The following is a 48,182-nucleotide window of genomic DNA, read 5'->3' on the forward strand; positions in this document are numbered from 1 at the left end:
CTTCCCCTACTTCCCCTACTTCCCCTACTTCCCCTACTTCCCCTGCCTCCTCCATCCCCAGTCCCCCAATGTGGGAAGATAATCAATAAGTTACTTCCAGTCAACACTTTGATGCTGAAGAAAGGGAAATTTCATGTTGAACTTATTTAAGTCCTGGGTGAAGAACAGCCTAAAGGTAATATTGCTATTAACAATATTTTTAGGCATAAGTACGGCTGGGTGGACTCCCGCTAGTAACGCTGGCTTACCAGCAGGAAACGCAATTACCGACGGTAAGGCTTTGTTGCGCTATGCACTGCCGATAGATAATCAACCTGTCCGTAAACTGCAAGCCAGTTTAGAGGATATTTCTAACCAACTGCGGGCAAATAAACGATGGGGTGCAGTTAATAATGACCTCAAGCAGGCATTGCGGATACTCGATAAACCTTCCCAAATATTAGCAAGCGTTCCGGAAGAACGCCAACCTCAAGCCGAAGCTTGGATGACTGAATTGAAATCTGGTATCATAGAACTGCAAGAAGTGGTTAAAACTAAACAAAAAGAACCCATTCTTGACGGAAGAGCTAAATTACTCAATCTTGTCAGCTTGTTAGAAGAATCAATGGTGACAAAATTCCCCTTTGAAGTTCCGGCTGAGTATAGTAACTTACCCCAACTGAAGGGACGCGCTACCATTGCTTTCAAAACTAATAAAGGTGATTTGACTGTAGTTGTAGATGGCTATAGCGCTCCCGTGACTGCTGGTAATTTTGTTGATTTGGTACAAAGAGGTTTTTATAACGGTTTAGAATTCACCCGTTCGGAAGAATCTTACTTTCTCCAAACCGGAGATCCTGTAGGTAAGGAAGTCGGTTTTATTGATCCTCAAACTGGCAAATATCGGGCTGTTCCTTTAGAAATTTTGGTCAAGGGCGAAAAAGAACCAACCTACGGTATTACTCTCGAAGAAGCTGGGCGTTATTTAGATATGCCTGTTTTACCGTTTTCGTCTTTTGGTGCGTTAGTTATGGCACGTCCAGAAAATGAAGCTAATGGTGGTTCTTCGCAAATTTTCTTCTTTTTGTTTGAACCAGAACTTACTCCCGCAGGACGTAATCTTTTAGATGGTCGTTATGCTGTGTTTGGTTATTTGACTGAGGGGAGAGAGATTTTAGATAAACTCAAAGCTGGTGACAAAATTGAATCTGCAACTGTTATTCAAGGCATAGAAAATTTAGTTCAGCCTCAAGCAGCTTAATTAATTATTGTTCGTAGTTGGTGCTTGATTACTAAAGTGCCAACTACAAACTTAAACGTTCACAGGGGGTGAGAATTTATTAAAAAACCTGAAAGCTTTGTCTGTTGGGTTTTTCAGGCAACTTGACATATTAACGAATGGTTCTTAAATTGGCTAGAAAAGGATTTGCAAACCGATATAGAGATTTTGCGAATTTTAAATGACCTAAAAAAATCAAATCTATAACGTTTTTCATGCTGTTTTCGTGGAATTTCATATAGAGCGTTTTTTGTACCCCCCGTGAACGGTTACTTACTAGACGACCCTTATTCATCAATGCACTATTTTGTTATTCTGTCAATGCGTAAGTCCTAATTTTGTCAAAAAAAATTAGATGCTTTACCCCTAAAAATTTGGGTTATACTCTAAAAAAAATAATCAAATTGTAGGCATTTATATGGATAAAAACCAAGTATTTCAAGTCAATAGTCCTAAAATTGTTTCTGAAACTATTGATGGAGAAGTTATAGTTGTTAATATCGATCGGGGTTACTATTACAGTCTGCTAAAAACTGGTGCAGATTTGTGGAGTTGTATCGAAGGTCATCTTGATTCGCAGAGTATGATCCAAGAAATTGGAAAAAAGTATGATGGCAGTATCGAAGAGATAACTGCGGCAGTTGATGAATTTCTGAATAAATTGCAACATGAAGACTTAATTATTGCTAATACCATTATTATTACACCTGGAGCTATTAATCATCAGGAATCAGCTACCGGTAATGAAAAGCCCAAATTTGAGAAACCGATTTTAGAGAAGTTCACAGATATGGAAGATTTACTTTTACTCGATCCTATTCATGAAGTAGATGTAGATGCTGGATGGCCAAATGTGAAACCAGTTTCATAGTGCAATACTGTAACCAAAACCCTGAAACCCTATTGATATAGTCACGATTTTATTGGGTTTCAGACCTAGTTTGGAAAATTGTCTACAGTATTTTAATGAATACAAGATATTGATTTTACATGAATTTAGACTTGCTCGATGGCGTAGCCGCCCGCCAAGGGCTTCACCTGGCTTACTTTGATAGTTATCGACTAGAACTATCGCACAAACAATTACTCAAAGCCACACTGTTAAAAGAGCAGGCAATGTTAACGGCTTGGCAAGATTGGCGCAATTCAGTTGATATAGAAACTTTAGATGCTAGTTCCTATTCATTGCTGCCACAACTTTACCAAAATTTATTAGCTCATGGCGTTGATGACACTGAGATGTCCAGGCTAAAGGGGATCTATCGCCGCAATTGGTATGCTAATCAATTGAAGCTCAAGTCCCTAAAAGCAATATTGTCTAGTTTAAAGGATATTGGTATTGAGGCGATTGTGCTGGGGGATGCTGCTTGGGGTGGGATAGGTAAAAATAAAATTGAGAATTATCGATCAATTTCTAGCTTCCATCTCTTGGTTGATGGCAATTATTTAGAGACAGCAATCGAGCATTTGATCTCGCTTAATTGGCATAGCGTTGATGGGACCAGCCAACAATTTAGGGAATTACGCAACAATTGTGATTCATCGCTGAATTTACCGCTTTATTTGCAAGGACATCTGTTTTGGGCAATTCCCCAAGACTATACAGATGGGCAGGTGTGGCATTATGCGACTGCGGATTGGAGCAATGAAGCAGGTTGGCATCTGAGTCCAACGGATCAGTTCCTGGATGGATGCGCGCGAATGTTTTTTAGACAGCGATTGCCCAAATCATCGAATCCACAAATACACAGGATTGCAGATGCTTTCCTGTTAATTGCGAATCTCCCAAACAACGATTGGATCAGGTTGATCACACAAGCACAACGATATCAAATGATCTTGCCTGTGCAGAATATGTTGCGGCTTTTGCAGCAGTTATTTGCATTAGAATTACCAACGTGGGTATGGCCGGCTCTCTGGCAAATGCCGATCGCCAATATGGAGTGGCTAAAGTATCGAGTTTTGTCCGGTGATCGCCGTTCTCTGATACGTTCAACCATTGTGCAATCACTACAACTGTTGACTCTTTCAAAGTAATTGTTTCTTAACTAGATTTCAGTAATTTTTATGTACCCTAACCCTGATCTGAGTATTGCTCAGAGCGATCGCCTTGCTTATTTCCAACTGGTATATACAGGCTTTGAAAGAGCCGCTCAGATTGCTGGCGAGGTGCAATATTTTTATACCATCGGTAAGTATAATCTCTGTCTAAGGTTTGCAGGAGAGGGGCTGATTCCCCAGATTACCCCTGCATTGTCCCATTTGGCGATAGCCCCAGTTCCCCAGCCCCATCTAACGATTTGCTTATGGGATAATACCTCAACTAAAACACAATTGCCATTATTAATTGATAGCCTGTTATCCCTAATTAGAAGACATTGGGCAGATTATCTCGGTCCACGCAAAGAGATCAAAGCCTATGATGGCGATCGCATTCGTTCCAATTTTCATATCGGTCCGAATATTCTCAGTGTCCTAGATCGAGAACAGAATTTAGCTTGTTATTGGATTGATGATGCTAAAGATATTCCTTATTGGGAAAAAGGATCTCCTCTGCAAACCATTTTGAATTGGTGGACAAGCGATCTCCAACATCAATATGTTCATGCAGGGGCGATCGGTAATCTGGATGGGGGAGTTTTAATTGCAGGAAAAGGTGGTTCTGGTAAATCCTCTACTTCCCTAACTTGTATTAATAGTTCACTCCTCTATGCCAGTGATGATTATTGTTTACTTTCCACTGATCCCAAGCCCTATGTTTATAGCCTTTACAACACCGCCAAATTAAGAGGACAAGCGGATCTAGAACGATTTCCCCATTTAGCGGATCTCATTGATAATTGCGATCGCTTAGAGAATGAAAAAGCAATGCTATTTTTACATCAACACCATCCGCAAAAAGTTGTACTAGGATTTCCGATTAAAGCGGTTTTAGTTCCCCAAATTACCGGGAAACTAGATACCCATCTCCGTCCCATCAGTGCAGGAGCAGCCTTACGCGCCCTAGCTCCTAGTAGCATCTTTCAATTAGCTGGTAGTGGACAAACAGCATTAAAAATCATGTCAAATTTAGTTAGACAAGTTCCTTGTTATGTTTTGGAACTTGGCACAGATATGGTACAAATTCCCGATGTAATTCTACGTCTACTATCGCAAATTTAAATCTGGGTAACTTAAACTTAAAAGAGAAGTCTATAAAATGGGGTATCTACGGCGAAAAATGATTGAGGGCTTAACTAGATTTGTACCGACAATTCTTCCTGCCCAAAGGCAATACTATAACGAAACCAATAATGATCGATGGATTGCTGAATATGTCTTTCCCAATAAACAGGACGGTTATTTCTTAGAGGTTGGAGCAGCGAATGGTAGAGAAGTAAGTAGTTGTTATGTCCTTGAGAAAGAGTTTGGATGGAAAGGAATTTGTGTTGAACCGAGTGATTACTTTTTTGAGCAATTGGTTCGCAATCGTCCCAATAGTATTTGTGAGCAAGTCTGCTTATCCAATCAAGTAGGAACTGTAACTTTTATCGAAGGCAGCGATGAGACGGTTAGTCCTTATTTAAGCGGCATCAAATCGAACTTAGAAACAGTTAAGTATCAGGGGAAAGAGGTTGTCGCTAAAGGCAAAGAAGTTAAAAAGGAGGCAGTAACCTTAGAGGTGCTGCTTAAAAAATATCATGCTCCTCAAGTGATTGATTATGCTGCTTTTGATATTGAGGGCAGTGAATTGGATGTTTTAGAAGTTTTCCCCTTTGAGTCTTATGTCTTTCTAGCTCTGAGTTTGGAATGTGATGGTTCTATCCGTTTACCCATTTCTCAGTTATTAGAATCCAATGGCTATCAACGCGCTAAAAATCCATTGAAACGGGATAAACCTTGGGAAATGTATTGGTTACATCAGAGTGTTTACTAGTTTGGTTACTCTTAAATATCTGTCAGCAGATTTTTGGTATCATCTTGAGATTCATATCCTAACAGTTTTTGGGCATTAATGAATAACTTACCTTTAGTAACTGTCATTATCCCTGTATATAATTACGCCAATTATATAGGTGCAACACTTGATAGTGTATTTGCTCAAACCTATCGCCCAATCGAAGTCATTGTTGTGGATGATGGCTCAACAGACAACAGTGCTGACATTGTACGTGGTTATCCAGAAGTACAGTATTTTTATCAATCAAATCAAGGTGTGTCAGTTGCTCGCAATGTGGCGATCGCTGCTGCTAAAGGTGAATTTATCGCATTTTTGGACGCAGATGATCTGTGGAAACCTGATAAACTCAGTCTTCAAATTGCCTATATGCTGGAAAATCCTCATATTGGGATCACAGGTACAAAGGCGATAAATTTCTTAGATTCAAATACTCAACTTCCGCCTTGGATGAGAGATGATCCCAGTTGGGAAGAGGTGACAGTGATCATTCCTAGCACAATGGTGGTTCACAAATCTGTTTTTAGTCAAATCGGGGTTTTCTCTCCTGATTATCGTGCCAGCGAGGATACAGAATGGCAATGGCGAGCTAAAGATGCAAAGATCCCCATGTTTAAGATCAATGAAATCCTGACATTAAGACGATTTCACGGCTCCAATGTATCATGGCTGATGGCAGGAACTCTAACATATCGGAGGTGGAGAATTATGAAGGAATCGATCGCTCGTAAAACCCAAGCTCGATGAGCTAATCTATTTTATTCATTCATAGAATTAAACATCTTTCAACAGAATTTTAGCATTATCTTGAGATTCGTATCCTAACAGTTTTTGGGCATTAATGAATAATTTACCTTTAGTTACTGTCATTATCCCTGTATATAATTACGCTAATTATATAGGCGCAACACTTGACAGCGTATTTGCTCAAACCTATCACCCAATCGAAGTCATTGTTGTGGATGATGGCTCAACAGACAACAGTGCTGAAATTGTGCGTGGTTATCCAGAAGTACAATATTTTTATCAATCAAATCAAGGTGTATCCGTCGCTCGTAATGTGGCGATCGCTGCTGCAAAGGGTGAATATATTGCTTTTCTGGACGCAGATGATCTCTGGAAACCTGATAAACTCAGTCTTCAAATTGCCTATATGCTGGAAAATCCTCATATTGGGATCACAGGTACAAAGGCGATAAATTTCTTAGAGTCAGATACTCAACTTCCCCCTTGGCTGAGAGATGATCCCAATTGGGAAGAGGTGACAGTGATCATTCCTAGCACAATGGTGGTTCACAAATCTGTTTTTAGTCAAGTTGGAGATTTTTCTGTTGATTATCCTGTCAGCCAGGATACAGAATGGCTATGGCGAGCCAAAGATGCGAAAATTCCCATGTTTAATATCAATGAAATCCTGACATTAAGACGATTTCATGGCTCTAATTTATCATGGCTGATGGCAGGATCTTGCAAATCTGAGATGTTTAAAATGATCAAGCAATCGATCGCTCGTCAATCGCGCCAACCTGAATGAGCTAATCTATTTTATAGACAATACCTTGTCCATTTCCTGCTTTGTTGGGTTAAGCGACAGCGCAACCATTAGGACGCACAGGCATTTCAGGGGTAATATGGGATTCTTGTTCCACTTCCCGCCATCCTTCCTGAAACATGAATGGTGCTGGCATAAATAATTTGTTTTACTCCCGCTTGACGGGCTGCTTCAAATATGTTATGTGTCCCTCCAATACCGCTAGTATACACATCTTCCCAAGGTTGATTAATCTCAGGATTGGCTGCTAGATGAATTACTGCATCCACACCAGCCATAACTTTCAGAACAGCCTTAAAGTTGGTGATATCCACTCGACGGAAATCTTTGGCATGGGGAACATGGCGGCGATCAATACAACGAAATTGATAATCACCATCCAGTTGATGCTGTAGAGATGTCCCAATGTTCCCAGCAGCACCGGTTAATAAAATCAATTTCTTTGTTGTCGATTTTGTTGATTGACGGTTTCTCAGAAAGTCAAACATAGCAGTGCCGTAAATACCTAAAATTCTTCGTTTAAAACTCTCTGTTCTGCACGTTTTCGATCTAGCTTGGCTTTGATTAGGTGCAGTAGTTGATTTGCGTATTGACGTTCTGCAATTCCATTATTGCTTTCATGTAGTCGGCGGTAATAGACCACATCTGGAATTGTAATTTGTTGAAGTTGATGTTCCATCGCCGAGATATACCAACTTATATCAATACCTGTTTTGAGATTGGTGTCAAAGTTTCCCACTCTCAAGAAAGCCGATGGCTTGATTAATATTGCACTAGATAGATGCGCGGCGATTGGTTGTTCTGGGCAGCGAATCCTGTTTCTGAAGTTTTCATCTAGTTCTGGGCTATAAAAATTTTGAGCATAGCCAAAGACTGCTTCTATATCTAGATTAGTATCAAAGATCGCCATTTGTTTTGCTAGTTTGTCCTTAACCCAAATATCATCGGAGTCGAGAAAGGATAAAAACTCACCGCTTGCCATTGCAATTCCGGTATTTCTAGCAGCACCGATGCCACCATTGGTTTGATAGTGATATTTCAGGGGATAGCTTTGGGCTATTTCGCCACTGCGATCGCTCGATCCATCATCAATCACAATCAACTCAATGTGGGTATAGGTTTGGTCTAGAACACTTTCGATAGCTTCAGCTAAATAGCGCTCTCGGTTATAGCAGGGAATAATAACACTAACTAAAGGTAAATTCATCATATTGATTTATATACTTCACTATTACAAAAGCTATCTAGAAAATAATTTGCTGATAGTTGATCACGAGTTTCGCAGGACTTGAGATATTCATGAGTTTCTAAAATGAGTGCCATATCCAATGCTTTTTCTGCTGCTTCTTCTAGGGTATGGAAATACATCGGATAGTCTTCGCCTAGATATTCTATTACACTAGGAATAGGATTAACTAGCAGTGGTGTGGCACGAGCAATACATTCAATAATGGCATTATTTGCACTAGAGTCATACAAATCCACAAAGGCGATATTCATCGAGAACAGATCATCATAGGCATCGTCGGGAATATGTTTAATAACAGTTGTATTCTCAAGATAAGCTGGATCAACTTGAATTTTATAAATCCTCTCCTCGATTTTCATTAGTTGAGCTAATATTGTTTCTGATGATTCAAACAAAAAACCTAATCTCACCTTTTCGTAACCAAGAGAGTTACCTTTAGCTAGAGGTAATTGATAAATCGAGTGTAACTTCCGCAACCACCAACCAATCTGCACTACTTTTTTCTGAGGATTGGCGAGAAATTGATGAAAATCAAATTGTTTTTCGGGAATCTCAGTGGGATGGATTAATACTGAAACCGGTTTACCTGTTTCTTTCCGCAGCCAATCACCATAATAGTGAGATAGTGCAAATAATCCCACGCAGTGAGGCAAACTATCTTGCCAAATTTGCTTCTCAAATAGTTTTTGGGGCGATCTGGCATCATGGAACCAGATGGGCATCCTGTGGGGATTGTGCAGAAATCCCACCCAAGGAGTTTTATAAGGGACAATGCCTTTTTCTTCTGAGTTCGCTAAACTCTGGAAAACTCCATCAGCCTGCATTTTTGCTAAGATCCGGGGCGATCGCTGACCGATGTGATGATGTTGAAAGAGAAATTGATCTTCTAGGAAGCCATCAAACAAAATACCTTGGGGATTGTGTAAAGAACTTAGCGCTTGAATTGCAAAATTCCAACCACTACGATGAGGAGCAAAAACTCTTTGTTGTCCGAGATTAATTTTTCCTCTGGCTATACCTTGTAGTTTTTCAGTAGGAAAATAAAGATTTTCTGCTTTTTTATCTGGAATAATTTGTGTGGAATTGCTGGGTTTTCGCCAGCCCAAAGATTGATAATAAAAAGAAAGATCAGTGGCATCAAAGTCAATAGCTAAAGCTTGTTCATAGTAATCCATCGCTTCTGCTGTCCGTCGTTGCTTGAGCATTACATTGCCCAATTGTTCATAGGCAGGCAAAAAGTCTGGTTTCAGTATTAAGGTTTCCTGATAGCGAGCGAAGGCATTTTCCAAGTTACCGCGCAGTTGCCAAGCATTTCCTAATTTAAATTTGGTTAACGCTGGGTTGTCTTGGTTATTGTTTTTGTTTAGTTCCAGATTCATATATTTCTTGCAAAGTGTATTTCCATAATATGCGGATGGGACGAACAAAGTAATACAGAAAAAATAATTGCTGAGGAAGTCTTAAAAATTCATGATCGTGTTCATTCGGTACACATAATCTCTTCATCAGAAAATACAGATATAATAAACTCATTGAAACGGCTTCATTAAGCCACGAACGATTTAATGAACTATCTAGTGTTTTTAATGGTGAGATATATCCTAAATACAAACTGCGGATAGTAGATATAAATCTACTTTCATAAAATGCTTGGTATAAAGTGCTATCTGTCTTACTCTCCAGAGAATTGAACAGTCCGATTTGTGTGTCCAGTGATTTAATCTGAATAAATTTTGATACAATATAATCTGGTACAGAAATATTGAAGAGATTTTGGGTTATGTAGATTCCCAGTAAAAATAGTTTCTCACACCGCAACTCTGAAGATAGTCGCAAAGTTAAGTGCCAATCTAAATCCGGATGTGCTTGGATCACTTGGGCAAGATCACAAATTTGTTTAAGCGATTGCAACCACTCATAATCCTTGGCAATATTAACACTTTGAATAATTAACGCTATTTCTGGAATGAAACTTTTGATAGATTGACCCATGAGTGTCATGGGCTGACAATATTCCCAAAGGCGATCGTAATGGTTCGGGTTCCAAGTCCGTCTAGGTGGAATACCCCAATGTAAATCAATACTACGTTCTAGGTTGCTATGCAGTAATGATGGCTCAAATCTGGCGTTAAACATCTCTGCTTCCGGGGCTTTGTAAGACAGAGATATTTGCAAACTTGTCTCGAAGGCATCAATTTCAGCCTCTTCTAAAAAATTAGACTGATAGCCTTGACTAATTAAAACTGCTTTGGCTTGCCAAAAGTCCCGTCGCTGCACCAAAATATCAAGATCATTAAACTGGCGCAAAGTCACATTCCCATAAGCTGATGCTGCCAGTGCTGCTCCCTTAAAAGCGATCGCCTCAATTCCTGACTTTTCTAATTGCGTCAAAATCCTTAACAGTTCTTTAGTTTGAGATAAGTTATTCAATCCATTCATGCGATTGAGTGTTTGCAGTTGCCGCATTACCGAGGGCGGGACATCATCAATTTCTTTCAGACTTTTATACAGCAGAGGCATTACACCCTGAGCGATGCTAATTTCTATCAATTTAGACCAATTGAGATCATCTGTTAGTAAGTCCATAACTGCGTTAACAGTCGTGGTGTGAAAATGGAACTTGAGACAAGTAACTAAAGCGATCACTTCCGGAGATAAAGTATTTTTATGAGTTTCAGATACTATTTTATACATGATTTCCTAATACAAAAAAATCTGATTTCAGGATAGCGCCAAGTGGTAAGTAGGTTGGCGTTGAAAATTGTCGTTGTGGCAAGGCAAAAGGCAAGAGTGAAGAGGGTTTGGGCGATTTTACGTTTCTTTACACAGTTTGGTTTTATTGTGTTCACCTACTTATATATTATTGATAATTTTTAGATTGGGTTGTAAATAAATCAGCATATTTACCATTGAGAGACATGAGTTGATCGTGAGTTCCACTTTCAACAATCTCGCCCTCGTGCAACACATAAATTCGATCTGCTGTTCTCACAGTAGCCAGTCGATGGGTAATTAGCAGCACTGCGCGATCGCTCATGATTTCTCGAAACTTCTGGAATACCGCCGCCTCTGCATAGGCATCCATACTACTGGTTGGTTCATCTAATATGACTAACTGAGCATCTCGCAAAAAAGCACGAGCAAGGGCAATTTTCTGCCACTGACCGCCACTCAATTCTTCTCCTCCCTGAAACCATTTTCCTAAGAGAGTTTCATATTCTTGGGGCAAACTTTTAATTACAGAATCAGCACCTGAATGTTCAGATGCTTCCATAATTTTTTCAGAGTTAGGTGATAAATCAATATTGCCAACCCAAATATTATCTTTTGCTGTTAATTGATAGCGGGTATAATCTTGAAAAATCACACTAATCTGACGCTGTAAATCCTTGATTGCAAAATTTTTAATATTAACCCCATCCATAGTAATACTACCGCCAGTTACATCATAAAGACGACATAACAATTTCACTAGGGTAGTTTTGCCAGATCCATTTTCACCAACTAGTGCCACCACTTCTTGAGGCAAAATTTTCAGATTGACTTGTTTAATTGCCTTCCTAGACGAATTTTGATGTTGAAAGCTCACATTCTCAAAAACAATACCTTTTTGCATTTTAGATGGAACTGGCTTGGGCTGCATAGTTTCATGCATCCCATTTGGGAGAGCCAGGAAATCAAATATATCCGACAGAAATAAATTATTTTCATGCAGTCCGCCTAGACTAGCAATCAAGTCTTTGAGTCCATTTTGTCCCCTCTGAAATGCTTGACTATATAAAACTAAATCACCCAATTGAAACTTACCATAAATTGTTTGATGAATAATAAATAGATATGTTCCTATCATCAACAGCCCAGTACAACCCTGTGTAATTAATCGCATCAGAGATTGTTGGACTGTAATAGCAAGTTTCTCTTTAAATAGTTGTTGTCTAAGTTGATAAAATCTTTGAATGAAAACATCACCTAAACCGAATATTCTAATCTCCTTTGCAGGTTGATCTCCTAGTATTAAATGTCCAAAGTAGTTAGCTTTACGTTCTATTTCAGTTTGACGACGCTGCCATTTGTAGAGAAATTTTGATTGCCAAAAGCGAATAAACATTGTCGGTATTGAAGCCACCAACAAAATTACAAATATCACCCAATTTAATGAGAGTAATAATCCAGAGATTACTGTCAAAGAGATAATATTTTGAAAAGCAGTAGTTAAATTGCTTAACATTCGGGTAGGGCGGTGTGGTGCTTCCCACTTAGCACGTTCCAAAATATCTTGTTTTTCAGGGCTTTCGTAGGATTCTAGATCAATAGCGATCGCTTTTCGGAAAATCGTTACCTGCATATAGTCTGTCACCCTCTGCGATAGGGTTGTAGAGCATATTTCCGCAATTACAGTATTAAAATTGATCCATAATACAATTGCCCCAGCATTGATGAGCAGAAAGGTAATATCTCCAAACATCTGTTGTTTATCGTTAATGCTGATACTGACAGCAATGCGATCCACAATTAATTTGATAATGTAAAGTAATGTCAGAGGTAATATACTTTGAATTACATTAAAAATTACATTGGCAATCATCCAGTTTGGAGAACTTTGCCAAACTAGACTAATCGCACGTTTGATGTTTGTCATTAGAGGGTGTTTAAAACGTCGGGTAGGTTGTAAAAAAGCTCTCTCAATGTAAACTGTGGTTTTTCTGTCACAGTTTACCCTGAGAGTAACATGAGTAAAGCATACCCCAATAATTTGACTGATGCTCAATACGAATTTCTGAGTATTGATAATCGCATACCCAGAACCTTCATAGCTGTTATCACGCTTGATGCAATACAATCAAGATCGCAGACCCTGCGCCCCTACAGGCTTTATAATTTGCTGACTGCATCTCACTCAAGTGCATACTGCTATAGTAGTAAAAATAACAAAGAATTTAAATGTACTAAGTAATTTGACAAAAATATTTACAGTCATTGCGAGCGAAGGGAAGCAATCGCCAGTGTTGTGATTGCTCCATTTCACTTCGTTCCAGATGGCTAACGCCACGCTGCGCTAATGCAATGACATTGTGTAATTAATTCTGTCTCACTACTTATGAAATTTGGGCAATGGCAAAAAGGTTTCAGGAAAAGATGCAGATCAATTCAGGGCAAACGCAGCTTATTTTTAGAATGCTTACTGGACCAAGGTTTTGACGATTGTTTAGTTTTGTGACTAAAAATTGAAACCCTTGCTGGACATGGATTACAGAATTTAGGGGCGTTTGCCCTCAGATCAATTAAGTAGTGAGACAGAATTAATTACACAATGTCATTGGGAATGGAACGAAGTGAAATGAAGCAATTCCAAGGGTTGTGATTGCTTCTCTTCGCTCGCAATGACTGTAAATATTTTTGTCTAATTACTTAAGCTATAATGGATTCTCCTAATCGTTTTAAAATTTGCAACACTTCAGCTAATTCATGTCGGCGGGGAAATAGGGAAAATGTGCGTGATACGTCGTATTCAGGTTTGTCTGTGATAGCTAGTTTTATAAATATAAATTCATCACCATTTGTAGCCATACCAAATACTGATTTGTCCCGGTGGGGAGTAGTTAACATATAGGCTAATAACTGCGGTATTGCTGCGACAACTGGAATGCTATTTCGTTTAGATTCAACCACAAAAATCCAAAGTTTTCCCTGGACAACTAGGACATCAATAAAACCGCGAATTGTTTCTTCTGGTTCTTCAATTTCTAAATTTATGCCATAGGGTGAACGAATTCGGTAAGGTGAATCTAGAAAACCTGCAAGTTCTAAAAGTGGCGAAACGACTAAAAGATTAATTGTCCCTTCTAATAATAAACCATCAAGGCGATGATAATCATAACGCTGTTTGATGCGACTAACACCTGATTGTTCTTGTGGGTTGAGTTGTGGTAAGTCTGTTAACCATTCATTAAAAAAGTTTTCATCTTCTGCTTGGTGTAAGTGACAACGAGTTTGTAAATCACTCAAACTTTTAATGCTGTCTGTGATGCCAATGGTAGAAACCATTTCTGTTACCTTTAAAAATATCTCAGATTTGTAGGGTAGCTAACCCACTATTTACACTGACTATCCCAAATTACCTGCATTGAATACCTGCTCAACTGTAATATTCAATTCGGAAAAAGTCCGCGATATAATTTTTTGATTAGCAGTAAATACCGTATCTTCATATAATCCTTCTTCCAGAAATAACACAGAAATCTTATTCTCTAAAGGATCGACAATCCAATATTCAGGAACTCCTAAAGCTGCATATTCCGACCGTTTATAACGATAATCTCTTTTTACCGATTCTAGACCAACCACTTCGATAATCAATAATGGTGGTGATTGAAATACAGCAGAAGTATTTTGTAATTCCTTTGCATCTTCTAGGGTAACTACACACAAATCACTCAACCGCGATTTGTTTCTACTTGTTCTCACCCCAGTTTCCCGAAAACACAGCCAATGTAGAGTTAAACGCTTTATTTCCGCGATTATCAGCAAGCCGGATGAACTCAGCCGGACGGTCGCCCCTCCGACTGGTCTTCAAAACCGTGCTTGAGATTTTCATCTCACACGGCTCCTCAACAATTTGGTCTGTTGTTACAGATACCATACGTCCTTTGCGTTGATGCTGCCATCTTCTGACGTTTTCTTATCGTGGCAATGACGGTGTAATAGCTGCCAGTTTTTATATTCGTCTTTACCACCCAGTGATTTTGGGGTGATATGGTCGATTTCTAGCAGGTCGTCAGTTTTGAAGAATAATCCACAGCATGGGCATTTTCCCTTTTGCTTTTTAAGTAGGGTTGCTACTTTAGTTGGCGTTTCGGGGTGTTCTCCCTTCCTGGTTGCCCAATAGACCCAGTTTCCATCGTAGGGGCTGGAATTTCCTTTTACTTTTACGTGTCTTTTGATGGATGTTTTGGCAGGATTTGCCAGTTCCCATCCATCTGGACTTTTAAAATTCCAATGGGTTTGCCAGTATTTCCTGACAACCCATTTCTTGCCCTTCCTTGGGTGTCTGCGGCAAGCCCATACAAGTAGTCTTTTAAATAGCAGGTGTGCAACTGTATCGAACGTTTCCTGGCTAACTACTGTTGAATAGTAGTTACACCATCCCCTGATGACAGGATTTAATTTCTGTATTAGGAGGTTTTGGGGTAACGCTGTATGTGCCTCAATGATTTCTACTAACTTCTTGTAATGACGCTTTGCCTTTTCCTTTGCAGGTGTGATGATAGTTTTAAAGCCTAATATTTGTTTCCTGGGATTTTTTGCCGAATTATGTTTTCCTGCCTTATGTTGGCAGATGTTGAATCCTAGGAATTCAAATCCAGCTATGCCTTCTACTTTTTCAAGTGTATGGGCAATCCGGGTTTTACTTGGCTTCAATTCTAAACCCATGTCTTTGAGCCATTCCTCAGTAATTCGTTTGCACTCTTGGATAACGGACAAGTCTCGGTGGAGAATTACAAAATCATCGGCGTATCTAATGATTTCCGGCTTCCAACTTCCATTGGTGTATCTAATCCCGTTGACTTTAGTGAATTCAGGATAATTTTCCCTAATTCTGGTTTCCAATCCATGCAATGCGATGTTGGCAAGAAGAGGGGAAATAACTCCTCCCTGTGGGGTTCCTTCTTCTGTGGGGAATAGGGTTCCATTATCTACTACCCCAGATTTAAGCCAGGCTTTAATAACCCGTCTAAGTTTGGGGAATGTGCCAATTTTCCTTAGAAGTGCTTCATGATTGATTTGGTCAAAGCATTTTGATATGTCAGCATCAAGGGCGTATTTAGGTACGAACCTAATGCTGTTAAATATTGCTGCAACCGCATCATGACATGAGCGTCCTGGTCGAAAACCATAACTATTTTCTTCAAATTTGGCTTCCCATTCGGGTTCCAAAGCGATTTTGGCTATGGCTTGTAATGCCCTATCGTTCATTGTCGGAATTCCGAGTGGTCTTTTTTCCGCTGATCCAGGTTTAGGTATCCTTACCCTTCTCGTTGGATTGACCTTTTGATTAATCTCAAGACTGGAAACTAATGTCAGCCTTTGTTTAGGAGTTAATGATTTTACTCCGTCTACTCCGGCTGTCTTTTTCCCTTGATTGTCCTGAGTGACCCGACGAACTGCCAGGCATTTTGCAGACCAGGATTTCATCAACAGACGTTGAAGTCTATGGACTGTCTTGACATCACCACGATTAGAGGCTTGATAAATCCGCCGTTGGAGCTTAAAAACATTCTTCTCTAGCTTTCGCCAGGGAATATTTTTCCATTCATACATCGGTTGTAATGCCGTGTTCATGACTTATTAACTCTATTTGGTAGCTTTATCGTCCAAACTGTCGCGTCTCCGTCTGCTTATCTCTTGTATTACCAAGAGCATTTGCTTCTGAGACAATCCTGTCCTCGTAATGCTTGCGGTTGATACCTACTCAGGAGAATCGACCTTTCCTGAGAGCAAATATGAGGATTATTTCGTTCCTAATAATCATTTGACGCTGTATTTAGGGTGGTACTCTTCGCCGGGTTTATTGAGGGTGAATGTCAGTCGTGGATGGAAACGCTGACCCCATGTATCCTTTGCCTTTTGGCTCCAGCCTATCAGCCTGATTTGGCTGGTTAACTTTAACGACGATTCGGGCATACCTTCACGTTAGTTACCCATGTACAGCTTTGCTTGCAGGGATTCCACATTGGGCTTGTAGTTACCCGCTTTTAACCCTTGCACTCCAGCATTGATAATCAGTCTCAAACTGTAGGGTTATGCTTTCATCTCTTCACCAAGAGAGGTAGGAATTTTCACCTACATGATTATTAAGTTGTCAATTTCAGTAGTTTTATAATCTACTATTTGAAATTGCCTCTCATCCTTGGATAGTTTCCATTTCGAGAGAACGAATCGCACCCATCCTGATGTTTTATATTCAACAGAACGACAATCTTTATGAAATTGAGGATATCCCTTTAAACCAGGAATATTCTTCTTGCAATTATCGTAAAACCGAGAGATAGAAGACCATGCCCGTTCAGCACTAGCTTGTCGCGCCATTGAATTGAGTTCATTAGCAAACGGGAAATTAGCTGCTAGTACAGCACAATATTTTTGCAAGTCATTTTTGCCTGTATCTTTAACATCCATCCATAGCCGAATACAGCTATTACGAACGAATTGGGCAGTACGAATTGCATCATCTATTGCTGTTAACTGAACTGATTTTCCGTAAACTTTAAACTCAAAAATTAGCATTATCCCCACCTCCAGTCTTATACTACTATTTGTGTTGTGGCGTAAGATTGTCAAGATATTTAGCAGTACAAGATTAAAGGCGGTTAAAACCGCCCGTGTCGCTTATATCTCTTTCTCTGAAGCCACTGAGCTTTACGCTTACCAGATACTTCTGTAATCAGTAAATTTTATTATGAATAATAATTTATCTTCCCTGCGAGTTCGAGATATTGGTGAACAAGGTCTTTTAGAAAGATTACAACGCTTTTGTCCACCCGATATCATTGGTGATGATGCGGCAGTATTGGAAACTTTGCCAAATCAATCTTTAATAGTCACCACAGATATGCTGATTGACGGCGTGCATTTTAGCGATGTTACCACCTCTCCAGAGGATGCCGGTTGGCGGGCTGCGGCGGCGAATTTGTCGGATTTAGCAGCTATGGGGGCAACTCCGGTGGGCATAACTGTGGGACTAGGTTTACCTGGAGATGTGACTGTAAATTGGGTAGAGCGACTATATCAGGGTATGACAAAATGCTTATCAAAATATCATGTTCCCATAGTAGGTGGTGATATAGTGCGATCGCCCATTACCACTTTAGCAATTACCGCCTTTGGTCAAGCCAACCCCAACTTCATCATCCGTCGTGCGATCGCCCAAGTAGGAAATGCTATTGTGATCACAGGTATACATGGAGCGTCTCGTGCAGGCTTAGAACTACTCTTAAATCCCTCAATCGGTCAAAACCTCAAAACTGAAGCCAAGACAGCCTTAATCACCGCCCATCAACGTCCTAAACCCCGTTTAGATGTCTTACCTATTTTGTGGAAAATTGTAGAATCCCAATCCAAAATCCAAAATCTAAAATCTAAAATTACCGTTGTTGGCATGGATAGTAGCGACGGTTTAGCAGACGCAGTATTACAAATTTGCCGAGCCAGTCAAGTCGGTGCAGTTATAGAATCTAGTCAAATCCCCTTACCATCAGCCTTTGAAGAGTGGCTAACACCAGAAAAATCATTAGAATATGCCCTCTACGGTGGCGAAGACTTTGAATTAGTCCTGTGTTTACCACCAGAACCAGCATTAGCATTAGTGCAAAAACTAGGCACAGGTGCCGCCATAATTGGCACAATTACCCCAGGCTCAAACGTGATTTTACACCAAGAAAAAGCAGAAATCCCCGACCAAGTTCTCAGCCTCAGCCAGGGATTTCAACATTTTAGTCAGTAGTCAGTAGTCAGTGGTCAGTAGTATTTAAACAAAAAACAACTGACAAAGGACAACTGACAAAGGACAATTAAACCCATTTTTCAGCTACTAATTCCGCCAAATCAAGAACACGTTGGCTATAACCCCACTCATTGTCATACCATGCCATAACCTTCACCATGTCATTGCCCATAACGATAGTCAAGCTGGCATCAACAACAGAAGATTCATCTGTCCCTTGATAGTCAGAAGATACAAGTTCCAATTCGGTGTAACCCAAAATGCCTTTGAGAGGACCTTCAGCAGCCTCTTTCAGCGCTTGATTAACTTCTTCGGTAATAGTGCGCTTTTCAGTTTGCACTACAAAATCCACCATAGAAACGTTAGGGGTAGGTACACGCAAAGCCACACCATTTAACTTACCCTTCAACTGAGGAAGTACCAAAGCTACTGCTTTTGCTGCACCTGTAGAAGTGGGAACAATGTTGATAGCTGCTGCTCTAGCCCGACGCAAATCACGGTGGGAAGCGTCTAGTAAACGCTGATCACCTGTGTAGCTGTGGGTAGTGGTCATTATGCCTTTAATGATACCAAATTTTTCATCTAATACCTTGGCAATAGGAGCTAAACAGTTGGTTGTACAACTAGCGTTACTGATGATGTTATGTTTGTTGTGGTCATAATCATGATGATTTACACCGACGACAAAAGTACCATCTTCATTTTTACCAGGGGCTGTAATCAAAACCTTTTTAGCCCCGGCATTTACGTGCCTCATTGCCCCTTCTTTGCTGGTAAAAACACCTGTTGATTCGATAATCAGGTCAATTCCCCATTCTTTCCAGGGCAAGTTATCTGGGTTGCGATCAGATACGCATTTAATTGTATTTCCATTAATTGTGATGGAGTTATCATCAGCACTAATATCCACACCTTTCAACTTGCCTAGCATAGAGTCATATCTAAGCAGGTGAGCATTAGTTCTAGGGTCGGATGTGTCATTAATCCCGACCAGTTCGATATTGCTATTTTCTCTGCCCACCCAGCAGCGTGCAAAGTTACGTCCAATGCGCCCGAAACCGTTAATTGCAACTCTAATCACAGTGTCTTGCCCTCTGTATTTATGCCTATAAGTTGATATCGTTGACCCCAATCATATCGCAAAGAGGGTGGCTATTTATAACCAGAAAGTTTTAGATCAACAAAAAAATACAGAATTTATAATCAGGAGTCAGGAGTCAGGAGTCAGGAGTCAGGAGGAAGAAAAGAAGAAAAGAAGAAAACAAGAAAGAAAATTCTTCCCCTGCCCCCTGCCCCCTATTCCCAATGATGATTTTTATAAATTGAACAATAATTTCACTACCAATGTACTATTGTAGTCAATTCCGACAGAGGCTTTTAGTAAGTGATCCAAGTTGCTGTCTCTAAGCCCATGCTACTTAGTTCTAAAACAATCATAACAAAATGTATTTAAATTTACACAATTTTCTTTCCCGATGTAGCAGAAATTTTCAGAATAATCTTATGGGCAGATTAAAAACAGCAAGAATTTTCGACCGGGGGGTAATCTGGCTCACAGAGCAAAACGAAAGTCAAAATTTAATCATTCAGCAGGGATGAATATTTTGGATGGCATAGTTAGGATCTGTAACAATCAAAATCCTGTTATGATACGCGTGTCTTATGTGGTTCTGGTGTGGTGTGGTGTAAGAGGTAAATAAAAATGAGTAATTCTATAGATTTTAGTGGCAGACCATTTCATTTCATTGGGATTGGTGGGATTGGAATGTCTGCTTTGGCTTATGTTCTAACTAAACGCCAATTGCCAGTATCCGGTTCAGATTTACGTGCTAACCATATTACGCACAAGTTAGAATCCCTGGGCGCTCACATTTTCAGTAAACAAGAAGCCAATAATTTGGCATTTTTTCTGTCAGAAGTAAGGGCTAATACCGTACCGTTAACTTCTCCAGAAAAGTTGTCTGCTGTGAAAACCGCTTTACCCCAAGTGATTTGTTCTACAGCTATTAATGCTAATAATTTGGAGTATAAAGCGGCTCTAGAATTAGGTTGCCCCATTTGGCATCGTTCTGATGTTCTCGCAGCTTTGATTGCTGATTACTACAGTATTGCTGTAGCAGGAACTCATGGCAAGACCACTACTAGTAGTATGATTGGTTATATGCTATTGCAAGCTGGGCTTGATCCGACAATTTTGGTCGGTGGTGAAGTTAAGGCTTGGGAAGGTAATGCTAGAATGGGTGCAAGCCGTTATTTAGTAGCAGAGGCAGATGAGTCCGATGGTTCTCTGGTAAAACACGCTCCAGAGATTGGTATTATTACTAATATTGAATTAGATCATCCTGACCACTATGAGACATTGGAAGAGGTGGTTGATACCTTCCAAACCTTTGCTCAAGGTTGCAAAACTTTGGTGGGTAGCATTGATTGTCAGACAGTGCGTGATAGGTTTAAACCAACCATTACCTATAGTCTTTACCCAGATAAAGGTGCTGATTACACCGTTACCAATATAGATTATCGTGCTGATGGCACAACAGCTTTGGTATGGGAAAAGGGTAAAGCTTTGGGTTTGTTAAATTTACAGCTATTGAGTCATCATAACCTCAGCAATTCTCTAGCAGCAGTAGCTGTGGGTAGAGTTTTGGGATTAGAATTTGGAGAAATTGCCCAAGGTATTGCTACATTTGAAGGCGCAAGACGACGGTTTGAGTTCCGAGGTGAGGCGGCTGGGGTGACTTTTATTGATGATTATGCCCATCATCCTAGCGAAATTCGCGCTACTTTAGCCGCTGCTCGTCTTCAAGCTAGACCGGGACAAAGGGTAGTTGCTATCTTCCAACCTCATCGTTACACGCGGACATTAACGTTTTTAGAAGAGTTTGCTGAGTCTTTTACTCATGCTGATTTAGTTGTGCTGACGGATATTTACAGTGCGGGTGAACCTGATTTAGGACAAGTGAGTGGACAGGATTTAGCTACTGCGATTAGTAAACACAATCCTGAAGTGGTTTATCAACAAACTTTATCTTTGGTTAGTGAGTTTTTACTGCAAACCTTATGTTCGGGGGATTTGGCACTGTTTTTAGGTGCGGGTAACTTAAATCAGGCTATTCCCGAACTGATTACCATCATGAGTGAACCAGCGATCGCCACTTCTTAGACTAAGAACTTCACTCTAGTAGTGTTGTCATCAATTCACTACCATAGACAAAGATTCACCGATTCAGGAATAAAACCCTGTTGTCTTCTGAGTTTCACAGTTAATTGATGTCCTCACTATCTTGTCTGTTGCCATAAATAACAAATGTCAAAAATTCACTAATTGAAGTAAAGATGATAACTTCCCAGGGATTTGGCAAAATCTGCGAATTTTCTAATTTCACTCCACAAATGCAAACAAAAGATGATGTGGATAATAGTAAATTAATTTACCTACCAGGGACGAATTGTCCTTTGAAAACTCATACTTCTTTGTCAGCGTTTACTTCTTATCGAGTTGGTGGAGAGGCTGAGTGCTATGTTTCTCCCTATGATTTAGAAGCGTTACAAGTAAGTATTGAGTACGCAAAAGAAAATAATTTAGCAATCACAGTATTGGGTGCTGGTTCTAATTTGTTGGTGAGCGATCGCGGCATACCCGGTCTAGTCATTGCCACTCGTCATCTCCGGTCTAAAAACTTTGACCCAACTACAGGTCAATTAACTGTATCCGCCGGAGAACCTATCCCGACTCTAGCATGGGACGCAGCCGCTTTAGGATGGGAAGGATTAGAATGGGCTGTGGGTATTCCCGGAACTGTGGGCGGTGCAGTGGTAATGAATGCTGGAGCGCACAATAGCTGTATCGCAGATATGTTAGTTAGCGCTCAAGTTCTTTCTCCAGATGGAACTTTGGCAACTCTCACCCCAGAGGAATTAGGTTACACATACAGGAGTTCACTCCTCCAAGGTCGTAAGCGGATTGTGACTCAAGCCACCTTCCAACTGCAACCAGGAGCAGATCCTGTGCAAGTGACAGCTAGAACTAAGGAACATAAAAAACACCGACTCAGCACTCAACCCTACAGCTATCCTAGTTGTGGCAGTGTGTTTAGAAATCCTAAACCTTATTCTGCTGGTTGGTTAATTGAACAAACCGGACTCAAGGGTTATCAATTAGGAGGAGCGCAAGTCGCCCAACTTCATGCTAATTTTATCGTCAATCGGGGAGGAGCTAAAGCCAGCGATATTTTCTCCCTTATTCGTCATGTTCAAAATGAGGTGCAAGAACGCTGGTCAATTTGGCTAGAACCAGAAGTGAAAATGTTAGGTGAGTTTCAAGCAGGTTGCTAAATAAAGGCAAGAGGCAATAGGCAATAGGCAAGAGTAATTAAATTACCAATGACTAATGACTAATGACTAATGACTAATGACTCATCGCATCTATAATTGAATTTGATTTGTCAACAATCGTACAGCGGATAACCAGTTATGGCAGAAAAAGGACAGGGATTTGGCTTTGGCTTAGGCAAAATGAAAGAACTAGCCGAAGCATTTAAAAAAGCGCAACAAGTTCAAGAAGGTGCAAAGCGTCTTCAAGAAGAATTGGAGCAAATGGAGATTCTTGGAGAATCTGGTGGTGGACTTGTGAAAGTCGTCGTCAGTGGCAACCAAGAACCCAAACGAGTAGAAATTGCTCCATCTGCTTTAGCAGAAGGTCCAGAAGTGCTTTCTGATTTAGTCGCGGCGGCGATGAAAGATGCCTATAAAAAGTCCACCGAAACCATGCGAGAACGTATGGAAGATCTAACCAGTGGACTGGAATTACCTGGAATGTAAGTAATTGAACAAAAATATTTACAGTCATTGCGAGGGAAGGGAAGCAATCACAACCCTGGCGATTGCTTCATTTCACTTCGTTCCCTATGGCTAACGCCACGCTGCGCTAACGGAATGACATTGTGTAATTAATTCTGTCTCACTACTTAGTCACTCAATTTTGGATTGACGATTTTGGATTTTGGATTTTGGATTGACTCCAACCTAAAGTGTAGAAGCTCAAAAATTTTGGTTTTGGGATTGACGTTAGCGAAGCGTACGCAGCGCAGCGCAACGAGTATTTTTCCATTCTCAAGGATGGGAACTCGTACCGAACTTTTTTATCTAAAATCCAAAATCTAAAATTCCCGGTCAGTGGTCAGGAGTGTAAAATAACTGGCAACTGACACAAAACTAAAACTTAAATCAAAATATTATGCCTTATAAGCTACTGTTTGTCTGCCTTGGTAATATTTGCCGATCGCCATCGGCTGAAAATATTATGAATCATCTCATTGACCAAGCCAGGTTAAATAATACAATTCTTTGCGATTCTGCCGGTACTGCTGGTTATCACATTGGTGCAGCACCGGATCGACGCATGAGTGCCGCAGCAGAGAATAAGTTAGGATTTAAACTCATTGGACAAGCTCGGCAATTTCAAATCCGTGACTTTCAAGAGTTTGATTTGATTTTGGCAATGGATCGTAATAATTATGATGATATCCTCGCTGTTGACCGTTCTGGGCAATATCATTCTAAAGTTAGGTTGATGTGTGATTTTTGCTCTACACACACCCTCAAGGAAGTCCCAGACCCCTATTATGGTGGGGTTGAGGGCTTTAATCATGTGATAGATTTACTGATGGATGCCTGTCAAGGTCTATTGAAACATATCACCCAGAAGTAATCATAAATATTATCATTCTCAGATCTCCGACTTCTTTGAGAAGTCGGGGATCTAATATATTTAAACTATATCTAGTCAACCTCAAAAGCCGCTATGCAAAGTACAGAAACAAATCTACAATTGCGCTTGTGGACGGTGGAAGAATATCACCGCATGACTGAAGCGGGTATTTTTGCACCAGATAAACGGGTGAAACTTTTAGAGGGGAAATTATTTGGATGATTGCAAAAGGAACAGCGCACCGTTCAGCAGTGGTAAGAACAGACTATTTATTCAAAAAAAGATTGGAAAATCGTGCTTGGGTATCTAGTCAAGAACCTGTAAAGTTAAATGAACGGTCTGAACCAGAACCAGATATTTCAGTTGTAAAAATTGATCCTTTGGACTATGCAGATCATCATCCTACACCATCGGAAGTTTATTTAATTATTGAAGTTGCAGATAGTAGTTTAAAATTAGATTATGAAACTAAATCTCAAGCTTATTCTTTGGTAACCGTTCACAGGGGGTGAGAATTTATTAAAAAACCTGAAAGCTTTGTCTGTTGGGTTTTTCAGGCAACTTGACATATTAACGAATGGTTCTTAAATTGGCTAGAAAACGATTTGCAAACCGATATAGAGATTTTGCGAATTTCAAATGACCTAAAAAAATCAAATCTATAACGTTTTTCATGCTGTTTTCGTGGAATCTCATATAGAGTGTTTTTTGTACCCCCCGTGAACGGTTACTCTCTTAGTCTGGGGCATAGTAGATTCCAGTTTAGAGGATGTTTTAAAAGTATTAGATGAAACCGATAATCTCCAAAAACCTAACCCCCCTGCCCCCTTCCCTACGAGGGAAGGGGGTTTTCAAAGCCTCTCCCCGCTTCGGGGAGAGGTTTGGAGAGGGGTCTGTTTATACATTAAAAACTTTTCAAACACCCTCTTAGTTAACTATTTTTCAGTTAAAGAAAAACTATCATGTAAAAACAGATGTTCTAGCCTTTTGCAGTTTAACTAACTATTCTCTTCTTACATGACTCGTAATAGATATTGATGCAAAATTCATCTTTAAATATTAAACACTAAAATCATTCCCATCTTGATTGATAACTAATCTTAAAATTGATAACCCTAAAATAATTAAAAATAGCACCAAACCAATGGTACAAGCATAGCTAATCTCTAAATTACCAAATGCTTGTTCATACAAATAATAAACAATAGTCTTAGAACTATTGAGTGGTCCGCCTTGGGTCATAATATAAACTTCTTCAAAAACTTTAGTTGCGGAAATTGCCGAAATTACAGCCACTAAAGCTAAATAGGGTTGCATCAATGGTAAGGTAATATCCCAATGTTTACGAACACTATCTGAACCATCAATAGCCGCAGCTTCATAAATATCAGCGGGAATGGCTTGTAATCCAGCTAAATAAATTACCATATAATAGCCTAAGCCCTTCCAAATCGTTACAGCCATAATACTAGCTAAAGAAATGGGAACAATTCCCAATATCTTATCAGGACTTGTTAACCAGGGAATTCCGTCAGGAAAAATCCCTAAAGTTTTGAGAATTTGATTCAGCAATCCGTTCTCTGCATATAACCATTTCCAAGCTATCCCAGCTACTACCATAGAAATTACAACTGGAGTATAATATGCTGTCCTAAACCAATTCATTCCCCGCAGTTTTTGATTCACTAAAATTGCTAAAGCTAAGGGTAAAAATACTAAAATAGGAACAACACCAATCAGATAAATAAATGTATTTTGTAATGTTTGCCAAAAAACTGGATCTTTCGATAAACGCAGGAAATTTTTCCAGCCAATCCATTGAGGAGGATCTCCTATATTTTCATAGTTGGTAAAACTCAGATAAAAGGCTTGAACTGCTGGCCAAAAAACAGTTAATATTAAGATAATCAAGGCAGGTAATAAGAACAAATATGGTGTAATTTTGTGTTTGATTAAAATCCATTGTTTTGATGTTAATTGAGACATATTATCGGACTCCCATAAAACTAATAAGTAGGTGAACACAATAAAACCAAACTGTGTAAAGAAATGTAAAATCGCCTAAACCCTCTTCACTCTTACCTCTTGCCTCTTGCCTTTTGCCTTGCCATAACTACAATTTTCAACGCCAACCTACTTATTTAATTGGGGAATTGGTTAAATAATCCTCTTCCCTATTTTTTGGCAAAATTACGTTTTACTGCTGACTCCTGACTCTTGAATTCTGCTGTATGATTCTGGTTCTACTGTCTCATGGTTATTAATTTTCACCTGTTTTAATAAGCTAGGCATCCAAGGTAAAGCTAGGAAAATTCCTGATAAAACTAATAGAAATACAGAAAGTCCAAAAAGTTGGTCGCGGGAAATTTCTAATACACCACGTAAAATTACCTCTCGCAAAGCCGAAACAATCGTAATTTCTACGGCTGCACCTACGGATATACTGCGTTCTTGGAGGTAATCAACTAATAACCGAAACAGTTCTACTAATATCAAAATAAACAGAATATCAGATGTGACTTGCCGTAAATCTAATGGACGTAAAAACGATAAAAACATATCTCCTAATCGAATGAGCATAACACAAAATAAACTCACACAAAGGGAGATGACAATAATATCCTGAAAAAGCTCTAAGTTACGAACAATTCTATCTCGTTTAAACCAATTATTGACTTCTATAATTATCCGCTGTGGCATGGTATTTCCTAAAAAAGATCAATACATCTATTTTAATAATTAACCATTAAACAGATTTTAATAAAGTAAACAGAGAACAAGACGTAATTAGCAACTATCCAATTAAAGCATAATCAGTAGTGAGACAGAATTAATTACATAATGTCATTGCATTAGCGCAGCGTGGCGTTAGCCATATGGAACGAAGTGAAATGAAGCAATCGCCAGGGTTGTGATTGCTTCTCTTCCCTCGCAATGACTGTAAATATTTTTGTTCAATTACTTATTAAACACAAGTAGGATATAAACTTTTGTGAAATGACAAAGAACCTAGATGTGTAGGGGTAAAGCAAGAGCTTCATTGGTGTCAACTTAAGCTCAAATCCCTACCACATCTCGTTCCTAGTCTCTGACTAGGAATGCAGTTGATGAGGCTCTGCCTCTAATATCATTGAAGGCAGAGCCTTCTATAATTCATTCCCAGTCAGAGACTGGGAATGAGGTAAGTTGAGTTCTTTGCGGGATAGATGTTTTACGTTAAGTTGACACCAATGAGCAGTGCTTAATGGTGTCAACTTAACGTGAAACCTGTAGCCCGCCTGGGAATGATAGCGTAGCGTGGCGTTAGCCATATTCCCAGTCTAATAGCAGAAGTTGTCTTTTGATGACTAAATAACCCGGAAATTTTTGAGTAAACTTTAGTTTACTTTCGCTATTAGCCCGGAAATTCATTTCCGGGCGGTGTGGAAGCAAACAGATAAGCCATTTTTAACTTAAGTTGACACCAATGAAGCTCTTGCTTTACCCCTACTACTACTACCTTTAGAATCAAACAATTAAGCCGTTTTGAGTATACAAAAAACAAGACGTAAAACTCATTAACTTTTGTTTCACGCCTTATCTTTTATTTAAACTCCCCAGGCCGGATTCGAACCAGCGACCAATCGATTAACAGTCGATCGCTCTACCACTGAGCTACTGAGGAATGCTCTTTGCTCTTAACTTTAGCTATAATAAACCTAAATCCAAATTAATGCAAGGGGTTTTGGAAAAATTTCCCAACTTTTTTTATGGCTGCTGAAATTTCTCACTTTTAATGCCCCAAAACCTTTCCAGCAGCTACATTCGGAGATTTACGAATGCTGAAATTATAATCCCATTCGCAATTCCGTCAGCCGTTGTCTGGCTTTAGGATCAATTCCATTCACCAAGAATCTACTTTTCGGTTGTTTTTGCGACTGATACCTATGGCGCATTCGACAGACAGTAGTTTCTACTTCGCCACATAGTTGATGCGCTGATAACCATTCAGCACCATATCCCTGGACTGTTAACTGCTGCGCTCGATCTGATGTAGCGACAATCATGCGGGAAATTAAACATTGGGATATTTGGTGACGGAGAGACGCACAGGTTTTTTCTATATATGTGTCTGCGGTCTGACCAAAATCCGTATAATGTACTGTTAGAAAATTTGTAATAGTTTCTCTGTTACTAGGAGTGTTTTGATATTGAGCATCAAACACTACCTGAGTTTCATAACCTTGGAAAGCACTATAATTAGTCATTACTTCCACTAATTCACCCCGTGCAGCCTCAAGTCCGGCATGATCACGGGTTTTTATCAAGCAAGGCCAAGTGCCTATAATATTGTAACCGTCTACTAAGAGAACGGCCGGGACTATGGAACGAGACATGGTTTTTAATCACAATTATCTAGAGTTAACAAAAATCATTCATAAGACTTATAGTAAATGAAGCATTGCTTGTAACCCCATGTTACAAGAAATAAAAACTGCCTCTTTTAATCAAATTTAGACCCTACGATAGAAGCTATGATTTTGAAAAAGCCTCTAAAAATCAGGGTTACTGAATTTATTTTCTCTAAAAAAATATTTTTCTCTGTCTATAAAATTTTATGTTTCCAGGATAGAAGGCTTTTTGAATAGCATTTTGACTGCTTTTTCACGAAGTTTAGTTTTTAATGATAATTAAACGCAGATAAACGCAGATAAACGCAGATTTGATTATTTTGGGCGGGGAGACCCCGTCCCTACTCCTGAATTCTGCTAGATATGGCTTGAAATGTCACAATTTTCCAAGGTTGAATATTTTTATTTACTTGATTTATTGCGGAAAGTTTGATATTATCTTCTAATAAGTCGGTTGGGTTTTCTAGATTTAGAATCTCGCTTTGCAAAGATAATTCTGCTGTTTTTCCGTGACATTCATAAAAGCGAAGAATAAACTTTTTTGGATCGTTTTCACTGGGTTTGAGTGCCATTAAAATCAAGTTATCTGCTGATAAGGTGAGAAAACTTTGGCTTTGACAAGGGTTTAATCCAGGTTGATATTTGATTGGGTTTACTAATACTTGCAAAGGAACATTCAACTCATAACCACGTTTAACGGTTTCTGCTTCTTCCCAACTGTCTAAATGAGGATATAAACTGTAGGTAAATTCTTGTATCCCTCTATCTGCTTGGGAGTCTGGCCAATGGGAACTTCTTAGCAAGGTGAGGCGTAGTTGGTTAGGTTTGGCATCGTAACCATATTTACAATCATTGAGAAGACTAACTCCGTATTTTCCGATCTTTGTATCTGTGGTTAAATCTGCCCAATGTAATGCGGGGACTTCCCATTTTGCCTTTTCTGCGGGGGTTTGGGGATTTGTGGGACGATGAATAGCGCCGCAGGGAATTTCATAAGTGGCAAATTCGGCTTGGAGGTTGAGAGGAAAGGCTGTTTTAACTAATACGTGATTTTCTTGCCAATTTACAGTATTAGTTATTTTCAAAATTGGTGAACCGATTTCCAAGATGTAATCTTGACAAAATTCTGATTTTCCGAGTTGACGGACTACTCGCAATCGTTGTTGAATTTCTCCATATTCTTGCCATTGAATTAATTTTAATTGAGTTGGCGGTAGAGGTTTTGTGTTATAATCTGGGTCTATGTTCCAAGCATCCCAATATTGTCCACTGTCCCTAAAGGCTTGAAGTTGATTTCCTGCACCAGTTAAAATTTCTCGTTGTTGGGTTTTGTCGAAGATGTTGGCTATATCTCCGGTTTCGGAGTTGATTTGAATTTGCAAATATTCGGTTTCTAATATCCAGTTTTCGGGGAATGTTTTGGGTTGGGGGGAAGATGGAGAAAGCCAGAAAATGCTGTAACCTATAGATGGTATGGTTGCGAAAAATAATAAGGTTGAGTTTTCGCTGTTTTGGGAGAGGATTTCTTTTCCTTGAATATCAGCAACTTTCCAGGTTGGGTAATCTGTGGTGATGATTTTTGATAAGTCAATGGTGACAACTTGGGAACGTTCCCAGTTGAGTGAGTTAAAAATTATGACGGGGATGCTCTCAGGGTTGGGAGGTTGTGGTATGTTGATTGTGGAAGCGATCGCTTTTAATGAGTCTTCTAGTATTTTCGTTCCTGATTGTTCTACTGCTTCCCATTCCCATAAAGCGTCTGCGTAAACTTGGGTAATGGAAGAACCGGGGAGAATGTCGTGAAACTGGTTAAATAAAACTTTTTTCCATGCGGTTTCTATTTCTGTTTGTGGAAATTCTGCACCACAAAGGATATTTGCTAAAGTTGCGAATAATTCAGCACTATATAATAAATGTTCAGATTTGCGATTCCAGCGTTTTTGGTCTGCGTGGGTAGTATAACATCCTCGGTGGAATTCTAAATAAAGTTCGTCTTCCCAAACTGGTAAGTTTTGAGTTGATGATTTTATGTCGTTGAGGTATTTTTCGGAAGTTGTAAATTCTAACTTGGGGAAAATTGGGGAATGTTCCCACCGTCGCGCGGTTTCTAGCATATCACGGGTTGGACCACCACCATGATCACCGACTCCGGGAAGCCAAAGAGAATTGTGTAAACCTGTTTGAGTTTTCCAGTCACAAGCGGACTTGGTCATTTTTACAGGTTCGATGGTTTCGCCGATAGGTGCGGACATGAAACTTAATGTTTGACTGCCATCAGGCGATCGCCACCAAAATAAGTCATAATCAAATTTAGTTGTATCATTCCAGCGGAGTTTCTGAGTTACAAAACACTCAATTCCCGCATTTGCAAAAAATTGGGGTAACGTCGCACAAAAACCAAAGGTGTCGGGAACCCAAACTACAGAAGATATTTTTCCGAACTTCTGGAGAAAATACCTTTGTCCATATAATAACTGACGGGCTATAGACTCACCAGCAATTAAATTTAAATCCGGTTCTACCCAAAAACCACCTAAAAATTCCCATTTTCCGGCTTTAACTTGATTTTGAATTTCTCGAAACAAGTCGGGACGATTTTCCTCTACCCAAGCATACAACGCCGGTGTGGTATGACAGAAAATCAATTCGGGAAAATCCTGTTGGAGTTTTAAAGCTGACTCAAAAGTATTTTGTGCTGCTTTCCAAGTTTCCTCCACAGGCCATAACCATGCTAAATCTAAATGTGCATGACCTAATAAATTAATTTTATATTTTTGGGCGTTGATAAATTCAGCTAAACTCAAATAGGTTTGTCGCAAATTCAGCAGATATGTTTTCCAATCTTGATTTTCTGCGTCTTGGCGATTTGTAAATTTCTCAACTTCCCCAGCTAAACTTAGTAACTTTTCTGGTGCGAAGTTTTGTAAAAGAATTTCCGTAACTGCTAATTCATCAGCAATAAAACCAGCATCAGGATTATCATAATCTGTGGACTCAAAAATTGCAAGCGATCGCATCAACGCCCCATCACAATGTCCCGGACTCACCAACCGCAAAGCTATGGTAAACTCTTCTCCAGGACTGACACTTGGACTCAGCAATACTCGCGGGGAAGAATCAAACAAATCCCCCGTCAATACTAACTTACCATTAACATACACTTCTGCTAAATCTGCCCACCATACCAAAGCCACGCGCAAAGACAAACTTGTTAACGGAAAATTGTGTAAATGTTCAGGAACAGAAAATTTTTGTCCTAACCATAATACCCGGTTTCCCCCTGTCCAGGAAACATGAGCTTTTTCATTTAGCTCAACAGGTTGCCAATCAGTTAAACTAAATGGGATAAAATCAGTAACTACCCCGTCAGTTTCCTGATATCGCCAGCTTGACTGGATATCAACCTGACAACAAGAACGCAAAATTTCAATTGCTGTTGATATAGATTTAGTATTTAATGAGGATACAGGAAGAGTCATATTTCTAATAAAATAATATACAGCAGGAGTCAGAAATCAGAAATGAAGCTGCTTTGATTTTTAGTTTGTCTCTCATGCAATTCCCAATTACTATAAATGTCAATAATTGATATTGCTGAAAATTCATATGTCTGTGGGAATCTCTTAACAATTCAAAATTAGGCGTTGCTGAACTAAGGTATGAAATTCCCAAATTAAACCTTTAAAACTCTGACCTTTGCGTCTTTGCGCCTTTGCGTGAGACTAAAATTCATCCCCTTAATCAGCAACACCTAAAGCCTTTAATTGACGATAACCTCCACCTTACAAATTATACATAATTACCATGTCTTCTGATTTCTCCAATCGCTATCAAAGCAAACTCTTCAACTTTGTCTACCAGCATTCTCGACGGTTGACACAAACACTGGAAAACACCTTCAAGAATTTGCAACTTGCTACTGGTTCGGGTATAGGTTCTCTACTTTATCCACTGTACCAATTATGGCAACAAGATGGCACAGTCAAAAAATTACAATCAGCAACTCCTCCTACCAGTGATGCGCCAATTCAAATTATATTAGATGTTATCAAAAATCTTCCTCCCGGAGAGACTGATATACCAACTTCCTCACAAACAAATCCTCTCACATTTTTAGGATCTTTGTGGAAGAAAATTTTTCCTCAGCCGAATTCTCCAACTCCAGAAAATACCCTGCAACAGCATATACCAACAGTACAAGGAATTGCCATAGAATTGCAAACTCGTAATTTAGTATTAGTAAGCGCAGATAATCGTATTTTCGATGTTTTCACACCGCAGCAAAACGTCAAATTAGCAGATAGAATTAATAGCGAAATTAGTGAATATCGGTATTCTTTACAACTAATTACTCACCAACAACAAGAATTATTACCCAAAATTGATGATCTTTTGAATAAGTTAACTGATGATGATCCTATCATAGTACAACAACCTCTCCTCAATCCCCTGAAACTTTTTGGATTTCTCGATCAATTAATTGCTAATTTAGAAACTACGGCTTTAGTCCCCGTCCAAAAACATAGTCAGGAAATCGTCAAAAATTTCCAAAGTCAAGTTAATGATTTAACTATTAATCATGATCACTTAAAACCTCCGCAACAAAGTATTTCTAATTTAATTTTAGCCGCGATAAACTACTTTTTTGTTGTCAGAAATACTTATCAACTTGACTCAAATTCTTCTGGAGAAACCCCACAAAGTAAACCTGATTTTGAAAAGATAGTATCAGCAAACAATCAGTTAAATATTGGGGATACTTCAGAAGATACCTGGTTAACATGGAATGATTTATTTGGTAATACCCCCACCAATATTGAAGAATTATCTGATAATAATGATGTCAATAAACTACCGCAATCTCAAATAAGATGGGGATTACCGAGAATTCGGACTACAATGGGTCAACAACCACCTCAACCGAAAAACGACGAATTTACCCAAACAGGCAGTCAAACCAGCCAAGAATTTAATTTTAAGCCAGACTGGATTGATATTTCCGCCACCTCATTAGGCTACGAAAAACACCCATTAGAACAAATTCTGGAATGGTTAGATTATTCTATATTATGGATAGAACAAATATTAACAAACATGATTTATTTTTTCAGAGGTTTATTGTTAGGAAGATAAATGGAAAATCATATCCCCCACTTCTCAAAGAAGTGGGGGATCTAAAATCCGCTATAATTCTACAATTACTGGTGTATGGTCACTGGGTTGAACTAACTTTCGCGGTTCAATATCAATAATACAACTTTGAGCGCGTTCATACAACATTGGTGTCAGATAATGGTGATCTATTCGCCAACCTAAATTACGCTTAAAAGCAGCCGTGCGATAATCCCACCAACTATAGTTTTCCCCTTCGCTGTTGAATTTACGAAAAGCATCTGCAAAACCTACATTCAGAACATCTCGTAAAGCTTGACGTTCTAATTCCGATGCCATGATGTGATTATCTATTTTTACTTTATCATTAATATCTATATCTTCTAGGGCAATATTAAAATCACCACACAGAGAAATAGCTGGATTTGATAATATTAACGTCTGTAAATATTCTTTCAGTATTTTTAACCAGCCTAACTTATATTCATACTTTTCGCTACCAATAGATGAACCATTGGGAACGTAAAGATTAACAATTCTTACGCCCTCAATTACACCCGTAATCACCCGTTTTTGTTCATCCCATACTGATTCTAGACCTGGTAAAATAGGACTAAACCCTGCACTTACATCTATCAACGGTTGACGACTAATTAAAGCCACACCATTATAAGATTTTTGCCCAGAAATATACGGATAATAGCCTAAATTTGTAAATGCGAGACTAGGAAAGTCCTGGTCTATGACTTTGGTTTCTTGTAAACACAAAACATCAACCGGATTTTCTGTTAACCAATTGATAACCTGTTCTAAACGTGTCCGCACAGAATTCACATTCCAAGTAGCAATTTTCATGAGTTATTGATTAAAATGATCGCAAAATAATGGTGAAGCATTTATTCGGTAAAAATTAGATATTTATGATCCCTCAGATAGATGAACAAGGTCTATACTAGTTTATAGTTTAATAATGTTCTCTGAATTTTTCATGTTTCGATCAAAAAATGAGTTTGTGAAAATCTTTTAACAATCTGTTAATTTAGCATTTATTGATAGTTTTTTACCCCCATTTTCTCCAAATTGGAGGATTCCGAATGGGGAAATAAAGGGCTGCAAAAATGAACGTCATTAAATCAAGCATAAAAGTAGAAGTTGGAATTGTTTTTAATGGTGATGTCGAGATCAATCATAACATTGCCAGGGTTGAATTTTTTGAAAGGGGGACATCTTATGAGTATCATAGTTAACACCTGCCCTTGCTGCGGCGGTTCGGTTCTGCGTCATGTTCGCCATCATGAGGTTTATTGGTTTTGTCTGTCCTGTAGACAAGAAGTACCAGTTTTAAGCATCAATGATGGATCTAATCCCCTATCTAAGCGAGAAACTCGTAATCAAGAAGTTTTACCGCAAACGGCGTTGAGTTCTTGAATTTGTCCGGGAAAGATCGCTAATTAGCATAAATTTGGGTAAAATCAGAAATTGCTAATTTTAAATACAAAATATATGCCGATATCATTAAGTATGGTAAGTAGTGAGATAGAATTAATTACACAATATCATTGCGTTAGCGTAGCGTGGCGTTAGCCATATGGAACGAAGTGAAATGAAGCAATCGCCAGGGTTGTGATTGCTTCCCTTCCCTCGCAATGACTGTAAATATTTTTGTCCAATTACTTATAAAACCGTATTTAAGTGATTTTCATAGGTGGTTAAAGTCATACTTCTTTTTTATGGGTGAAAAGTTTTGTTAGCAGCACTACTCTACGGACAAGAGGATTTACGCCTAGAACAAGTTCCTGACCCGACTCCCGAAGCCGGCGAGGTGGTGATTCAGGTGGAAGCAGCTACTACTTGTGGTACAGATTTGAAGGTGTGGCGACGGGGTGGTCATGCTAAAATGCTGACACTACCAACACTGTTTGGTCATGAAGGTGCAGGACGGATTGTGGCTGTCGGTGCTGGGGTGAGGAATTGGCGGGTAGGCGATCGCGTGGTGGCAAATAATTCTGCACCCTGCATGAAATGTTTCTTTTGTCAACGCCAAGAATATTCTTTATGTCCCCATTTAACTTGGAATAATGGGACATTTGCAGAATATCTGAAAATTCCTGCTCCCATAGTTAGGTATAATCTATTACAAGTTCCTGATCATTTGCCCCTAGTATTAGCGGCGATGACTGAACCTTTAGCCTGTGTATTGCATGGTATCAGCCGTTGTGAAGCCAAACCCGATGACAAAGTAGTAGTTTTGGGAGATGGGGCGATTGGCTTGATGTTTGTGGCAGTATTAGCGGAATATACTGAGGTGATATTGTGGGGTGGGAATAATCAACGGTTAGAAATTGGTGAAAGGCTGGGTGCAGCCAAGACTTTTAATTATCATCAAGTTACGGATATTGCCAATACAGTTAAGGAATTAACCGCTGGTTGGGGTGCAGATGTCGTGATAGAGGCTACTGGTGTACCGAGTGTCTGGGAAACTGCGATCGCTTGCGGTCGTCCTGGTGCAACTATCAATTTATTTGGTGGTTGTCCAAGAGATACCACAATTACTGTGAATACTGAACAATTGCACTATAGTGAACTTACTCTCAAAGGCGTATTTCACAATACACCAGAATATGTAAAGGCTGCCTTATTACTCATCGCCAGTGGTACAATTCCTTTTGACTTGCTTATTAGTGAACACCGACCTTTACAGGATCTAGAACAGGTATTTATAGATATGAAGGCGCGGAAAGTCATTAAAGTAGCAATGGGTTGACAGTGAAAATTCCGACGCACCCTAATTTATCTAAAAAATGCTCAAACAATCCTTACTGAAATTATTGATTTTACCTTGCTCACTGATACCTTGGTTATCAGTGGAAATGCTGCTAAATTCTCCCGGACAAGCCCTACCTGGAGACAGTACAGGAGATGTACTCTCATGGATTAAAGCCCATCCCACACTACAGCCAAAACCGGGAGAACGATTATTTATTAGTAAAAGTGATACAGCGGCTCAAAGATTTACCTTCCAAGCCTCCGTATTACCTCCTGGTAGAGTAACATTTACTAAAGACCACATCACAATTCGCACTGAACGGATGACTATGTTCGATGCTGTTAATGGCATTACATTACAACGTTTAGAAGAGTCTTTACGAGTAATTTATAGTTTAGATGTGTATCAAGATTACAATGAGGCTCAAATTGTCTATCAATATCCTAATCAGACTACTATTAATACATCTAGACTAGCAAAAACACCAACGCGGGAAGCTTTACAGGGAGAATTACGGATAGGCGATCGCTATGGGTATTGGGTAGAAATTGCCCAACCCAAGGAAGGTAAAGCCATCATCGGTAAAATCACAGTGTTACTCAAAGCCGATTTAGATAAATTAGAAACAGAATTAAGAACCCGCTAATTTAGAAGGAGTCAGGAGTCACCGAGTCAGGAGTCGGGAAGAAGAAGGAGAAAGAAGGAGAAAGAAGGAGAAAAAAGGAGAAAGAAGGAGTTTTATAAAGTTTGCCATGTACCAGAAAAAATACTTTCAGCCCCCAAAGAAATACGGACTAAATCCTCATTAAGCAGGGGAGGCCAGTCCACACCTGCCTTTCGTCCCGCAGCAAAGAATCTTTGCGCCTTTACAGCCAACTGATATAAAGCAAAAGCCAATTCTCTGTCTAAGTTGGGTGCTGTTTTTAAAGCTTCAAATACCACCTTTAAAGCTAACAGGGTAGAAGTAACCTGACCAGGAACAGGAGGTTTACCTTGTTGTAAACGACTTAACAGAGTATCTGGATTATCTAGGCTGCTGGTTTGGTCTATGAGTAGTTTCCGTGCTATTTCGTAGTTCATACTTCTAACTAGGGTTTGCTGAAAAAGTGGTCTGTGAGGGCAGGGAACAGGGAACAGGGAACAGGGAACAGGGAACAGGGAATAGTTTCAACTATCTGGATATCCTCAATTTTCCAAATCTGACAAAGAGAAATCCACAAAAAAGATGATCCTAGTGCTTACGCATTGACAAAGTTTTCTAAATATGTAATGTGGATTTTATCTCTTGTAGGGTGCGTCAGACCCAATAATTTGGTAAAAAACAGATTTCCTCTATCTGACGCACCCTACTCAATAAGTTATTCCCAAAGCCGAAAACGACGCAATTTCGTTCATTTATATGATGGTAAGTTAGTGAGCGTGCGTAAGTCCTAGATCCAATCTTGTGAGGTGTTGGATAGGCATATCTTTTTTTTGAGCAGGTTCTAAAATAGCTTTTGTGGGTATTTTGGTTACTGTTGTCACAGGTACAACATAATTACCTATGTTAGTCATATATATATATTGTTTATAAAGCTATTACAAACTTAGTGTTTTCAACAATAGAGAAGAAGAGGTGAGAAACCCATAACCCGCGTCTACCTTGTATTAGTCCATCAACCCAGCCATCTATGGAAGTAGCGTGGCTAAAATCTTCTTGCGTAACTTTTATTCTAAGTACCATATATTTTTATTTACTTTGTTATTCTGTCAATTTCTATATTTCCAAAAGTGAGTAGGTTTAGGATGCACATCGGTAATTCAACCCAAAGTTTTAGTAACCACCCACCCCATCTGATTACCCAGCTTACCCGCTTTGGTGAAGGTGAAGCTACCCCATACAAAGGTCATTTCATCCTTACCTACCCTTGGAGCAACACCAATCAATTCTTTTACCTTGCTTGTACTCAGTATCCACTGATGAGTAACAGCTTTTTCTAGTTCTTCATATTCTGCTAAGGGCGATAGCGAAGCGCTGCTGCAAGCAGTTCGCTTGTCACCGATATATCCCATTATTTTCTCAACCAAACCAGCCATAACGGTAATAGCGGTAAGGTTTTCGCTGTTGTCTAGTTCGTTGTCCAGTATGTCTATTTGATTGTCCAGTTTTTCTAGTGCAGGTACTTTCCGCATTTACAAGCAAGCGACCAGGGCGACAGGGTGAGGGAAATAGGGGACGGCTAGGTAATGGTTGATTACTTCAACAATTCCCGTTGGCTGAAGTAACCCGTCTTTAGATAGCGATCGCGCCTTAAGACAGTATTCCGTCCCCCAACAAGGGGGATTGAAACGTAGAAGCCATTACAGGAGTTTGTTTCGGGCGATCGCAGTAAGACAAAACCAGGGCAGATCGGTGGCAATACTACATGAAATTTTTGTAGTATGCGCTGGTATTACCCTTGTATCTACCTGAATAAATATCTATAACCAAGCTATCAAAATTAATCCTAATGATTCATTTGCATACAAGCAGAGGGGAATATCCCGTTCTAACTTAGGAGACGAACAGGGAGCAATACTTGATTTTAACCAAGCTATCAAAATTAATCCTAATGATTCATTTGCATACAATTGGAGGGGAACATCCCGTTCTCACTTAGGAGATAAGCAAGGAGCAATAGATGATTACAACCAAGCTGCAAACTTTCTTTTACAACAAGGGGATATGAAAAATTATCTAGAAGTTTTAGAAAATATAAAGCGGATTCAGGGACGCTAAAACTAGTGTGTTAATTCTGAATCCCTTATCCTATAAGACTTCATGCACAAAATATGTCGTCATATTTTTATGAGAACGGGCCTGGAACAGATGCTTTCGGTGTAAACTACGGTAACACCAATAATTTTCTGGACAATCCCTCCAAAAATACACAGAATTAACACACTACCCTTATCTCGGCTTGACCCCCTCATCAAATAAGACAAGAGGTAAATATGCGATCGCAACAAAAATTCCGGCTGCCTCCGGGGTTCTTGGAAGTCCCTCAAATAGCCCCAAAATTATTGACTACTAACAATTGACCGGATTTGTAAACTACCGCTGGCAAATTCATCCCCTAAGAATTTGATCACAGTTTTTAATGGCGCAGCTTCCAATTTAATATTAGTAGGTGATGCGTCTATAAACTTAAATTGATAAGGGTCACGGGGTAAAATTGAGGTGTCAAAATCCTCAACTGACAAATCACCACTAACAAATACATTTGTATTATTTCTATTAAATTTACCGAACTGCTTGCAGCAGCGCTTCGCTATCGCCTCCCCAATCACCTGATCTTCCACAAATACGGATTCAATGGTAGTAATAGCAGGTGTAGAAACATCTGCTGTAATTTGTTCAATAACAATCTGACTATCAGGGTCAGTTGCGGCCTTATATAGTTTATTTGTCTTAGGTTCAAGAACTATAAATCCAGTCCCGTTAGGTTGAATAATCTGAAATTGGCCATCAACTTTTGACCGATCGCCCGCTCTGACTCCCTTAATATTGGCAACAATTTTATGGGTACTTCCAGAACTATTGTACACACCCTGTACCCCTGATGTAGAGGCAATTAGACGATTAAACTGGGTTAAAATTCCCCCCTTACTATTGATAGAAAATGCTGATAGAGCGATAGCGAAGCGCTCCGTAGGAATCGCCACCAATATACAAAGTACAAAATATTCAGCATTACTCCCAGTCTTTAATCTGAGATTCCGATTACCAGGACAAACACAGCGTACAGGAGAAGGCCAAAACATTTCTACACCACCGCGAGTAAAACAATCAGCAAACCAGCCAAAGGTGTACCCGATAGTTAACGCTGATGCTATAGGAATAAATTGGGGAATAAATATTGATAGTCCATAGGAGGCGATCGCCACAACAGCCGATGCAACTATAGAATGAGTCATGCTTCTATGGGGCATTGTCTCTTGAAAATAGCCAGATATCCAAGGAAAAACCTTACCTGCTGGAGAAGTAGAAACATCAACATCAGGAAGTAGACCAGCGATCGCACCAACAGCAATCAAAACCGGGTCAGCGGTTTGCAGTAATAAACTGGTAGCAGTCCCACTAATTAATAGGTGAGATATTCCCAACATTATCTAATTCTCCTTTCCTCTTGAGGCAAACTGTAAAGCAGTCGGGAGAGTCCCAAGAATATAGCCGCAGCAATACTACCAAATATATATAGTGCTTGGTCATTTGTACCAAGTCCAATAAAGCGCATAATCACGAAGATTACCCCCACTACTAAAATTAATGGGGTGATATCGAAGTAACGCCGATGGTCTGCACCTTCAATATCTAAACCTAGATATTCCTCTTCAATTGCCCTGATTGCTAACATCGGATTCCCCCCGGCGCGTTCCTGAAGTTTAGATAAATCGGCAGATGTTAGGGCGATCGCTCTTTCTTGCGCTGCGCTTTTCATGATTTGTCTGATTGCCTTCAGTTCGATTCTCGGAATATTAATGAAAATATCAGAACGGGGTGGGTCTGTAGTAACCGTTCACAGGGGGTGAGAATTTATTAAAAAACTTGAAAGCTTTGTCTGTTGGGTTTTTCAGGCAACTTGACATATTAACGAATGGTTCTTAAATTGGCTGGAAAACGATTTGCAAACCGATATAGAGATTTTGCGAATTTCAAATGACCTAAAAAAATCAAATCTATAACGTTTTTCATGCTGTTTTCGTGGAATCTCATATAGAGCGTTTTTTGTACCCCCCGTGAACGGTTACTAAATTGATCAGGTTCTGAGGATTGTACGCAGCTTTGTTCGTGTTGCTGCGCGATTGCGTAAAATTTCCCCTCGCACCCTCCAATTGCGCTCTTAAATCAGCCGGTAATTCATTAGGGTTTTGGTAAAAATGACTGGCGATCGCCTCTTGAGCAATTAACGTTCCTGCGGCTTTTTCTGCTCCAGCCCGAACCATACTATTGATATCACTATCAGGAATAAAAGCAGGATTTACTGATGTGGCGGTTAATTCTTCTTGTGTAGCGGTAATTACGGATTCTTGACTCAACACAAGATGAGATTCTGTACCTGATTCTGTACTTTTATCCTCTATTTCTGTACCATTTAGGCTATTAAACTGTACAGATTTGAGTTCTTTCCATTCACGTATCAAAGGACCAATTGTACTAAAACTACCACCACCTAGCCGTTCTCGTACAATATTTCTATTTATTTTTTCATTTTTTATATATAAGTTTTCGCAAATTTCAAAAACTCTTATTTTCAAATCTTCATGTTCTTGGGGTACAGTCATAAATTTTTCAAAAAAAGTTTGTACCATTGTACAACAATGTATTAATTTATGTATCAGTATTTGTACAAGAATACTTGATAAAAAAGCGACTTTGTACAGCGCGGCTATTAATTGTACGGGGAATTTTTATACATCCATTAGAATCAATGAAAATTATAATTAGTGTACTATTTTGGAGGTTGCAGGATTTTCCAAATAAGTAGGTGAACACAATAAAACCAAACTGTGTAAACAAACGTAAAATCGCTGAAAACTTCTTTACTCTTGCCTCTTACCTTGCTATAACGACAATTTTCAGCGCTAACCTACTTAATTTATTGATTCTCTCACAATAATCACGACAACCCCGACAGCTTGATAATGGCTTCGTCTGCTGTAGTCATCGAATATCGCCAATCTCAAGGCAACTAAATTAAAATTGAGTTATGTAGTCAATACCTTGTCCATTTTCTGTAGATTGGGTTAAGCGACAGCGCAACCCAACGCATTTGTTGGGCTTCATGCTAATTGCTCCGCAACGCTAACGCGAACAATCCAACCTTGTATCTTAGAGGTTTCGCCGTCGTAGAGATTGCTGTTACGTTCGCTCTAGTAGGCGGTATCTCCAACCTCTGACTACAGGGGCTAATTTCTCAGCTTTTGTAGTACCATCATAATTCGAGTTGTTGACGATGACTTTTACTTTCTTACGGAAAGCTTTGAAGTTGTCCACTGAGGGAGTATTTATTAGTCTTGCTATTAAGGGTACTAAGTTAAAAGATGAGGCGATCGCCCTGCTATCAAAAATCCAAGAAGTGTCGGTATTAAAAACGGTGATTCACCAAAAACAAGCAATAGCCGATACCTTTGGACAAGGTACAACCATTTGGGGATTGTCCGGTCGTCCGGCGGCGGAATCACAGAGTGTCAACCACCCATCACTTCCCTTCGGGTAAGTGAGGGCTTGTAAAAGCCTAGTTGGACTCAGTTCTTAACTGAACTACGTTAGAGGTAAGAGTTAAAGACCTAATTAATCCAGTAAATCAATTCACAAAGACAGTTACGAATATGGAAAATCAAAGATTTGTTAATTGCTCAAGGGATGTTTCACAGTTAACCCTCCATTGCTCCCATCACCAAACTGAGTACAGTTTTGGTGGGGGTCTCCTGGAGGTTTAGATGAATGTTTAAATTACCAAATATACCTACATTACCCGAAATTATTGATGATCTGCCAAATATCTGCGGTTGGGAAAAGGAAGTGTTGACTGTAGTTAACCACAATGAACCTATTTTTTTACCGATTACTAATCTGAAATTAGCAGATATTAATGCAGTATTTGCGATCGCTCTACATATGCACCAACCCACGATTCCAGCGGGAAATAATGGTGCATTAATCAGCAATTTGCAATATATGTTTACACATCAGCAAGAGGGAGATAACCACAATGCTGCCCCTTTTGCTAGTTGTTATAGTCGCATGGGAGATTTTATTCCTGAATTAGTTGCACAAGGTTGTAATCCTCGTGTGATGTTGGATTATTCGGGTAATCTTTTATGGGGATTGGTACAAATGGGCAGAAGTGATATTCTAGATAATCTCAAACACATCACTTGCAATCCTACCTACCAACCCTATGTGGAATGGTTGGGGACTATGTGGAGTCATGCCGTCATCCCTTCCACACCTATAGCAGATATTAAACTACACATTATCGCTTGGCAACATTATTTTGCGGCAATTTTCGGCTGGGAAGCATTAGCAAGAGTCAAAGGATTTTCCCCTCCAGAAATGCACTTACCAAACCATCCAGATACCTTATTTGCATTTATTAAAGCATTGAAAGAATGTGGTTATCGTTGGTTATTAGTGCAAGAACATACTGTAGAAACAATTAATGGTCAGCCTTTAAATTCTAAACATTTACCCCATCGGTTAATAGCTCGCAATTCCTACGGAGAAGAAATTAGTATTACTGCATTGATTAAAACCCAAGGTTCAGATACTAAATTAGTTGCCCAAATGCAGCCATATTATGAAGCCAAAACTTTATCTAAACAAAAATTAGGTGATGTTGTTGTACCCCCCATAGTTAGTCAAATAGGTGATGGTGAAAATGGTGGTGTAATGATGAATGAATTTCCCGGCGGTTTTCAACGAGCTTGGGGGGATATGGTGCAAAATGGGGGAGGTAAAACTGGTGTTGTTGGTGTTTGTGGTACAGAATATTTAGAATTATTAGCAGCAGCAGGTTGTCAACCCGAAGACTTTTCTATTTGTCAAGCAAGTGGGCAACATCAAATCTGGGCGCAAATTGCCGAAGATAATTATCAACCAGATGTTGTAGAAAATGCGATTCAAGAACTGAAAAAAAAACACCCCAATTTTCATATTGATGGGGCATCATGGACTAATCATATTAGTTGGGTGCAAGGATACGAAAATGTTTTATCTCCCATGTACAAATTGAGCAATTTATTTCATGAGAAATTCGACGATTTATTATCAGATCAATCCAGTGTAAATTTGACTCAAGACAGTCACTACCGCCAACTGCTATTGCATAATCTCTTATTACAAACTAGCTGTTTTCGTTATTGGGGGCAAGGTACTTGGACGGACTACGCCCAGGAAATTTACCGCCGGGGAGAGAAATTACTTTAAGAGGATGTTTGAAAAGTATCAGAATTAATCGAGATCCCCCCAACCCCCCTTACAAAGGGGGGCTAAATTCCTCAAAGTCCCCCTTTTTAAGGGGGATTTAGGGGGATCTGCGGGTGTCAGATCCCACACGAAAAAGTTTTCAAACAACCTCTAAGAGTTGGTGATTTTTATTTGTTTGAATCGGGATATTCAGGATGTTTTTGGATGATTTTTGGTGGGGGGTTGGTGATTTTTATTTGTCTGAATCAGGATTTCCAGGATATTCAGGATTTACAGGATGTTTTTGGATGATTTTTGGTGGGAGTTGGTGATTTTTATTTGTCTGAATCAGGATTTCCAGGATATTCAGGATTTACAGGATGTTTTTGGATGATTTTTGGTGGGGGTTGGTGATTTTTATTTGTCTGAATCAGGATATTCAGGATATTCAGGATTTACAGGATGTTTTTGGATGATTTTTGGTGGGGGTTGGTGATTTTTATTTGTCTGAATCAGGATTTCCAGGATATTCAGGATTTATAGGATGTTTTTGGATGATTTTTGGTGGGGGTTGGTGATTTTTATTTGTCTGAATCAGGATATTCAGGATTTACAGGATGTTTTTGGATGATTTTTGGTGGGGGTTGGTGATTTTTAATCCATATTCGTGATACAACTATATTGTCACTAAAGACATAAAAAGCTACCGAGGGAGTGTCAAAATCCTGTACATCCTTTAATCCTGTACTTCGACTTCGCTCAGTAACCAGATATCCTGATTCTGACAATCCAAAAATGGCGTTGCTGATTCAGAATATGATTGATTTTACCTCACGCAGAGGCGCTCCAGTCGCAGAGAGTAAGAGTTTGAATTCATTGATTTTTCAATTTCATACTTCAGTTCAGCAACGCCCCAAAAATTTACTATAAGTAAGCTGTTGTGCATTTAGTTTGTATAATTCTAGCGGGCAAGATGCCGGCACTACAAAGTTCAAGTAAATTATGGTTATCAAATTTAGCTGCGTAACAGCTTATTAGAGGCAGAGCCTCATCAACTGCATTCCTAGTCAGAGACTAGGAACGAGATATGGTAGGGATTTGAGCTTAAGTTGACATTTAGCTGCGTAACAGCTTATTAGAGGCAGAGCCTCATCAACTGCATTCCTAGTCAGAGACTAGGAACGAGATGTGGTAGGGATTTGAGCTTAAGTTGACACATATCAGCTTTTGCTTTACCCCTAATACACATCTGGGTTCTTTGTCATTTGGCAAAAGTTTAAATCTCACCCGTGTTTAGTATATATATGCGCGAACAGATTTCTACTAATAACATAAGTGTAAACAAAAATTTTCGTCTTGTCAAGTCTTGAAGTAAATTAAATTGTCCCCATCTGGGAGAGAAAAGAATTTAGAAAGGGCAAATCTCGGATATGATTCTGGGATATCCTTAGATAGAAAGGATATTGGCGAAATTAAAGTAGAGTCAGTAACCCAGCCCTAAAGGGACTGGGCTTGCAAGAGTAATCAAGCAAGCCGTACTGACCAGACCACCCTGAGTTTACTCTCATGGTAGCCGTTATTTGAGTCACGACACCCCGGAATGCGTTCGCGCCAGCGTGCCGTCAGGCATAGCTAGTTCCCTGCTCTGTCATTTGCAATTAAACAGTTTTAAGGTCACTGAAACAGTGTTGCAAGTCTAAAAAGCTCTCATAACAGGTCGTTCGCGCAGCGTGCCGGAGGCATCTAGCTAACATTACCCCAGAAATGGGAGTTGGTTTCCAGGTTCCAATCAAAAATCTGGTTTTAATTTTAATATCCACGGCGGTTAAAACCGCTCGTGTCGTTTCCCTCTCAGGTCTAAAGACGCTGAGTTTCCCACTTACCGGGTATTCTTATATTCTTATGAAGCTGGCAGCAAGAGTAAGTCAGGTAACACCTTCCATCACTTTAGCCATCGCAGCTAAAGCTAAGGCTATGAAGGCCGAGGGGATAGATGTTTGTAGTTTTAGCGCTGGTGAACCGGATTTTGACACCCCAGCGCATATCAAAGCCGCAGCCGCAAAGGCTTTGGATGAAGGTAAAACCAAGTATGGTCCAGCCGCTGGTGAACCAAAATTACGGGAAGCGATCGCACACAAGCTAAAAAATGATAATGGTCTTAATTATAAGTCAGAGAATGTTCTTGTCACTAATGGCGGTAAGCATTCTCTGTATAATTTGATTGTGGCACTGATTGACCCAGGTGATGAGGTGATTATTCCTTCACCCTACTGGTTAAGTTATCCCGAAATGGTGACATTAGTTGGTGGCAAGTCTGTGATTGTGGAAACAGATGCTTCCACTGGCTACAAAATCACTCCAGAACAGCTAAAAAAAGCTATTACCCCAAAAACAAAGTTGTTTGTCCTTAATTCCCCTTCTAACCCCACGGGAATGGTCTACACGCCGGGGGAAATTAAGGCTTTGGCTAAGGTAATAGTTGATGCAGATATCTATGTTGTCTCTGACGAGATTTATGAAAAGATTCTCTATGATGGTGCTGAACATATCAGCATAGGTTCTTTAGGTGAGGAAATCTTTTCTCGCACCTTAATCAGTAGCGGTTTCGCTAAGGGTTATTCTATGACTGGTTGGCGTTTGGGTTATTTAGCCGGACCTGTGGAAATTATCAAAGCCGCCAGCAATATCCAAGGACATAGTACATCAAATGTGTGTACTTTTGCTCAATATGGAGCGATCGCTGCTTTGGAAAGTTCCCAAGACTGTGTAGAGGAAATGCGTCAAGCTTTTGCTAAACGTCGTCAGGTGATGTTTGAAAGACTCAACGCCATTCCGGGTTTGAGTACAGCTAAACCAGACGGTGCTTTTTATCTCTTCCCTGATATCAGCAAAACTGGTTTGAAATCTCTGGAATTTTGCAACGCTATCCTGGAATCTCATCAAGTTGCACTGATTCCCGGTGTCGCTTTTGGTGCTGATAAAAATATTCGTCTTTCCTATGCTACGGATATGGAAACGATTGAAAAGGGAATGGATAGGTTAGAGAAATTTGTCCGTTCTCGGATTTAGCATAATTTCTAATTACCGAAACTCAAGACTTAAAAGTTTTGAGTTTTCGGTATCAGTGACTTTTTTTAGGGTGCATTCTCAATATGAATAATGTCTATTTGGTGTTAATAATTGCGATTTCTCTATTACTGAGAATATATAATCTTGCTAATAATCCTATTGCCTTAAATCAAGATGAAGCCATAAATGGTTATGACGCATACTCCCTAATTGCTACCATGCGGGATCATCATGGGAATTTTCTGCCAATTATGTTGGAATCTTTTGGTGATTGGGTATCACCTGTTATCACTTATATCACAATTCCTTTTGTACAATTATTCGGATTATCAGAATTTTCGATCCGCTTACCTGTTGCCTTATTAGGAGTGGGTACGGTCGTTCTCATATACTTATTTAGTCTACAAGTTCTTAATGATAAAAAATTAGCCTTAATAGCTGCTTTTCTTCTGGCAATTATACCCTGGCATATCACCCTTTCCAGATGGGCTATTCCTCCCAGCATTGTGCCATTTTTTATGCTGTTATTTATGACAGTATTTTTATGGGCTGTTAAAAACAATCCAAAACAATCTTATAGGTTAATTATAGCATCTATTTGTGCAGGAATACTAACCTATTCTTACCCAAGTCAAAAATTATTTGTGCCACTTCTATTAATAGCATTAATGATAATTTTCTTGCGTAAGAATATCACTAAAATAAC

Annotated in this window: 40 protein-coding genes, 1 tRNA gene and 4 pseudogenes; 22 read left to right on the forward strand and 23 right to left on the reverse strand. The window is 39.4% G+C overall.

Annotated elements, in window-relative coordinates:
- Positions 1-133: 133 nt before the first annotated feature.
- The 7 genes from IQ228_RS00005 to IQ228_RS00035 all read left to right on the forward strand — a co-directional run bounded on the left by IQ228_RS00005 (position 134) and on the right by IQ228_RS00035 (position 6,729).
- Positions 134-1,240, forward strand: coding sequence for a peptidylprolyl isomerase (locus IQ228_RS00005; protein WP_193961882.1), 1,107 nt, complete (start codon positions 134-136; stop codon positions 1,238-1,240).
- A gap of 436 nt (positions 1,241-1,676) precedes the next feature.
- Positions 1,677-2,129, forward strand: coding sequence for a PqqD family protein (locus tag IQ228_RS00010; RefSeq protein WP_027404333.1), 453 nt, complete (start codon positions 1,677-1,679; stop codon positions 2,127-2,129).
- 119 nt (positions 2,130-2,248) lie between these two features.
- Complete coding sequence (locus tag IQ228_RS00015) at positions 2,249-3,295, forward strand: nucleotidyltransferase family protein (protein WP_193961883.1); 1,047 nt, start codon at positions 2,249-2,251, stop codon at positions 3,293-3,295.
- 30 nt (positions 3,296-3,325) lie between these two features.
- On the forward strand, positions 3,326-4,420 hold the full coding sequence (locus IQ228_RS00020; protein WP_193961884.1) for a serine kinase: 1,095 nt from the start codon (positions 3,326-3,328) through the stop codon (positions 4,418-4,420).
- Between the two features lie 37 nt (positions 4,421-4,457).
- On the forward strand, positions 4,458-5,174 hold the full coding sequence (locus IQ228_RS00025; protein ID WP_193961885.1) for an FkbM family methyltransferase: 717 nt from the start codon (positions 4,458-4,460) through the stop codon (positions 5,172-5,174).
- 78 nt (positions 5,175-5,252) lie between these two features.
- Positions 5,253-5,942, forward strand: coding sequence for a glycosyltransferase family A protein (locus IQ228_RS00030; protein ID WP_193961886.1), 690 nt, complete (start codon positions 5,253-5,255; stop codon positions 5,940-5,942).
- 94 nt (positions 5,943-6,036) lie between these two features.
- On the forward strand, positions 6,037-6,729 hold the full coding sequence (locus IQ228_RS00035) for a glycosyltransferase family A protein (protein ID WP_193961887.1): 693 nt from the start codon (positions 6,037-6,039) through the stop codon (positions 6,727-6,729).
- Positions 6,730-6,815: 86 nt separating this feature from the next.
- Here the strand turns inward: IQ228_RS00035 and IQ228_RS00040 are convergent, their stop codons facing one another.
- From IQ228_RS00040 to IQ228_RS00080, 9 genes and pseudogenes are all read right to left on the reverse strand, one after another.
- The gene (locus IQ228_RS00040) at positions 6,816-7,184 is read right to left on the reverse strand and encodes an NAD(P)-dependent oxidoreductase (RefSeq protein WP_228043607.1); all 369 of its coding nucleotides are present in this window, start codon (positions 7,182-7,184) and stop codon (positions 6,816-6,818) included.
- A 68-nt stretch (positions 7,185-7,252) separates the two neighbouring features.
- A complete protein-coding gene (locus IQ228_RS00045; protein ID WP_193961888.1) occupies positions 7,253-7,957 on the reverse strand; it encodes a glycosyltransferase family A protein in 705 nt (234 codons plus the stop codon).
- A complete protein-coding gene (locus IQ228_RS00050; RefSeq protein WP_193961889.1) occupies positions 7,954-9,375 on the reverse strand; it encodes a tetratricopeptide repeat protein in 1,422 nt (473 codons plus the stop codon). Before IQ228_RS00050 ends, IQ228_RS00045 begins: the two co-directional genes overlap by 4 nt.
- Positions 9,347-10,690, reverse strand: coding sequence for a nucleotidyltransferase family protein (locus tag IQ228_RS00055; RefSeq protein WP_193961890.1), 1,344 nt, complete (start codon positions 10,688-10,690; stop codon positions 9,347-9,349). Before IQ228_RS00055 ends, IQ228_RS00050 begins: the two co-directional genes overlap by 29 nt.
- A gap of 166 nt (positions 10,691-10,856) precedes the next feature.
- Positions 10,857-12,635, reverse strand: coding sequence for an ABC transporter ATP-binding protein (locus tag IQ228_RS00060; RefSeq protein WP_193961891.1), 1,779 nt, complete (start codon positions 12,633-12,635; stop codon positions 10,857-10,859).
- A 770-nt stretch (positions 12,636-13,405) separates the two neighbouring features.
- The gene (locus IQ228_RS00065; protein WP_193961892.1) at positions 13,406-14,041 is read right to left on the reverse strand and encodes a type I restriction endonuclease subunit R; all 636 of its coding nucleotides are present in this window, start codon (positions 14,039-14,041) and stop codon (positions 13,406-13,408) included.
- A gap of 60 nt (positions 14,042-14,101) precedes the next feature.
- Positions 14,102-14,512 (reverse strand): annotated as a pseudogene (locus IQ228_RS00070) (Uma2 family endonuclease); the annotation flags it as partial.
- 111 nt (positions 14,513-14,623) lie between these two features.
- Positions 14,624-16,336 carry a group II intron reverse transcriptase/maturase gene (gene ltrA / locus IQ228_RS00075; protein WP_035083271.1) on the reverse strand — a complete coding sequence of 571 codons (1,713 nt, stop codon included), beginning with the start codon at positions 16,334-16,336 and terminating at the stop codon, positions 14,624-14,626.
- A gap of 534 nt (positions 16,337-16,870) precedes the next feature.
- Positions 16,871-17,281: pseudogene (locus tag IQ228_RS00080) on the reverse strand (RNA-guided endonuclease TnpB family protein); the annotation flags it as partial.
- Between the two features lie 172 nt (positions 17,282-17,453).
- On the opposite strand from IQ228_RS00080, the gene thiL reads away from it, so the two are divergent.
- Positions 17,454-18,497, forward strand: a complete 1,044-nt coding sequence (thiL, locus tag IQ228_RS00085; protein WP_027404343.1) for a thiamine-phosphate kinase — start codon at positions 17,454-17,456, stop codon at positions 18,495-18,497.
- A gap of 67 nt (positions 18,498-18,564) precedes the next feature.
- On the opposite strand, the gene IQ228_RS00090 is transcribed toward thiL, so the two are convergent.
- Positions 18,565-19,578 (reverse strand): type I glyceraldehyde-3-phosphate dehydrogenase, encoded by a 1,014-nt coding sequence (locus IQ228_RS00090; protein WP_027404344.1) that lies wholly within the window; start codon positions 19,576-19,578, stop codon positions 18,565-18,567.
- Positions 19,579-20,199: 621 nt separating this feature from the next.
- Between IQ228_RS00090 and murC the strand changes: the two genes are divergently transcribed.
- From murC to IQ228_RS00115, 5 genes and pseudogenes are all read left to right on the forward strand, one after another.
- Complete coding sequence (gene murC / locus IQ228_RS00095) at positions 20,200-21,660, forward strand: UDP-N-acetylmuramate--L-alanine ligase (RefSeq protein ID WP_027404345.1); 1,461 nt, start codon at positions 20,200-20,202, stop codon at positions 21,658-21,660.
- 173 nt (positions 21,661-21,833) lie between these two features.
- A complete protein-coding gene (gene murB, locus IQ228_RS00100; protein WP_027404346.1) occupies positions 21,834-22,832 on the forward strand; it encodes a UDP-N-acetylmuramate dehydrogenase in 999 nt (332 codons plus the stop codon).
- A 138-nt stretch (positions 22,833-22,970) separates the two neighbouring features.
- Complete coding sequence (locus IQ228_RS00105) at positions 22,971-23,318, forward strand: YbaB/EbfC family nucleoid-associated protein (RefSeq protein WP_027404347.1); 348 nt, start codon at positions 22,971-22,973, stop codon at positions 23,316-23,318.
- A 415-nt stretch (positions 23,319-23,733) separates the two neighbouring features.
- The gene (locus IQ228_RS00110) at positions 23,734-24,207 is read left to right on the forward strand and encodes a low molecular weight protein-tyrosine-phosphatase (RefSeq protein WP_071992849.1); all 474 of its coding nucleotides are present in this window, start codon (positions 23,734-23,736) and stop codon (positions 24,205-24,207) included.
- 93 nt (positions 24,208-24,300) lie between these two features.
- Positions 24,301-24,695: pseudogene (locus IQ228_RS00115) on the forward strand (Uma2 family endonuclease); the annotation flags it as partial.
- Positions 24,696-25,266: 571 nt separating this feature from the next.
- Here the strand turns inward: IQ228_RS00115 and IQ228_RS00120 are convergent.
- The 5 genes from IQ228_RS00120 to IQ228_RS00140 form a co-directional block, all read right to left on the reverse strand.
- On the reverse strand, positions 25,267-26,193 hold the full coding sequence (locus IQ228_RS00120; RefSeq protein ID WP_027401119.1) for a carbohydrate ABC transporter permease: 927 nt from the start codon (positions 26,191-26,193) through the stop codon (positions 25,267-25,269).
- A gap of 204 nt (positions 26,194-26,397) precedes the next feature.
- The gene (locus tag IQ228_RS00125) at positions 26,398-26,907 is read right to left on the reverse strand and encodes a phosphate-starvation-inducible PsiE family protein (protein ID WP_051424226.1); all 510 of its coding nucleotides are present in this window, start codon (positions 26,905-26,907) and stop codon (positions 26,398-26,400) included.
- An 892-nt stretch (positions 26,908-27,799) separates the two neighbouring features.
- Positions 27,800-27,871, reverse strand: a tRNA-Asn gene (locus IQ228_RS00130).
- 163 nt (positions 27,872-28,034) lie between these two features.
- Entirely contained in the window at positions 28,035-28,583 is a 549-nt protein-coding gene (locus IQ228_RS00135; RefSeq protein WP_027401118.1) for an NYN domain-containing protein, read from the reverse strand.
- Between the two features lie 356 nt (positions 28,584-28,939).
- The gene (locus IQ228_RS00140; RefSeq protein ID WP_193961893.1) at positions 28,940-32,077 is read right to left on the reverse strand and encodes an alpha-mannosidase; all 3,138 of its coding nucleotides are present in this window, start codon (positions 32,075-32,077) and stop codon (positions 28,940-28,942) included.
- Positions 32,078-32,402: 325 nt separating this feature from the next.
- Here IQ228_RS00140 and IQ228_RS00145 point away from each other — a divergent pair, with 325 nt between their 5' ends.
- Positions 32,403-33,731, forward strand: a complete 1,329-nt coding sequence (locus tag IQ228_RS00145; protein WP_193961894.1) for a hypothetical protein — start codon at positions 32,403-32,405, stop codon at positions 33,729-33,731.
- Between the two features lie 51 nt (positions 33,732-33,782).
- On the opposite strand, the gene xth is transcribed toward IQ228_RS00145, so the two are convergent.
- Complete coding sequence (gene xth, locus IQ228_RS00150) at positions 33,783-34,565, reverse strand: exodeoxyribonuclease III (RefSeq protein ID WP_027401115.1); 783 nt, start codon at positions 34,563-34,565, stop codon at positions 33,783-33,785.
- Positions 34,566-34,940: 375 nt separating this feature from the next.
- On the opposite strand from xth, the gene IQ228_RS00155 reads away from it, so the two are divergent.
- The 3 genes from IQ228_RS00155 to IQ228_RS00165 all read left to right on the forward strand — a co-directional run bounded on the left by IQ228_RS00155 (position 34,941) and on the right by IQ228_RS00165 (position 37,123).
- Complete coding sequence (locus IQ228_RS00155; RefSeq protein ID WP_071992747.1) at positions 34,941-35,138, forward strand: hypothetical protein; 198 nt, start codon at positions 34,941-34,943, stop codon at positions 35,136-35,138.
- Positions 35,139-35,454: 316 nt separating this feature from the next.
- A complete protein-coding gene (locus IQ228_RS00160) occupies positions 35,455-36,474 on the forward strand; it encodes a zinc-binding dehydrogenase (RefSeq protein ID WP_193961895.1) in 1,020 nt (339 codons plus the stop codon).
- A 37-nt stretch (positions 36,475-36,511) separates the two neighbouring features.
- On the forward strand, positions 36,512-37,123 hold the full coding sequence (locus IQ228_RS00165) for a hypothetical protein (RefSeq protein ID WP_027401113.1): 612 nt from the start codon (positions 36,512-36,514) through the stop codon (positions 37,121-37,123).
- Positions 37,124-37,215: 92 nt separating this feature from the next.
- Here the strand turns inward: IQ228_RS00165 and IQ228_RS00170 are convergent, their stop codons facing one another.
- The 3 genes from IQ228_RS00170 to IQ228_RS00180 all read right to left on the reverse strand — a co-directional run bounded on the left by IQ228_RS00170 (position 37,216) and on the right by IQ228_RS00180 (position 38,649).
- A complete protein-coding gene (locus IQ228_RS00170) occupies positions 37,216-37,557 on the reverse strand; it encodes a hypothetical protein (RefSeq protein ID WP_027401112.1) in 342 nt (113 codons plus the stop codon).
- A 487-nt stretch (positions 37,558-38,044) separates the two neighbouring features.
- Positions 38,045-38,200: a hypothetical protein gene (locus IQ228_RS00175; protein WP_193961896.1), complete on the reverse strand. Its 156-nt coding sequence runs from the start codon at positions 38,198-38,200 to the stop codon at positions 38,045-38,047.
- A gap of 77 nt (positions 38,201-38,277) precedes the next feature.
- Positions 38,278-38,649 (reverse strand): hypothetical protein, encoded by a 372-nt coding sequence (locus IQ228_RS00180; RefSeq protein WP_228043609.1) that lies wholly within the window; start codon positions 38,647-38,649, stop codon positions 38,278-38,280.
- A gap of 307 nt (positions 38,650-38,956) precedes the next feature.
- On the opposite strand from IQ228_RS00180, the gene IQ228_RS00185 reads away from it, so the two are divergent.
- Positions 38,957-39,235 carry a tetratricopeptide repeat protein gene (locus IQ228_RS00185; protein ID WP_370566787.1) on the forward strand — a complete coding sequence of 93 codons (279 nt, stop codon included), beginning with the start codon at positions 38,957-38,959 and terminating at the stop codon, positions 39,233-39,235.
- A 281-nt stretch (positions 39,236-39,516) separates the two neighbouring features.
- Here IQ228_RS00185 and IQ228_RS00190 read toward each other — a convergent pair whose 3' ends face one another.
- From IQ228_RS00190 to IQ228_RS26300, 4 genes and pseudogenes are all read right to left on the reverse strand, one after another.
- Positions 39,517-40,605: a metal-dependent hydrolase gene (locus IQ228_RS00190; protein WP_193961897.1), complete on the reverse strand. Its 1,089-nt coding sequence runs from the start codon at positions 40,603-40,605 to the stop codon at positions 39,517-39,519.
- Complete coding sequence (locus IQ228_RS00195; protein ID WP_228043610.1) at positions 40,605-40,937, reverse strand: hypothetical protein; 333 nt, start codon at positions 40,935-40,937, stop codon at positions 40,605-40,607. Before IQ228_RS00195 ends, IQ228_RS00190 begins: the two co-directional genes overlap by 1 nt.
- Positions 40,938-41,208: 271 nt before the next feature.
- A complete protein-coding gene (locus IQ228_RS00200) occupies positions 41,209-41,781 on the reverse strand; it encodes a DNA-binding protein (protein ID WP_193961898.1) in 573 nt (190 codons plus the stop codon).
- Between the two features lie 601 nt (positions 41,782-42,382).
- Positions 42,383-42,499 (reverse strand): annotated as a pseudogene (locus tag IQ228_RS26300) (HNH endonuclease); the annotation flags it as partial.
- Here IQ228_RS26300 and IQ228_RS00205 point away from each other — a divergent pair.
- From IQ228_RS00205 to IQ228_RS00220, 4 genes are all read left to right on the forward strand, one after another.
- Positions 42,453-42,716, forward strand: a complete 264-nt coding sequence (locus IQ228_RS00205) for a hypothetical protein (protein ID WP_027401108.1) — start codon at positions 42,453-42,455, stop codon at positions 42,714-42,716. The pseudogene IQ228_RS26300 and the gene IQ228_RS00205 sit on opposite strands and share 47 nt — an antisense overlap.
- 227 nt (positions 42,717-42,943) lie before the next feature.
- Complete coding sequence (locus tag IQ228_RS00210) at positions 42,944-44,428, forward strand: glycosyl hydrolase family 57 (RefSeq protein ID WP_193961899.1); 1,485 nt, start codon at positions 42,944-42,946, stop codon at positions 44,426-44,428.
- A 1,881-nt stretch (positions 44,429-46,309) separates the two neighbouring features.
- Positions 46,310-47,476 (forward strand): pyridoxal phosphate-dependent aminotransferase, encoded by a 1,167-nt coding sequence (locus IQ228_RS00215; protein WP_027401106.1) that lies wholly within the window; start codon positions 46,310-46,312, stop codon positions 47,474-47,476.
- An 83-nt stretch (positions 47,477-47,559) separates the two neighbouring features.
- A partial coding sequence (locus IQ228_RS00220) for a glycosyltransferase family 39 protein (RefSeq protein WP_193961900.1) occupies positions 47,560-48,182 on the forward strand: 623 nt, incomplete at its 3' end.

The sequence above is a fragment of the Dolichospermum sp. LEGE 00246 genome, assembly GCF_015207865.1.
Lineage (GTDB): Bacteria > Cyanobacteriota > Cyanobacteriia > Cyanobacteriales > Nostocaceae > Dolichospermum > Dolichospermum heterosporum.

Coding starts and splice junctions, on each gene's coding strand:
- IQ228_RS00005 (WP_193961882.1), top strand. CDS start 134: ATGTTGAACTTATTTAAGTCCTGGGTGAAGAACAGCCTAAAGGTAATA.
- xth (WP_027401115.1), bottom strand. CDS start 34,565: ATGAAAATTGCTACTTGGAATGTGAATTCTGTGCGGACACGTTTAGAA.
- IQ228_RS00195 (WP_228043610.1), bottom strand. CDS start 40,937: ATGAAAAGCGCAGCGCAAGAAAGAGCGATCGCCCTAACATCTGCCGAT.
- IQ228_RS00190 (WP_193961897.1), bottom strand. CDS start 40,605: ATGTTGGGAATATCTCACCTATTAATTAGTGGGACTGCTACCAGTTTA.
- IQ228_RS00210 (WP_193961899.1), top strand. CDS start 42,944: ATGTTTAAATTACCAAATATACCTACATTACCCGAAATTATTGATGAT.
- murC (WP_027404345.1), top strand. CDS start 20,200: ATGAGTAATTCTATAGATTTTAGTGGCAGACCATTTCATTTCATTGGG.
- IQ228_RS00055 (WP_193961890.1), bottom strand. CDS start 10,690: ATGTATAAAATAGTATCTGAAACTCATAAAAATACTTTATCTCCGGAA.
- IQ228_RS00125 (WP_051424226.1), bottom strand. CDS start 26,907: ATGCCACAGCGGATAATTATAGAAGTCAATAATTGGTTTAAACGAGAT.
- IQ228_RS00200 (WP_193961898.1), bottom strand. CDS start 41,781: ATGACTGTACCCCAAGAACATGAAGATTTGAAAATAAGAGTTTTTGAA.
- IQ228_RS00050 (WP_193961889.1), bottom strand. CDS start 9,375: ATGAATCTGGAACTAAACAAAAACAATAACCAAGACAACCCAGCGTTA.
- IQ228_RS00065 (WP_193961892.1), bottom strand. CDS start 14,041: ATGGTTTCTACCATTGGCATCACAGACAGCATTAAAAGTTTGAGTGAT.
- IQ228_RS00025 (WP_193961885.1), top strand. CDS start 4,458: ATGGGGTATCTACGGCGAAAAATGATTGAGGGCTTAACTAGATTTGTA.
- IQ228_RS00215 (WP_027401106.1), top strand. CDS start 46,310: ATGAAGCTGGCAGCAAGAGTAAGTCAGGTAACACCTTCCATCACTTTA.
- IQ228_RS00015 (WP_193961883.1), top strand. CDS start 2,249: ATGAATTTAGACTTGCTCGATGGCGTAGCCGCCCGCCAAGGGCTTCAC.
- IQ228_RS00030 (WP_193961886.1), top strand. CDS start 5,253: ATGAATAACTTACCTTTAGTAACTGTCATTATCCCTGTATATAATTAC.
- IQ228_RS00145 (WP_193961894.1), top strand. CDS start 32,403: ATGTCTTCTGATTTCTCCAATCGCTATCAAAGCAAACTCTTCAACTTT.
- IQ228_RS00105 (WP_027404347.1), top strand. CDS start 22,971: ATGGCAGAAAAAGGACAGGGATTTGGCTTTGGCTTAGGCAAAATGAAA.
- IQ228_RS00140 (WP_193961893.1), bottom strand. CDS start 32,077: ATGACTCTTCCTGTATCCTCATTAAATACTAAATCTATATCAACAGCA.
- thiL (WP_027404343.1), top strand. CDS start 17,454: ATGAATAATAATTTATCTTCCCTGCGAGTTCGAGATATTGGTGAACAA.
- IQ228_RS00110 (WP_071992849.1), top strand. CDS start 23,734: ATGCCTTATAAGCTACTGTTTGTCTGCCTTGGTAATATTTGCCGATCG.
- IQ228_RS00165 (WP_027401113.1), top strand. CDS start 36,512: ATGCTCAAACAATCCTTACTGAAATTATTGATTTTACCTTGCTCACTG.
- IQ228_RS00035 (WP_193961887.1), top strand. CDS start 6,037: ATGAATAATTTACCTTTAGTTACTGTCATTATCCCTGTATATAATTAC.
- IQ228_RS00060 (WP_193961891.1), bottom strand. CDS start 12,635: ATGACAAACATCAAACGTGCGATTAGTCTAGTTTGGCAAAGTTCTCCA.
- IQ228_RS00045 (WP_193961888.1), bottom strand. CDS start 7,957: ATGATGAATTTACCTTTAGTTAGTGTTATTATTCCCTGCTATAACCGA.
- IQ228_RS00170 (WP_027401112.1), bottom strand. CDS start 37,557: ATGAACTACGAAATAGCACGGAAACTACTCATAGACCAAACCAGCAGC.
- IQ228_RS00175 (WP_193961896.1), bottom strand. CDS start 38,200: ATGGTACTTAGAATAAAAGTTACGCAAGAAGATTTTAGCCACGCTACT.
- IQ228_RS00155 (WP_071992747.1), top strand. CDS start 34,941: ATGAGTATCATAGTTAACACCTGCCCTTGCTGCGGCGGTTCGGTTCTG.
- ltrA (WP_035083271.1), bottom strand. CDS start 16,336: ATGAACACGGCATTACAACCGATGTATGAATGGAAAAATATTCCCTGG.
- IQ228_RS00120 (WP_027401119.1), bottom strand. CDS start 26,193: ATGTCTCAATTAACATCAAAACAATGGATTTTAATCAAACACAAAATT.
- IQ228_RS00135 (WP_027401118.1), bottom strand. CDS start 28,583: ATGTCTCGTTCCATAGTCCCGGCCGTTCTCTTAGTAGACGGTTACAAT.
- murB (WP_027404346.1), top strand. CDS start 21,834: ATGATAACTTCCCAGGGATTTGGCAAAATCTGCGAATTTTCTAATTTC.
- IQ228_RS00205 (WP_027401108.1), top strand. CDS start 42,453: ATGACTTTTACTTTCTTACGGAAAGCTTTGAAGTTGTCCACTGAGGGA.
- IQ228_RS00180 (WP_228043609.1), bottom strand. CDS start 38,649: ATGCGGAAAGTACCTGCACTAGAAAAACTGGACAATCAAATAGACATA.
- IQ228_RS00020 (WP_193961884.1), top strand. CDS start 3,326: ATGTACCCTAACCCTGATCTGAGTATTGCTCAGAGCGATCGCCTTGCT.
- IQ228_RS00010 (WP_027404333.1), top strand. CDS start 1,677: ATGGATAAAAACCAAGTATTTCAAGTCAATAGTCCTAAAATTGTTTCT.